At 68.5% G+C, this 57,174-nt stretch carries 47 protein-coding genes (2 of these 47 only partly in view); 28 read left to right on the top strand and 19 right to left on the bottom strand.

The window, feature by feature from the left end:
- On the bottom strand, positions 1 to 1,611 hold the 5' portion of the coding sequence (locus SYV04_RS17225; RefSeq protein ID WP_321546888.1) for a TonB-dependent receptor. Its footprint begins 615 nt before the window's first position; only the first 1,611 of its 2,226 coding nucleotides appear in the window; its start codon is at positions 1,609 to 1,611; its stop codon lies beyond the left edge, outside the window.
- A 64-nt stretch (positions 1,612 to 1,675) separates the two neighbouring features.
- On the opposite strand from SYV04_RS17225, the gene SYV04_RS17220 reads away from it, so the two are divergent.
- Positions 1,676 to 2,566, top strand: a complete 891-nt coding sequence (locus tag SYV04_RS17220) for a hypothetical protein (protein ID WP_321546887.1) — start codon at positions 1,676 to 1,678, stop codon at positions 2,564 to 2,566.
- An 8-nt stretch (positions 2,567 to 2,574) separates the two neighbouring features.
- Here the strand turns inward: SYV04_RS17220 and SYV04_RS17215 are convergent, their stop codons facing one another.
- The 3 genes from SYV04_RS17215 to SYV04_RS17205 all read right to left on the bottom strand — a co-directional run bounded on the left by SYV04_RS17215 (position 2,575) and on the right by SYV04_RS17205 (position 5,658).
- Entirely contained in the window at positions 2,575 to 3,300 is a 726-nt protein-coding gene (locus SYV04_RS17215; RefSeq protein ID WP_321546886.1) for a 2OG-Fe(II) oxygenase, read from the bottom strand.
- The gene (ada, locus tag SYV04_RS17210; RefSeq protein ID WP_321546885.1) at positions 3,297 to 4,367 is read right to left on the bottom strand and encodes a bifunctional DNA-binding transcriptional regulator/O6-methylguanine-DNA methyltransferase Ada; all 1,071 of its coding nucleotides are present in this window, start codon (positions 4,365 to 4,367) and stop codon (positions 3,297 to 3,299) included. Before ada ends, SYV04_RS17215 begins: the two co-directional genes overlap by 4 nt.
- A gap of 91 nt (positions 4,368 to 4,458) precedes the next feature.
- Positions 4,459 to 5,658, bottom strand: coding sequence for an ABC transporter substrate-binding protein (locus tag SYV04_RS17205; RefSeq protein ID WP_321546884.1), 1,200 nt, complete (start codon positions 5,656 to 5,658; stop codon positions 4,459 to 4,461).
- A gap of 579 nt (positions 5,659 to 6,237) precedes the next feature.
- On the opposite strand from SYV04_RS17205, the gene SYV04_RS17200 reads away from it, so the two are divergent.
- A complete protein-coding gene (locus tag SYV04_RS17200) occupies positions 6,238 to 6,738 on the top strand; it encodes a hypothetical protein (RefSeq protein WP_321546883.1) in 501 nt (166 codons plus the stop codon).
- Between the two features lie 4 nt (positions 6,739 to 6,742).
- Here SYV04_RS17200 and SYV04_RS17195 read toward each other — a convergent pair whose 3' ends face one another.
- The 6 genes from SYV04_RS17195 to SYV04_RS17170 form a co-directional block, all read right to left on the bottom strand.
- A complete protein-coding gene (locus SYV04_RS17195; RefSeq protein ID WP_321546882.1) occupies positions 6,743 to 8,896 on the bottom strand; it encodes an ABC transporter ATP-binding protein in 2,154 nt (717 codons plus the stop codon).
- Positions 8,893 to 11,670: an ATP-binding cassette domain-containing protein gene (locus tag SYV04_RS17190; RefSeq protein ID WP_321546881.1), complete on the bottom strand. Its 2,778-nt coding sequence runs from the start codon at positions 11,668 to 11,670 to the stop codon at positions 8,893 to 8,895. Before SYV04_RS17190 ends, SYV04_RS17195 begins: the two co-directional genes overlap by 4 nt.
- A gap of 4 nt (positions 11,671 to 11,674) precedes the next feature.
- Positions 11,675 to 12,820 carry an HlyD family secretion protein gene (locus tag SYV04_RS17185; protein ID WP_321546880.1) on the bottom strand — a complete coding sequence of 382 codons (1,146 nt, stop codon included), beginning with the start codon at positions 12,818 to 12,820 and terminating at the stop codon, positions 11,675 to 11,677.
- A gap of 9 nt (positions 12,821 to 12,829) precedes the next feature.
- Positions 12,830 to 14,785, bottom strand: coding sequence for a hypothetical protein (locus SYV04_RS17180; protein ID WP_321546879.1), 1,956 nt, complete (start codon positions 14,783 to 14,785; stop codon positions 12,830 to 12,832).
- A gap of 45 nt (positions 14,786 to 14,830) precedes the next feature.
- A complete protein-coding gene (locus SYV04_RS17175; RefSeq protein ID WP_321546878.1) occupies positions 14,831 to 15,586 on the bottom strand; it encodes a formylglycine-generating enzyme family protein in 756 nt (251 codons plus the stop codon).
- 77 nt (positions 15,587 to 15,663) lie between these two features.
- Entirely contained in the window at positions 15,664 to 15,798 is a 135-nt protein-coding gene (locus tag SYV04_RS17170; protein ID WP_321546877.1) for a hypothetical protein, read from the bottom strand.
- Positions 15,799 to 15,915: 117 nt separating this feature from the next.
- On the opposite strand from SYV04_RS17170, the gene SYV04_RS17165 reads away from it, so the two are divergent.
- Positions 15,916 to 16,371 (top strand): VOC family protein, encoded by a 456-nt coding sequence (locus tag SYV04_RS17165; protein ID WP_321546876.1) that lies wholly within the window; start codon positions 15,916 to 15,918, stop codon positions 16,369 to 16,371.
- 2 nt (positions 16,372 to 16,373) lie between these two features.
- Here SYV04_RS17165 and SYV04_RS17160 read toward each other — a convergent pair whose 3' ends face one another.
- Complete coding sequence (locus SYV04_RS17160) at positions 16,374 to 17,003, bottom strand: NADPH-dependent FMN reductase (protein WP_321546875.1); 630 nt, start codon at positions 17,001 to 17,003, stop codon at positions 16,374 to 16,376.
- Between the two features lie 272 nt (positions 17,004 to 17,275).
- On the opposite strand from SYV04_RS17160, the gene SYV04_RS17155 reads away from it, so the two are divergent.
- The 3 genes from SYV04_RS17155 to ribD are packed head-to-tail and all read left to right on the top strand — an operon-like array spanning position 17,276 to position 20,975.
- On the top strand, positions 17,276 to 17,917 hold the full coding sequence (locus tag SYV04_RS17155; protein WP_321546874.1) for a GTP cyclohydrolase II: 642 nt from the start codon (positions 17,276 to 17,278) through the stop codon (positions 17,915 to 17,917).
- A gap of 26 nt (positions 17,918 to 17,943) precedes the next feature.
- Positions 17,944 to 19,662: a WD40 repeat domain-containing protein gene (locus SYV04_RS17150; protein ID WP_321546873.1), complete on the top strand. Its 1,719-nt coding sequence runs from the start codon at positions 17,944 to 17,946 to the stop codon at positions 19,660 to 19,662.
- The gene (gene ribD, locus SYV04_RS17145; protein ID WP_321546872.1) at positions 19,659 to 20,975 is read left to right on the top strand and encodes a bifunctional diaminohydroxyphosphoribosylaminopyrimidine deaminase/5-amino-6-(5-phosphoribosylamino)uracil reductase RibD; all 1,317 of its coding nucleotides are present in this window, start codon (positions 19,659 to 19,661) and stop codon (positions 20,973 to 20,975) included. The genes SYV04_RS17150 and ribD overlap by 4 nt, the downstream gene beginning before the upstream one ends.
- Positions 20,976 to 20,989: 14 nt before the next feature.
- On the opposite strand, the gene SYV04_RS17140 is transcribed toward ribD, so the two are convergent.
- Positions 20,990 to 21,628: a CHRD domain-containing protein gene (locus SYV04_RS17140; RefSeq protein ID WP_321546871.1), complete on the bottom strand. Its 639-nt coding sequence runs from the start codon at positions 21,626 to 21,628 to the stop codon at positions 20,990 to 20,992.
- 118 nt (positions 21,629 to 21,746) lie between these two features.
- Here SYV04_RS17140 and SYV04_RS17135 point away from each other — a divergent pair, with 118 nt between their 5' ends.
- The 5 genes from SYV04_RS17135 to gcvH all read left to right on the top strand — a co-directional run bounded on the left by SYV04_RS17135 (position 21,747) and on the right by gcvH (position 26,180).
- The gene (locus tag SYV04_RS17135; RefSeq protein WP_321546870.1) at positions 21,747 to 22,631 is read left to right on the top strand and encodes a LysR family transcriptional regulator; all 885 of its coding nucleotides are present in this window, start codon (positions 21,747 to 21,749) and stop codon (positions 22,629 to 22,631) included.
- A gap of 125 nt (positions 22,632 to 22,756) precedes the next feature.
- The gene (locus SYV04_RS17130) at positions 22,757 to 24,325 is read left to right on the top strand and encodes a protein adenylyltransferase SelO (RefSeq protein WP_321546869.1); all 1,569 of its coding nucleotides are present in this window, start codon (positions 22,757 to 22,759) and stop codon (positions 24,323 to 24,325) included.
- A gap of 65 nt (positions 24,326 to 24,390) precedes the next feature.
- Complete coding sequence (locus SYV04_RS17125) at positions 24,391 to 25,116, top strand: tetratricopeptide repeat protein (RefSeq protein ID WP_321546868.1); 726 nt, start codon at positions 24,391 to 24,393, stop codon at positions 25,114 to 25,116.
- A 59-nt stretch (positions 25,117 to 25,175) separates the two neighbouring features.
- Positions 25,176 to 25,730 (top strand): GNAT family N-acetyltransferase, encoded by a 555-nt coding sequence (locus SYV04_RS17120; RefSeq protein ID WP_321546867.1) that lies wholly within the window; start codon positions 25,176 to 25,178, stop codon positions 25,728 to 25,730.
- 54 nt (positions 25,731 to 25,784) lie between these two features.
- A complete protein-coding gene (gene gcvH / locus SYV04_RS17115) occupies positions 25,785 to 26,180 on the top strand; it encodes a glycine cleavage system protein GcvH (RefSeq protein WP_321547055.1) in 396 nt (131 codons plus the stop codon).
- A gap of 8 nt (positions 26,181 to 26,188) precedes the next feature.
- Here gcvH and SYV04_RS17110 read toward each other — a convergent pair whose 3' ends face one another.
- Both SYV04_RS17110 and sitA5 read right to left on the bottom strand, forming a co-directional pair.
- The gene (locus tag SYV04_RS17110; protein ID WP_321546866.1) at positions 26,189 to 26,911 is read right to left on the bottom strand and encodes an immunity 52 family protein; all 723 of its coding nucleotides are present in this window, start codon (positions 26,909 to 26,911) and stop codon (positions 26,189 to 26,191) included.
- 14 nt (positions 26,912 to 26,925) lie between these two features.
- Positions 26,926 to 28,356 carry a SitA5 family polymorphic toxin gene (gene sitA5, locus SYV04_RS17105; RefSeq protein ID WP_479691443.1) on the bottom strand — a complete coding sequence of 477 codons (1,431 nt, stop codon included), beginning with the start codon at positions 28,354 to 28,356 and terminating at the stop codon, positions 26,926 to 26,928.
- A 350-nt stretch (positions 28,357 to 28,706) separates the two neighbouring features.
- Here sitA5 and SYV04_RS17100 point away from each other — a divergent pair, with 350 nt between their 5' ends.
- Positions 28,707 to 29,378 (top strand): hypothetical protein, encoded by a 672-nt coding sequence (locus SYV04_RS17100; protein ID WP_321546864.1) that lies wholly within the window; start codon positions 28,707 to 28,709, stop codon positions 29,376 to 29,378.
- 125 nt (positions 29,379 to 29,503) lie between these two features.
- Complete coding sequence (locus SYV04_RS17095; RefSeq protein ID WP_321546863.1) at positions 29,504 to 31,012, top strand: serine/threonine protein kinase; 1,509 nt, start codon at positions 29,504 to 29,506, stop codon at positions 31,010 to 31,012.
- A 1,158-nt stretch (positions 31,013 to 32,170) separates the two neighbouring features.
- Here SYV04_RS17095 and SYV04_RS17090 read toward each other — a convergent pair.
- Positions 32,171 to 34,570 (bottom strand): endonuclease MutS2, encoded by a 2,400-nt coding sequence (locus SYV04_RS17090; RefSeq protein WP_321546862.1) that lies wholly within the window; start codon positions 34,568 to 34,570, stop codon positions 32,171 to 32,173.
- A 73-nt stretch (positions 34,571 to 34,643) separates the two neighbouring features.
- On the opposite strand from SYV04_RS17090, the gene SYV04_RS17085 reads away from it, so the two are divergent.
- The 5 genes from SYV04_RS17085 (at position 34,644) to nadD (ending at position 39,178) form a co-directional block, all read left to right on the top strand.
- Positions 34,644 to 35,339 (top strand): tetratricopeptide repeat protein, encoded by a 696-nt coding sequence (locus SYV04_RS17085; RefSeq protein WP_321546861.1) that lies wholly within the window; start codon positions 34,644 to 34,646, stop codon positions 35,337 to 35,339.
- Positions 35,340 to 35,400: 61 nt separating this feature from the next.
- Positions 35,401 to 36,699, top strand: coding sequence for an adenylate/guanylate cyclase domain-containing protein (locus SYV04_RS17080; protein WP_321546860.1), 1,299 nt, complete (start codon positions 35,401 to 35,403; stop codon positions 36,697 to 36,699).
- A gap of 38 nt (positions 36,700 to 36,737) precedes the next feature.
- A complete protein-coding gene (locus tag SYV04_RS17075) occupies positions 36,738 to 37,919 on the top strand; it encodes an exo-beta-N-acetylmuramidase NamZ family protein (protein ID WP_321546859.1) in 1,182 nt (393 codons plus the stop codon).
- Between the two features lie 13 nt (positions 37,920 to 37,932).
- Positions 37,933 to 38,604, top strand: coding sequence for a hypothetical protein (locus SYV04_RS17070; protein ID WP_321546858.1), 672 nt, complete (start codon positions 37,933 to 37,935; stop codon positions 38,602 to 38,604).
- Positions 38,605 to 38,611: 7 nt separating this feature from the next.
- Positions 38,612 to 39,178, top strand: coding sequence for a nicotinate (nicotinamide) nucleotide adenylyltransferase (gene nadD / locus SYV04_RS17065; RefSeq protein WP_321546857.1), 567 nt, complete (start codon positions 38,612 to 38,614; stop codon positions 39,176 to 39,178).
- Here nadD and SYV04_RS17060 read toward each other — a convergent pair.
- Positions 39,175 to 42,387 (bottom strand): hypothetical protein, encoded by a 3,213-nt coding sequence (locus SYV04_RS17060; protein ID WP_321546856.1) that lies wholly within the window; start codon positions 42,385 to 42,387, stop codon positions 39,175 to 39,177. The genes nadD and SYV04_RS17060 overlap by 4 nt on opposite strands.
- 88 nt (positions 42,388 to 42,475) lie before the next feature.
- On the opposite strand from SYV04_RS17060, the gene SYV04_RS17055 reads away from it, so the two are divergent.
- The 3 genes from SYV04_RS17055 to SYV04_RS43750 are packed head-to-tail and all read left to right on the top strand — an operon-like array spanning position 42,476 to position 44,386.
- Entirely contained in the window at positions 42,476 to 43,801 is a 1,326-nt protein-coding gene (locus SYV04_RS17055) for a hypothetical protein (RefSeq protein ID WP_321546855.1), read from the top strand.
- 43 nt (positions 43,802 to 43,844) lie between these two features.
- The gene (locus SYV04_RS17050) at positions 43,845 to 44,075 is read left to right on the top strand and encodes a hypothetical protein (protein WP_321546854.1); all 231 of its coding nucleotides are present in this window, start codon (positions 43,845 to 43,847) and stop codon (positions 44,073 to 44,075) included.
- Complete coding sequence (locus tag SYV04_RS43750; RefSeq protein WP_422723945.1) at positions 44,072 to 44,386, top strand: type II toxin-antitoxin system RelE/ParE family toxin; 315 nt, start codon at positions 44,072 to 44,074, stop codon at positions 44,384 to 44,386. Before SYV04_RS17050 ends, SYV04_RS43750 begins: the two co-directional genes overlap by 4 nt.
- A gap of 3 nt (positions 44,387 to 44,389) precedes the next feature.
- Here SYV04_RS43750 and SYV04_RS17045 read toward each other — a convergent pair whose 3' ends face one another.
- The 3 genes from SYV04_RS17045 to SYV04_RS17035 form a co-directional block, all read right to left on the bottom strand.
- Positions 44,390 to 45,682, bottom strand: coding sequence for an AAA family ATPase (locus SYV04_RS17045; RefSeq protein WP_321546853.1), 1,293 nt, complete (start codon positions 45,680 to 45,682; stop codon positions 44,390 to 44,392).
- Positions 45,679 to 46,554: a Rossmann-like and DUF2520 domain-containing protein gene (locus SYV04_RS17040; RefSeq protein ID WP_321546852.1), complete on the bottom strand. Its 876-nt coding sequence runs from the start codon at positions 46,552 to 46,554 to the stop codon at positions 45,679 to 45,681. The genes SYV04_RS17045 and SYV04_RS17040 overlap by 4 nt, the downstream gene beginning before the upstream one ends.
- Positions 46,555 to 46,707: 153 nt before the next feature.
- Positions 46,708 to 49,242, bottom strand: coding sequence for an AAA family ATPase (locus SYV04_RS17035; protein ID WP_321546851.1), 2,535 nt, complete (start codon positions 49,240 to 49,242; stop codon positions 46,708 to 46,710).
- A gap of 204 nt (positions 49,243 to 49,446) precedes the next feature.
- Between SYV04_RS17035 and SYV04_RS17030 the strand changes: the two genes are divergently transcribed.
- From SYV04_RS17030 to SYV04_RS17000, 7 genes are all read left to right on the top strand, one after another.
- The gene (locus SYV04_RS17030) at positions 49,447 to 50,178 is read left to right on the top strand and encodes a YIP1 family protein (RefSeq protein WP_321546850.1); all 732 of its coding nucleotides are present in this window, start codon (positions 49,447 to 49,449) and stop codon (positions 50,176 to 50,178) included.
- Positions 50,175 to 51,512 (top strand): TolC family protein, encoded by a 1,338-nt coding sequence (locus tag SYV04_RS17025; protein WP_321546849.1) that lies wholly within the window; start codon positions 50,175 to 50,177, stop codon positions 51,510 to 51,512. Before SYV04_RS17030 ends, SYV04_RS17025 begins: the two co-directional genes overlap by 4 nt.
- The gene (locus SYV04_RS17020) at positions 51,509 to 52,777 is read left to right on the top strand and encodes an efflux RND transporter periplasmic adaptor subunit (protein WP_321546848.1); all 1,269 of its coding nucleotides are present in this window, start codon (positions 51,509 to 51,511) and stop codon (positions 52,775 to 52,777) included. Before SYV04_RS17025 ends, SYV04_RS17020 begins: the two co-directional genes overlap by 4 nt.
- A gap of 38 nt (positions 52,778 to 52,815) precedes the next feature.
- Positions 52,816 to 53,535 carry an ABC transporter ATP-binding protein gene (locus tag SYV04_RS17015; protein WP_422723949.1) on the top strand — a complete coding sequence of 240 codons (720 nt, stop codon included), beginning with the start codon at positions 52,816 to 52,818 and terminating at the stop codon, positions 53,533 to 53,535.
- A complete protein-coding gene (locus tag SYV04_RS17010; RefSeq protein WP_321546846.1) occupies positions 53,532 to 54,776 on the top strand; it encodes an ABC transporter permease in 1,245 nt (414 codons plus the stop codon). Before SYV04_RS17015 ends, SYV04_RS17010 begins: the two co-directional genes overlap by 4 nt.
- A gap of 9 nt (positions 54,777 to 54,785) precedes the next feature.
- Complete coding sequence (locus tag SYV04_RS17005) at positions 54,786 to 56,015, top strand: ABC transporter permease (protein ID WP_321546845.1); 1,230 nt, start codon at positions 54,786 to 54,788, stop codon at positions 56,013 to 56,015.
- A 91-nt stretch (positions 56,016 to 56,106) separates the two neighbouring features.
- Positions 56,107 to 57,174 carry the 5' portion of a lipid II:glycine glycyltransferase FemX gene (locus SYV04_RS17000; RefSeq protein WP_321546844.1) on the top strand. It continues 66 nt past the right edge of the window, so 1,068 of the gene's 1,134 nt are visible here — the first part of the coding sequence; its start codon is at positions 56,107 to 56,109; its stop codon lies beyond the right edge, outside the window.

Here is a 57,174-nt window from a genome sequence, read left to right as displayed (position 1 = left end):
CGTGAGCGCCTCACTGCGGGCCGCGTAGCTCAGCCCCGTCTCCGTCGAGGTGACGCGCGCGAAGGGCGCGAACTCCGAGTCCGACAGGGCGGCGGCATCGCTGGAGCGTGCGCCCAGGCCCACGCTGGTGAGCCACGCGAGCCGCGGCGTCAGCCGTGCCTCCGCCGTTACCCGAGGGCTGAGCGTGAGGCCATACGCCTCGATGGACTCCGTGGGGAGGCGCGAGCCCTGCCGGTCCTCGGAGGGCCGGTTCTCGTCCTCCACCGCGAAGAGGAAGCTGTCCAGCCGCACGCCACCGCGCAGCGACAGCCAGGAGCGCGGCTGCGCCTTCGCGGACATATAGGCGCCCAGGTTCGTCACCCGCACCTGGTTGTCGAAGCGGGTGAGGTAGGGCGCGCCGCCCCGGTCCCGCAGCCGACGCGAGCGCGTGCGCACCTCGTCGAAGCGTCCGAGGTAGCCCAGCTCCAGGGGCTGAGGCTGTCCCCACCACGTCACCCCCGGCGTGTAGCGCCCGCGCAGGCCCACGGTGGTGCCTGTGTAGAATTGCTCCGTGTTGTCCCCGCGCTGGGACTCGCCTTCCGGAGGCACGTCCTCGAGGAAGCCCGTGAAGTTCTCCCGGCTGCGCGTCTGCCTCAGCACCACGAAGCCCTGCTGGATGAGGCGGCCCCCGTTCTTCAGGCGCGTCATCAGCTCCACCGAGCCGAGGTGCCGCTGTCCGGCGCCTCCCTGGTTCGGGTCGTAGAGACAGAAGAACTGTTCGTCCTCATCCGCTCCACAGCCCAGCCGCCCCGCCACCTGATCGGTCTCGCGGATGACGCCCGCCGAGGCGTAGCGCCCCCCGTAGCTGGCTCCGAACAGGCGGAGACGCGCCTCGGCGCCCAGTCGGATTTCCCCCTGGGCCATGATGCTCGCGTTCGCATAGGCCCGGTTGGGACCAAAGCCGTGCCCTTCGCGTAGCAGCAGCCCCACGAAGGTGGCCTCGCTCGCTTCCTGGGGACCCCATACCAGCGCCAGCCGCCGCGAGGCGAAGCTGCCGTAGCTGCCGGACACCATCAGCCCCCGCCGCTTCAGCGCGAGCTGGTACTCCACGGTCCCCGCTACGCCGAAGTCTCCCTGTGCCGGGTCGTAGGGGCCTTCCGTGACGCGCAGCGCGTCCACCAACTCCGGGATGATGAAATAGGTGTCCGCGTAGCCGTGGCCATGCGCGTGGGACACCTCGTTGAGGGGTACGCCGTTGAGGCGGAACTCCACGTCCTTGCCTTCGCCCGCGTCGAACCCACGAAGGAACACTGTCTCCGCGTGGCCCTCGCCTCCGTGGTTGGCCAACATCACCCCAGGGGCCAGCAGCAGAAGATCCGTGGCCGAGCCCCGGGGCACGTCCGCGAGCTGCCCCACTTCAATCTGGAAGTCCCCGGCCGCCACGGGAGGAGGACGCGCGGCCTGGGCGCGCACCAGCGTGGAGAAGGCCCGAGGCTCCGGGCTGGGCTGCTCCGGGGGAGTGGCCTCCGATGGTGGGGACGGCGGAGCGGTCTCCTCGGGTACCGGAGAGGCCACGGGAGCGTCGACAGGCGCGGCGCTCAGCGCCCCTAGCAACAGGATGGAAGTCCACACGACGGCGGCAGATACCTCATCCGTGGCTTGACTTGCAACTTGGTTACATTTAGTTCGCAGTTGCATGAGCCTAGGGAATGTTCTTCGTGGCGCGGTGCGTGGGTTCTTCGGTCTGGTGCTCCTGGTGTCGGGCGTGGCGTGCGCTCCGGTGGCCACGGGAGAGGCGCGGGTGATGATGAGCGGTGAGAAGGGTGCCCAGGATGGCTACCCCAGCCACCTCTTCCAGGATGACTGGTCGGTGCGCTTCACCAAGTACCTGGTGTCCATGGGCGACTTCACCCTCACCTCCAGCACCGGGGAGACGCAGGTCTCCTCTCGGCACGTTCTGGTGGATCTGCAGAAGGGGGACGTGGACCTGACCCGGCTGACGGAGCTGCCCGCGGGGCGGTGGAACGTGGGCTTCGCGGTAAGCCCTCCGGAGGACAGCACCGAGCTGCCCGACGGCAACGTCTCCTCCGAGGATCTCGCGCTCATGCGCTCGCGCGGCTACAGCTACTGGCTCGAGGGCGAGGCCGTGAAGGTGAATACGGGCGTCTACCGCTTCGCCTTCGGCTTCCCGGTGAACGCGCGCATGGTGGACTGCATCAACGGCGTGGATGGGACACAGGGAATCATCGTCCCGGAGAACTCCACCGCTGAAGCGGAGGTCACCATCCATGCCGAGCACATGTTCTATGACCGGCTGGGGACCCACCGAGGCGTGCAGCTCCGGTTCGAGGCCTTTGCCGCCGCAGCGGGTCCCGACAAGCTCATCACCTCCGAGGATCTCGTGACCCAGCAGATCCTCGACCTGAGGGGAATGGAGGGGGGCGAGCTGCTCGACGCGCAGGGCCAGCCCGTCGTTTATGAGCCGGGCGCCTACGCCGTGAAGACGCTGTGGGAGTTCGTCACCCAGAGCATCGTCGATCAGGCACACCTCAATGGCGGCGGCGTGTGCGCGGTGTCTCCGCGCTGACGCTCACCTCACGCCGCGTCGTGGAAGATGATGCCGACCGTGTGGCGATGCCCCGAGCGCACGCGGCTGACGCCGTGCCGGAGGTTGACCCGGTAGACCCCGCGCGTGCCCTGGACCGGGCGGTGGTGGACGGCGAAGACCACCGCGTCGCCTTGGCGCAGGGGCAGGACCATCGGCCGGGACTGCATCCTCGGCCGCTGCTCCGTCATCACGAACTCGCCGCCCGTGAAGTCGCGCGCGGGCTCGGACAAGAGGATGGCGACCTGGAGTGGGAAGACGTGCTCGCCGTAGAGGTCCTGGTGCAGGCAGTTGTAGTCGTCCGCCCCGTATTGCAGCAGTAGCGGCGTCGGCCGGAGCTGCCCGGCGGCGTGGCAGCGCTCCAGGAAGTCCTCGTGTACTTCCGGGTAGTGGACCTCGAGGCCCATGGCCGTGGTCCAGCGGTTGGCGATCGGCACCAGGCGGGGGTAGAGGCTGGTGCGCAGCGCGGAGACCTGCTCGGGCAGCGGATAGTCGAAGTACTTGTACTCGCCACGCCCGAAGCCGTGCCGCCCCATCACCACCCGACTGCGGAAGCCGCCCTCGACCGGGTACAGCGCGGCCAGCGCTGCGCACTCGGCGGGCGTGAGCAGCGTGTCGATGATTGCGCAGCCCTGGGCGTCGAGCTCCTGCGACACGCGTTCCCAGTCCACCGACTCCACCCGCGCATCCACGCTTCTCGTGCGGCGCGCCTTCATACACGCGTCTCCCGCTGGAGCAGCGCGTGCTTGCGCTCCACTCCCCAGCGATACCCCGACAGGTCGCCGTTGCTCCGCACGACGCGGTGGCAGGGGATGGCGACCGCCAACGCATTGGCTGCGCACGCCTGCGCCACGGCTCGGGCCGACTTGGAGCCGACCGCCTTGGCGATATCGGCGTAGCTCGCCGTCTTCCCCACGGGAATCGCCCGCAGCGCCTGCCAGACGCGCTGCTGGAACGCCGTGCCGCGCACGTCGAGCGGCAGATCGACTCCCACCCGAGGCAGCTCCACCAGGCCCACCACCTTCGCGACGAGCTGCTCGAACTCGGCATCGGCGCCGATCAGGTGCGCGCGAGGAAACCGGCGCTGGAGATCTTGCGCCAGCTCGTTCGGATCGTCGCCCAGGAGAATGGCGCACACCCCGCGCTCGGTGGCCGCGACCAGGATGGAGCCCAGGGAACACTCACCGATGGCGAAGCGGATTTCCATGTTGGCGCCTCCGGCGCGGTACTTCGTGGGCGTCATGCCCAGCATGGGGTTCGACTCTTCATAGAAGCGGCCATTGGAGTTGTATCCGGCTCCGTAGATCGCCTCGGTCACGGTTCCTTTCTTGCCGAGCTGCTCCCGGACACGCTTGGCCCGATGTGCCGCCGCATACGCCTTGGGGGTCAGCCCGGTGACGGCCTTGAAGACGCGATGCAGGTGGTAGACGCTCAGCCCCGCGTGCTTCGCCAGCGCTTCGAGACTGGGCACCGTGTCGGCGCTCTCGATGAGGCGGCACAGCTCCGCGATCTGGGCCGCCTGCCGCTCGGCCAACGGGGGCTGGTCCGGCTTGCAGCGCTTGCAGGGACGAAACCCAGCCCGCTCCGCGTCGGCCGGGGTGACGTGGAAGCCGACGTTCTCGGGTCTCGCGGGGCGAGCGGCGCAGGACGGGCGGCAGTACACCCCCGTCGTCTTGACCGAGTAGAAGAACTTGCCGTCCGAGCTGGCGTCGCGCGCGAGCACCGCCTTCCAGCGGGGATCTCGGACGACGGTCGCGGCGAGCGTTCGGGCCCTGGGTGTCATCGTGCCTGCCTCCTTCCAGCGGTTCCTGCGGGGCACGAGTGGAAGCTAACGCTCGGGCAGGGGAGGAGCACTCCGGGTCTTGCTTTCGAATTCAGGGCGTCACGGCGGCGACGAACTCTCGCTTGCCACCGTGGATTCGCAGGATGACGGCGGGCTTCACCGGGTTGCGCTCCGCATCCAGGGTGAGGGTGCCCGAGATGACGGGTACGTCCTTCGTCTTCGCCAGCGCGTCCCGGATGGCGGGGCCCGTGAGGCTCTCGGCGCGCTCCATCGCAGCCAGCGCTACGCGCGTCGCCTCGTAGCCCAGCACCACGGAGACGTCGGGCAGGTGGCCCGAGCGCTCCTGGTACGCGGTGGCGAAGCGCTTCTGCTCTGGCGAGGGGTTGTCCTGCGCGTAATGGGACGAGTAGTAGCTGCCCTCCAGTGCGTCTCCGCCCAGCTCCAGCAGTCGGTCGGAGTCCCAGCCGTCTCCGCCCAGCATCGGCAGCTTCAGCCCCAGCTCCTGGGCCTGCCGGGCGATCAGGCCCACCTCGGCATAGAAGCCCGGGATGTAGAGCGCCTGGGGCTTCATCTTCTTCACCGCCAGCAGCGGAGAGCGCAGGTCGGTATCCCCCTTGGAATAGCTCTCCACGGAGACGATCGTCCCGCCCAGCTTGGTGAAGGCCTCGGCGAAGGCCTGGCTCAGGCCCAGCGAGTACGAGTCGCGGCTGTCCTGGAGGATGGAGACCCGCTCCAGCTTCAGGTTGTCCCGGGCGAAGCGCGCCATCACCAAGCCCTGGAAGGCATCGATGAAGCAGGTGCGGAAGATGTAGTCGCCCTTGCGAGTGACGTCCGGGTGGGTGGCCGAGGGGGTCACCATGGGGACCTTGGCTGCCTGGGCCACGTCGGCGATGCCCAGCGAGCCGGACGAAGAGATGTCGCCCAGGATGAGCAGCACACGATCCTTGCTGATGAGGCGCTGGGCCGCGCTCACGGAGTCCTCCAGGCGCCCCTGGCTGTCATAGGAGCGCACCTCCACCTTGCGGCCCTTCACTCCTCCGGCGGCGTTGACCTGATCCACGGCGAACTGGATGCCGTCGAGCACCGGAACGCCGAAGGGGGCCTGCGGGCCGGTGAGGCTCCCTACCGAGCCGATGACGATCGGGCCTTCCTCGACGGGGGCCTGGGCCTGTGTGGGAGCGGCCGGGGCCGGGGCGGGAGGCGGCGCCTTTCGCTCACAGGCGAGAGAGCCCAGGGTGACGAGGGCGAGGAGCGCAGCAAGGCGGGGCAGGGCGACATTCCGGGGGGACACGCCCGGTACGGTAGCGCACCGTATCGACGATGCGCACGAAGGCCGTCACTATGGCGGGGACTTCATGCAACCCTGCACGCGGCCCTCCCGATAATCCTGCGAGACTGGTTGCTCCTCATTCTGCGAGACGATCGTGCCCACCGTCAGACAGCACCGAGGCTCGAGCTTGCTCTCTGGGCTGCTGCTCATGGCTGGGGCTCTGGGCATGGCCGGCTGCTACATGAACGGGATGGGATGCCAGCCGGGCGACGACACGGAAACCTGTTGCCTCAAGGAGCATCCGGGGGCTTGGGAACGATGCACGGGAAGCGCAGGACCCAAGCCCCAACCCAAGACCGGCAACCAACCCAAGCCCAAAGGGAAACCAGAGCCGGTTTCCCCGCCGATTCCCTCGCCAGAGGAAAAGCAACGCTGGCGTGATACCTGTAGGGAGCACTACGTGGCATGCAAAGAGTACTTTGCAGGGGAGAAACAGCGCCGTGTGTGGGGCGAGAGCCAGTGCCAGTCGTGCATGGATCTCTGCATGCGTGAAGGTCAGTGGCCAGCAGAAGCAAACGACCATCCCTGCCCAGGAGGTTGATGGTGCGATCCACGCGCAAGGATTGGTGGCAGAGCGTTGCAGCTCGTCGCGATGACCTCCTCGTCAAGCTCTACAAGGCAAAGGTGCCTTATGCAGAGCTGAAACGGGCCGTGCTGGCGCAAGAGAAGGAGCTGATTAGGGAAGCGAGAACAGGCCGCGAACGTCTGCACCTCCAGCAGATCACCGCGAAGCTGATCATCACTGAGGCATACGGCGAGGGTGCAGGGTGGGACGAATTCGGCGCGCTCTTGAGGCGCTGCGAGCGGCTCGGATATGCCGATATGACTCATCGGATCCATGTGGCCTGTCTCTACGTCCAATCTTTGCCCCGCTTCCCAGAGAAGGCCCGGCGAGCGTTCGCGATGCTGAGTGACGTGGAGAGGCGGCTCAAGCGCCTCCCGAAGAATCATTACCTGCGACGCGACGGGATGCGCGGCATTGCTCACGCTCGGGCGGTCGCAGCAGCGTCTGGCGTCAACTCTCCCTCGTACTCTGGCTGAGGTGTCAGGGGTGGGCGATGAGCATGAGCGTCCGGGCGCGGGCCTGGACGCATGCCATGGCCTGCTCCAGGGTGTCCGGGTCCAGCGCAGCGAAGCTCTCGTCGAGGATGACCACGTCCGCGTCCTGCAAGAGCGCGCGGGCGAGGAACACCCGGCTCTTCTCCCCGTGTGAGAGCTGCCAGCCCGCGTCTCCCACCATCTCCAGGAGCCCGCTCGGCATCCTGTCCAGGAGTTCTCCCAGGCCCAGCTCGCGGCATACCTGCTCCGCCTCGGCGAAGTCCGGCGCATCCGCCGGCCACCTGCGTCCCATGAGCAGGTTGAACGCCAGGCTCGCCGAGAAGATGTGGTTCTCGTGGAACTGCGGCACCAGCACGATGCGCTCGCGGAACTCCTTGTCTCCCAGGGTGGTGCGGTCCACACCTCGCAGCAACAGCAGGCCCGACTCCGGCTGTCGCAGGCCCGCGAGCAGCGAGGCCAGGGTGGTCTTTCCGCTTCCAGAGGTCCCCTCCAGGAGGATCCGATCCCCGGTGTGGATGCGGAAGGAGCAGCCAGCGAGGGTGGGGGAGGGCGCGGCGGGATGGTGGAACAGCAGCTCGTTGGCCTGGACCACCACCTCTCCCTTCGCGGAGGGCCGATCCAGCACGATGCCGCCGCGCTCGCGCCGGGTGGGCGCTCTCCGGGAGGCGCGGAACAGCGGCGCGATGGTCTTCCAGGCGACGGCGGCTCCGCCCAGGCTCAGTCCGCCCACGCTCAACTGCTGGAGCGTGAGCCAGCCCAGCAGCGTCCCGCCCACGCTGGTGGCGATGCGGGAGGCCGAGGCGCCGCTCATGATCGCGGGCCCCAGGACCACCAGCGACAGCACGAGCCAGGCTCGCGGGGCATACACGAGCAGCAACCGGGCCCGGTCCATCGGCTTGGAGCGCTGGACGTAGTCCTGCAGCCGCTCGTCCTCGCCCTGGTGCCAGCGCTCGCGCGGCTGCTGGGCGAGGCGGGTCCGCTGGCCCACCATCTTCTCGATGAGATCGTCCGTGAGCCCCATCCGCGCGTTCGTCCAGCTCCGCCGGGCCTTCAAGTGGACCCACGCGAGCAACCCCGCGAGGACGACGAAGGCCGCGAACACGAAGACCTGTGACTTGGGCGCCGCGCCCGAGGACAGCACGAGCGGCACGAGCACCAGGTTGGCGGCAATGGCGAACAACTGGAAGCCCGTCTCCAGCGCCAGCAATTCCACCGCCTCGCTCTCGAACACCGAGGCCAGCAGCGAGCCACTGCCGTGCTTGCGGATCTCATCCGGGCTCATCCGGAAGGAGCCTCGGAGCAGGTGCTGCTTGAACTGCTTGCCCATCAGCAGCCCCAACACTCCCTGGAGGTACTCGCCCTGGCTCAGCAGGGGCACCTGCTGGAGCACGAGCAGCGCCCACGCGACGTGCCAGCCATCGCCCCCGTGTCCAGCGAGCGCGCTCTTTCCGAGCACTGCCCAGGCCAGGATCGTGGCGAGCGCCAGGCCCGCATGCACCACGGCCAGCGTCGCCACCTTCGAGAGCACCCGATCCCGCCGTAGCAGCGTGCGCAGCCGCGTCGCGCCCGGCAGCGGACGGAGCAGCCAGCAGTTGCTCAGGGTGAGGTCGGGCCGGAACTCCGCGCGCAGCCGCATGGCCTGCTGCTCCGAGGCGCGCAGGCGGTTCGCGAGGGGGCCCAGGCGTTGGGCGATCGTCTCGTCGAGCTGCTTCTCGAAGGCCGCGAAGCGCGCCTCGCGGAGCGCCTGCACGGGCAGGGTCAGCTCCTTCGAGTCAGGAGTCAGGACGGTGAGCTGCTTGCGGCTGGCCCGGAGAATGACCAGGAAGCGGTAGTGGTCCGTGGTGGGGGCCTTCAGCCGGACGATGGCGGGGGCGCACCGGGCGGCGAGCTGGTCCACCTCGGCATAGCGGCTGCTGGTCGGCTGAAGCTGCACTTGGAGCGTGTCCGCGGCGTGGCGGAACCAGTGCTGGAGCCGGTGGACATCGCCCGCCTCCAGCTCCCGCTCCATGACCAGCGGCTCCTGGGGGCCGGACACCAGCCCCGAGCGCCGCGCGAGCAGCTGGAGCGCCTCTCCCATCCGCCGCAAGGGCCAGGCCGCGACGAAGGCGGCGGGCAGCTCGGTCTCTACCGCTGAGATCATTCGACGACCCTCCCAGACTCCACGCGCCACCGCCGCCAGCCCTCGCCCTCGCGCAGGCGCCGGAGCGCCTGTTCATCGCCAAGGAGGAGCGCGCGGTAGCGCGAATCGGACTTCGCCAGGAGCTCCTCGGGTGTCCCGCGCTCGAGGAGACGACCCTCCTCGACAACCAGCACCTCGTCGAAACCCCGCGTCTCACTCACGTCATGGGTAACGCAGAGCAACGTCGCGCCCTTCCAGTGGATCCGCGCGCGCTCCAGCAGTCGCCGGCGTGCTCCCCGGTCGAGTCCTCGGAAGGGCTCATCGAGCAGCGCCAGGCGGACTCCCTTGCGCAGCAGCGCCCGGGCGAAGCGCACTCGCTGCCCCTCACCGCCGGACAGTCGGATGCCGCCCTCGCCCGCGGAGGTCTGCAACCCCTCTGGCAGTCGCTCCAGCACCGAGTCCAGCTCGGACGCCGCGAGCGCGTGGCTGAGGTCTCCACTGCGTACCCGCTCCTGGCCGTACGTGAGGTTGCTCGCGATCGTCTGGTTCCAGAGCCGCACCGTGGGGTCCACCCACGCCGTCTGGCGGCGCAGGGTCTCGATGTCCAGGCGCTCGAAGTCCTCGCCATCGACCTGGAGCGTCCCGCCTGACGGCCGATACCACCCGAGCAGCAACCCCAGCAGGGTGGACTTGCCCGCGCCGGAGCGGCCCACGATGGCGACATGGCTGCCGGGCCGGATGTCCAGGTCGAGGCCGTGGAGGATCCCGTGCCCGGACACGTCCACCGAGACGCCGCGCATCGAGATGTGGGCTCCCTCGGCCGCGGAGGTGTTCGAGGGCAGGGCGCGGAGCACCGCGGGCCGGGGCTCGACCTCGGGCGCGCCGAGCGGCTCGAAGCACCGCAGCGCGATGTTCCGGCTCGCCGGGTACTGCTGGAGCGCCGTCGCCAACTGCTGGGCATACTCCGGCAGGCTCATGATCCACCAGGCGATGAGCAGGACACCTCCCGTGAGGCCCCGGTTGTCGAGGTGCAGGGTGAGCAGCGTGATGCTCAGCCCCGCGCCCACCACGGCCTGCGCCGTGCGCATCGTCACCATCGAGCGCAGGAGCTGGAGGCTGCTGCGCATCCAGCCCGTGAGCAGCACCTCATGCTCCCGCCCGAGCGCATCCTCGGCGCCGTGGGAGCGAAGGGGAACGGCGCCCTGCAGCGAGTCGAGGTAGGTGCGCGACAGCCCGCCCAGCTGGGTGCGGGCACGGAGATCCTGCTCGGTCATCCGCCGACGGAACGCGAGCGGCAGCCCCACGCAGAGGACTCCGAGGAGCAGGGCCCAGCCCCACAGCCGGGGATCCACCAGCCCGATGGCCACCACGGTCGCGAGCATGCCCACCAGCGCTCGCGTCCCGGTGAAGAGGAGCGAAGGCATGGTCCGCACCATGTGCATCATGTGGCTGCGCTCGGCCATGTCCGAGCTGAGCCGGCTCTGGAGATAGAGATCGTGCAGGCGGGGAATCTTCTGGAGGAAGGCCATGCGCAGCCGCGTCTCCAGCACGCGGCCGAGCCGAAGCACGCCTCCGTGGACCAGCAGCTCCAGCACGGCGAGCACGGCCACGAAACCCGCGAGCAGCACCGAGGCCCCCAGGCGCTGGAAGCCGAGGCCGAGATCGGCCGCCAGATCGAGCACCCGGCGCAGCAGGACGGACTGGCACAGCAGCCCCACCGGTGCCACGAGCGCACCCAGCGAGAGCATGGCGAGCTTCATCCGGCGCTCGTCCGACAGGAAGCGCGCCAGCTCTCGCTCCGGGTGCTCCTCGTCCTCTTCCCGGGCCAGCTGCAGCTCCCGCGACAGGGACTGCTCCTGGGGGGCGACTCCCGTCCGCGCCCGGGCCGAGACCACCAGGACCCCCGTGAGCGTGACGGAGTCGGCATCCGGGGCCTTCGCATCCACCGACCAGCAGTGGCGCGGCAGCAGCTCGAAGCGCTGCTCGAAGGACGCGTGGACCGCCTCCACGAGGGTGCGGAGAGTCTCCTCGGCGGAGTCCACCTTGATGCCGGCTTCCCGCAGCGACGCGCAGAAGCGCGTGGCGGCATCGAGCGCTCCCATGGCGGACCAATCACCCTGGCTTCGGGCCTGATCGATCAGCGCCTGCGCCTGACCCGGTGAGACGCCGAGCGCGCGCAGCCGGGCCTCCAAGGGCCGCAGGAAAGTGGGACTGCCGGCCCAGGCGCGCCACGCGCTCGCGGGGATGGTCGTCGTGTACCGCAGCAGCGTGGGCGCGATCGTCTCCCACCGCACCCAGCGCCGCCCGGCCGCGGGATCCATCACCTGGACGTAGGGGCCGACCCGGTTCCACAGCAGCACGAAGTGGTTGCCCAGGCGCGGGCGGGCCACCACCGCGATCGCGGGGAGGGCACGCGCCTCGGGGATGAGTGCGTGGTCCACGGGCACCACCGTCTGCACGGCCTCCAGCCCGAACGCGCGCGCCAGCTCCTCCAGCGTGTCGATGGAGGTGCCATCCACCGACGTCTTGCACGCCTCCCGGAGGCGCCCGTAATGCACCGGCAGGTGGAAGCCCCCGAGCAGCGCCTTGAGCACCGCCGGTCCGCAGTCCATCGCGGAGGACTGGATGACCTCCGGCGCGAGGAACCGCTTCGCCTGGGGCTTGCGGGAGGGCTCACGCGCGGGCGCGGGGAGGCGATCCGCCCGCTTCCCCTGGCGGCGCGCCGCGCGCTCCTCGGTCGCTCGCGAGGCGAGAGCCGTCGTGTTCGCCCGAAGGCGAGCGGTGTCCGTACTCATGAAATCAACCCACGGAGCCGGCGAGCCGGCGGAAGACGAGAGAGAGGGGCGAGAGGCGATCGACCTGCACTTCGAGGCTGCCGGTCAGGCCGTGCTTGAGCGCCACCGTGCGGACCGACTCGGAGAGGGAGCCCAGCTCGACGCGGATCTTCCCCTCGCTGTCCTCCTCCGCGACCCGCACCACCCGAGCCTCGATGGCGCCGTACTGGGTCCACGGGAAACCATCCAGCCGCAGCCGGGCCTGCTGTCCCTCGCGCACCCGGCCCAGGGCCTCGGGGGCGGGCAGGTAGGCGACGATCTGCAGGTCTCCTCCCTCGGGGACCACCGTCGCCAGCCGCTGCCCGGCGGTCAGGTTCATGCCCTGCTGAATCGCCATGACGCTCCCGATGGTGCCGTCCGCGGGGGCGACGATGACGCGCTTGTCGAGCTCGGCCTGGAGGCGCGGAATCGCGGCGTCCAGCGCGTTGCGCTCCCCCAGGAGGTTGCTGCTCTGCCGCTCGAGCTCGGCGATCCGCGCGATGCGGTCTCCCTCGCTCACTCGCATCTCGGCGGAGCTGCGCTCCGAGGAGAACCCCGCCGCCCGGCTCGAGGCCCGCTGGCGACCCGCCGCGTGGACCTTCGCCTCGTACTCGGCCGCCGAGATGAAGCGCTTCTCCAGCAGCGGCTGGAGTCGCTCGGCCTCCTTGGCGGCCTCCTGCGCGGCGATCGCGGCCTCCTGCCTGCGCGCGGAGGACTCACCCCGGGACGCGTCGGCGAGCTGACGGACGCCCTCCAGGGCCTTGTTCTCGGCCTCGAGCTGCGTGCCCAGCGCCGCCAGCTCCTGCTCCAGGGCCTCCCGCCGGGCCTTCTGCTCATTCAGCAGGTACTCCTGCTCCCGCGCCTCCAGCCGGACGAGCACGTCGCCCTTGCGGACGCGCTGGCCGAGCTGGAGGGAGGAGGAGACGACCCTCCCGGGGACCGTGGGCTCCACGGGGAAGGCGGCCCCCGCGACCTCGATGCGCGACGAGCTGCTGGTGACATAGAGGGACACCCGGCCCAGCACCAGCCAGGCGCTCCAGATGGCCAGCACCACCAACACGGTGCCAATGGCCACCGTGTGGCGGCCACGGTCCTCGAGGGCACTGAGCGAGTCGCGGAAGTCGTAGGACATGGGCGGTTCCTAGCGGGCGGCTACCTGGGCTACGTCGGGCACTCGCACCCCCGAGTCGTCGTGGATCGGCGTGGACGGCGGGATCTCCACCACGCCCATCTGGTGCAGGTAGTCGTCGTGGACCCAGTAGCGCCGGACGACGCCGGAGCGCCCGAAGGCGAGGAACTCATACGGGTGCGCGCCATCCGCGCGATCCCGGGGGAGCCAGAGCACGCCCTTGGGGAAGTCGAGATCGAAGCCCGTGGAGGACAGCTCGCGGAACGTCTTGAAGTCGAAGACGTAGATGCGGCGCAGGTACGTGCAGAGCGCGAGGTAGCGGCGCTCGTCGTCCCAGGCGAAGTCCTCGATGGTGTTGCCGATGCGGGGGATGGCCTGCTCCATCGCGCCGGTGGCCACGTTGAGCTGGTACAGCTCCGCGCCGCGCCCCACGAGCAGCCGGTCCGCGTCGCGCCAGGCCATCCGCTTCGGAGCCCACGAGTCCTGGACGTTGAGCGCCACCGAGAGGTCCTCCGCCCGGAGGATCGTCAGCTGGCCCTGCCGCTCGCAGACGGCCAGCAGCCGGCGCTCGGGGTTGTAGGCGAGCGACCAGAGGGGCTCCTCGCCGGTGAAGTACTCGGCTGCGATCCGGCCCGTCTCCAGGTCGATGCGGTAGGCGCGCCCGTCCTCGGTGATGGCGAACAGATCGTTCCCCTCGGGCGCGGCGGCGATGTCCCGGAGCGGCGACGGCAGCCGGACCAGGGGCCGCGTCACGCCCTCGCGGATGACGAGGATGTTCCCATCGGAGCGCGCCTGCACCAGGGACCGGGTCGGCTCGTGGCGCACCATGCGCTTGGCGTAGGAGCCTCGGGAGGCGGGGAGCGTCTCCCACTTGGCGGACAGGCGCGTCTCCATCGTGGCGGGGTTGGCCTCCTCCACGCGCACCCGGAGCTGCTCGGGCCCCTCGCCCGCGATGACGAGCTCGCGCGAGCTCACGCGCGCCCCCGTCCACAGGGCGTTGGGCGTGTGCTTGATGACGCCGATGGGCCGCTTGCGGCTCAGATCCGCCCGGTACAGCGCGCCGTTGCGGCACTGCACCACCACCTGATCCGGATCCCGCTCGAAGTTGTGGATCCACCGCAGCTTGAAGGGCGTCTCGAGGACGACACGCTTGCGCTCGCAGGTGACGGGGTCGATCTCCACCACGGTGCGGTCGAAGCTGGAGACCAGCGCGCGGCCCGACACCTTGTTGAGGGACACCTGCTCCAGGTGGTCGCGGACCACCGGAGGGCCCACGAGCGGCTGCTTCTTCCCGCTGGCATCGAAGCGGATGACTCGGCGCGTGTCGCTGGCGAGCAGGTAGTCGGTGCCCTCCACGTGCGCGGCGCAGTGGATGGTCCGCTTGTCGTACCGCCAGCGCACGAGCGGCTCCTGCGGCTTGCGGGGATCGACGACAGCCACGTGCCCGCCGAACGTCGAGCAGAAGATGAGGTCGGAGCCGACCAGGTAGCGGACGTAGTCCACGTCGTAGGCCATGCCATCCGCTTCCTGGAAGAGCCCCACCGCCCACAGCGACTCGGAGCGCGCTTCATCGAAGGCGATCTCCGTCAGCGCGCCGTTGGGGTTGTGCGTGAGGAGCTTGCGCTCCGTGGGGTGGAACGCGAGCGGGCAGGAGAGGGGAAGCTGGGTGGAGTAGTTGTACTCGTCCGACTGGATATCGCGCAGGTTGACGGTCTGGAGCTTGCGGAGGCGGCGCGGATCCTCGCGATCCCACAGCACCACCTTGTAGTCGACGCCGAGCGTGGCCAGGTACGGCAGCGTCGGGTGTACCGCCACCGCCTCGATGCCGGCGGTGTGAGACTGCACCTCCGAGTCAATGGTGAAGTCATCCACATGCACGGAGAAGAGCTGCCCTCCGATCGTCGCCGCGAACACATACTGCTCGGTGGGGTCCACAGCGAAGGCCGAAATCTTGCGCAGGTAATTCATCCGCATTCTCCAGAGGTGAAATCGTTTGAGAGTCTTTGAGAGGGATTAGAAGGCCAGCCGGAAGCCGATCAGCTCGAAGCGGGGGTGGGGCCCATGCCGGCGCGCGCAGCGGGTGAGATCGCCTCCGCACTCGGCGGACCCGCCACGGAGCACCGCGTACTGTTGCCCCAGGGCCTCGGTCAGGTTGTCTTGGATGAAATCTCCCCCGGGGTAGGGGGCATAGGGCGAGGCGGTCCACTCCTCGACGTTGCCGGCCATGTCGCAGACGCCGAAGGGCGAGGGGTAGTCCGCATAGCGGAACACGCTGGTGGTGGTGCCGAGCCCCGACTCGTGGGTGTTGCACCGTTGGGAGTCGAACTCGTTTCCGAAGGGGTACTCGAGGTGCTTCGGCCCTCGCGCCGCGTACTCCCACTCGGCCTCGGTGGGCAGGCGCAGGGCCATGCCCGTCAGATCGCGGGCCCAGCTCAGGAACGCCTCGATGTCGGCGCCGGAGAGGCCCCAGACGGGGTGGTCATCCGGAAGGCGCTCTCGCAGCGAGCGGGACGGTGCATGCCCCGTGTGCTCCACGAAGGCGCGGTACTGGCCGTTGGTGACCGGGAAGCGGGCGAGGTGGAAGGCCTCGACGGCCACGCGGTGGGCCGGGCTCTCCTTCTCGAGCCAGCGCCGGAAGACGGGCTTGTAGTCAGGGTCGATGAGGTGGTCCTGCCAGCGTTCCACGGCCCGGTCGACTTCCACCGCGGTCGAGCCCATCTGGAACTCACCGGCGGGAATGGGCATGAGCTGAAAGTGCAACGACGACATGAAGACCCACCTCCGTGCAGAGAAAAACAGCAGCGGAGCGGGGCAGGTGCCCCGCTCCGCCGCTGGGGTGTGGACACTCAGGCCGGCTCGGCCACGAGCACGGCGCCGCCGCGACCCGCCTTGATGCCGCTCTTCACCTCGACGTTGAAGGAATCGGGGGCGCGCAGCTCCTGGCTGTTGGTGGTCTGGGCGGTGGTGTTCGTCTTGTTCATGGCTACTGTCTCCTGGTGCTGCTTGGTTCTCCAGGTCCACACCATGTGGCGCCTGGTCATCGACGTTCAGTACGTCGAAGCTCGTCATGCAACGCGTTGACTTTCGCGAGGACACTCATGAAGCTGTCCGAGGCTGTCGTTCTCGCTGTCAGGGTTGCGAAAATGTCTGATAATTCATCTTCAAAACCGTCTATCTATTTGACTCATCTCACGCTGATTGTGACGGACCTTTCTAAGTCCATTGCGTTTTATGAGTCCTGGTGCGACATGCAGCTCGTGCTCGACCGGCGCCCCGGGAACGACACGGTGTGGCTGGCGCCGCGAGCATCGCGCTCCGAGCCGCCCGTGTTCGTCCTGGTGTTGACCGTCGACAAGGTTGTAAATCCTTTCAACCATCTCGGATTCCAGGTGGAATCCCTCTCACAATTAAAGGAAATCGCGAGCCGCGCGGGCGCCATCACTGTCTCGGCGCTGCGTGAGGCACCGGCTCCCGTGGGCCATTTCCTGCAGGTCCGGGATCCGGATGGGCACGTGGTGGAGTTCACCTACGGCCAACCCTTGAAGGGGATCTGAACTCACATGCCGTAGCGGAAGCGCTGCTCCTGCATCACCGGGCTGGTGCGGACGTGCCGCAGCGCCCGGGAGTACTCGACGAGCATGTTCATCGCGTACACGAGCCGGCCGCGCAGATAGGCGTCCTCGTCATTGGCGGGTGCTTCGTCATCATTGAGCACCTGCGTGACTTGCCGGACGATGATGTGCTCGGGGATGAAGCACAGGTGCGAATTCTTTCCACTCGCCATGCGCAGCTCGGCGATGGGGTAGGTGCCGCCGCGTGAGGCGGACACCGAGACGATGAGCACGGGGCGGTGGCGCACCACGCCGTTGCTGCACAGCAACAAGAAGTTCTTGAGGGCCGGAGTGGCCATGCCGCCCCACTCGGGCGTCACGAGGACGAGCCCATCCGAGCGCGCCAATTCCTGGGAGACGGGCTCCCACGTGCGGCTCCACTGCTCGGTACCGCTCCAGACGCCCTCGTCCCAGAAGGGCAGCGGGGTCTCCGCCAGATCATGGAGGAAGGCCTCGCGGCCCATGCCGCCACGCAGGAACAGGCGCCGGAAGAAGTGCCCCACCTTCGCCGACTGCGACTGGGGACGGTGGCTTCCTACGATGATGGAGACCTTCAGCGTCTCTTGGGGGGTCATGAGGTACTTGGCTCCGGGCATCACCGCGTTCCATGAAATGGAGGGGGGCCAAAAAACATGTGACGAAGCCCGCGGAGCGTGACGGTTTCGCGGAGGAGCCTGCCCGGTCATCGGGCGGCGGGGCGGACCCTGGGGAACCTGACTGCTGAGCGGAGCGACGGGCGCTGGTGCTCCCGCGTCACACGCCGAGGAGGTCGACTCCTTCCGGCCGGATCGACGCCATCCCCGCGCGGATCAACTTTCGTTCGCGCCAACCCACGGGTCGCACACTCATGCTCAATCAGCCTCGGTACATCTCGGAAGCTCTGGACTCCAAGCCTGTCGTCACCGTACGGCGGGATGTTCCCATTCCCATCCTCGATGGGTACTCCCGAGGCGTCTTCTATACCTTCCACAACCTGCCCGACGGCAAGGAGCACTTCGTGGTGCAGCTGGGGCCGGAGGTGCCCGGGCGGGTGCCGCTGGTCCGGCTCCACTCCGAGTGCATGACGGGGGACGTCTTTGGCTCCCAGCGGTGCGACTGCGGCGCGCAGCTGCGCGAGGCGCTCTTCCGGATCAACTCCGAGGGTGGCTACCTCGTCTATCTGCGCCAGGAGGGCCGGGGCATCGGGCTCTACGCGAAGATGGACGCGTACCACCTCCAGACGCAGGGCATGGACACCTTCGAGGCCAACCGGCACCTCAACTTCGAGGACGATCTGCGGAGCTACTCATGCGCCGCCGACATGTTGGCCGCGCTCGACGTGCGGCGGATCCGGCTCCTGTCCAACAACCCGGACAAGGCGGAGCAGTTGACCGCGCATGGCATCTCCATCGTGGAGCAGGTGTCCACCGGCATCTACCTGACGGCGCACAACGAGCGATATCTCGAGGCGAAAGTCACACGCGCCAATCACAATCTCAAACTTCGCTGATGTTCGAGGAAAGGAAATCACACGCCATGAAGCACCTCGGCCCCATCAGCGGTGTATCCGCCTATCAAGACAAGTACATCGCGACCGCTGGTTATGACAACCAACTCATCCTCTGGGAGGGACTTTCCCGGACGCCCATCGCTCGCGCCTATCACGATCACCTGGCCAACCAGTGTGCCTTCAGCCCGTGTGGCCGATATCTGGTCAGCTCGAGCAGCGACCACACGGCGCGTGTCTGGGAATTGCCCTATATGAAGTTGCGGGCCGTGCTGAGCCACCACCAGGATGACGTGGAGATGGCGGCCTTCAACGCGCGTGGGGACCTGGTGGCGACGTGCTCACGGGACCACACCGTGCGCGTGTTCTCGATCGATGGCCAGCTTCGCGCCGAGATGCACGGCCACGAGTCGGATGTCATCTCCGTGAGCTGGGAGCGTGACAGCGATCGGGTGATCTCCAGCAGCGACGATGGGACGATCCGCCGCTGGGACGCGCGGACCGGTCAACTGCTGGAGACGATCGATCTGGGCGATGTGGAGACCGACACGATCGCCATCGCCGAGGATGGGATGGTGTTCGCCGGCAATGACAACGGAGAGATCCTGCTCCTGGCCAAGGAAGGAATTCGTCGCATCCCGGCCCACGCGGCGGGCATCAAGCGGCTGGTCTACAACCGGGGACAATTGGTCAGCCTGAGCTATGACCGCAACGTGATGATCTGGGCCTACGAGGAGGGGACGCTGCGGCGGCTGCGCGTCTCCGAGTTCCCCAGCATCGTCTGGCCCCGCTCCTGTGCGTTCTTCGGTGAGTCCAAGCTCGCCTTCGGCACCTTCGGGTCCACCTATGCGCTCTATGACTACGCCAGCGACACCTGGGACACGGGCGGCATCGACCCGGACATCAGCCTGAACGCGGTGGCGCATGCGCATGGCAGCACCTACGCCATCGGGGATGCCGGCGTGGCCTTCAAGGATGGGAAGCCGATCTCCGAGCTCGGCAGTCTCTGCAACTTCCTGCTGCCCTTTGGCTCCTCCGTCCTCACGGGGGGACAGATGGGCCGGGTGTTCGATGCGGTCAGCGGCAAGTGCATCTACCAACACCGCTCGCCCCTGAACTGCGGCGCCACCTTCATCAAGGACGGTGTCCCGCACGCCGTCATCGGCGCCTATACCGGAGAGGGGCTCGTCTTCCGCCGGGAGGGGCAGGACATCGTGTACGTGGCGACCGTGTCCCTCCATGAGAATGCCATCAAGGGCGTCGCCTGCTCCCAGGGCATCCTCTTCTCCGTCTGCGCCACTGGCGCCGCCGCCATGCACCGGCTGTCGGACTTCGGCCTGATGCGCCGGATCGACAAGGCGCACGATCGGATCGCCAATGGGTGCGCCGCGCTCCCGGATGGCCGCTTCGCCAGCATCAGCCGGGACCGCAAGCTCCGGCTGTGGACGGGCGGGAAGGCGGAGGCGTTCGAGTCGCCGCACCGGCACTCCATCAAGTGCATCGCCGCGTCCTCGGATGGGCGGTGGATCGCCACGGGGGACTACGCCGGCTCGGTGGCCATCTTCGACGTCGAGCAGCGCCGCTGGGTGCGCTTCACCCGCCCGACGGCCGCGGGGATCTCCAACGTCGCGGCGGCGCGCGAGCCCGGCCGGTTCACCGCCAGCTCGTACGACGGGCAGCTCTACGAGGTGGGGGTGTCCTCGGTCCGGAGGGTGGCGGCGGCGGCCGTCATGGAGGCGCATCCATGATCTCCCTGCGCAGGGGCTTTGGCGGCGGAGGGCTGCTCTCCCGCACGCTGCCGAGCGGGCTCCAGCACCGCGCGGAGCCCGTGGGCGCTCCGCAGCGAGATGAGGACGAGCGGTGGATGCAGCTGGCGCTGGAGCGGGCCATGTCAGGCAATGGCCGCAGCAACCCGAACCCCACGGTGGGCTGTGTCATCGTCAAGGACGGTCGGGTCATCGCCGAGGGAGCGACGGAGGTGCATGGCGGCCGGCATGCCGAGCGGGTCGCCATCCAGAGTGTGGCGGATCGCTCCGTGCTGCGTGGGGCGACGATCTACGTGACGCTGGAGCCCTGCTCGCATACAGGCCGACAGCCGCCCTGCGTGGAGCTGGTGGAGAGCTGCGGCTTCGCCCGCTGTGTCGTCGGGCTGGCGGATCCGAACCCGCTGGTGGCGGGGGGCGGGCTGCGACGCGTGCGGCAGGCCGGCGTGGAGCTGCGGCTCGGGGTGCTGCGCGACGAGCTGATCGCCTGGCACCTGCCGTTCCTCTTCTGGCAACTCGCGAAGCGTCCGCTGATGGCGGCCAAGTGGGCGCAGACCCTCGATGGGCAGCTCGCCTACGACGACGGGCACACCCAGTGGATCTCCGGTGAGGAGTCCCGCGCGTACGCACACTGGCTCCGCCAGAAGTACGACGCCATCCTCGTGGGGGCGGGCACGGTGCTGGCCGATCATCCGACGCTCACGGTGCGCTCGTGCCGAGGGCCTCATCACCGGCAGCCGGTCCGGGTGCTGTTCGATCCCCGGGGGCGCATCCTCTCCTGTCCCGAGGCGCAGTGGCGGGTCCTGCTGCAGCGCACCTTCTCTCCAGAGACGCCTACGGTCCTGCTGACGAGCAATGCGGTGCTGGAGAACGCGCGGCTCTCGGCTCCGGGCATGGAGCACGTCCACGGCGTTCCGCTCCCGGAAGGGAAGTCCCCCATCCTGGGCCTGTATGAGGCGTTATCGGATCCGCTCGTTGCCGAGCGGGTAGGGCGCCCCCTACACAGCGTCCTGGTGGAGGGCGGTCCGCGCTTGCTCTCCGCGTTGGCCACGGCCGACCTGATCGATCTCGCCCATGTCTTCACGGCGCCGAAGATCGGAGGAGGTCAGCGGCATCGTCTGGGCCTTGCCACCGCTCAGGGAACGGCCTTCCAACTGCACCCGTTCGCGCACGCTCGCCTTGGCGACGACCTGCTGACGGAATACCTGCGCCCGGACACGGGCTCGTTGCTGGAAGGCTTGGAGTCCTTCGCCGAGCTCCCGGAGCATCAGGAGTCGACCGTTCGCGCCCATGCGTGAGCTGTAGGCGAGCCCTACTTCTCCTGCGCGGGGTAGATCTGCCCGCGCATCTCTCCGTAGTAGGTGTGCGCCTTGGTGTGGAGGTTGAAGTAGAGCACCCCCTTCTTCGCCAGGTACTCGAGCCCGGCCAGCGTCTTGGCCTGGCTCAGGAAGCCCAGCTCGGAGGGGCAACCCTCGGGCAGCGTGGGCTTGAGCCCCTTGGGCATGTCCTTGACGAAGACGACATTCTTGTTGGTGAGCTCCATGGAGAACTTGCCGGTGGCGAGCTTCTTCGCGGGGCTCTCGTGGTCTCCGAAGTCCACGATGATGGGGCCCAGGACGCCCGGAGGGCCGCAGTGGATGTGGAACATGACGATGTCGGTTGCGTTCACTCCCTGGATCTCGACATCGACGTAGGCCTTGCTCAGGTCCTTGGCGAACCGGATCTGCCCATAGCCCCGGGACTTGCGGCTCTCGCGGGGCGTCGCGGGAGCCGTGCCCCCGAGGCTCTTCTCCAGCAGCTTGGGGACCTCGGACTCCTCGCCCGGCTCCTGGGCGGGGCTCATGTAGGCTTCATAGACCGTGAAGGTCGTCGCCCCCTGGGCAGGATCCTTGGCCCAGGCGGGAAGCGTGAACAGCGCGAGAGGGAGGGCGAGGGCAGCGGGCATGCGCATGGGGCGTTCCACCTTGCAGTTGGAGGCCTCTTTCGTAGCCGGCGCGGCGCGTGGACGATGGCCGAAGACGGACATACGGTGGCCGTTGCGCGGCCACCCCGGGGAGAGAGGCACGAGCATGGATCTGGAAGAGTTGCGTGCTTTTCTCGACGTCGTGGAGACGGGCTCGTTCCTGGCCGCCGCCGAGTCCCTGGGCGTCTCGCGCACGACGCTGAGGCGCCGGGTCGAGGCGCTCGAGGCGCGCGTCGGCGTGCCGCTCCTCAAGAGCACCCCCCATGGCATCCTCCTGACCGAAGCGGGTGATGCGCTCGCCCAGCGCGGGCGGGTCATGATGCAGGAGACGAGCGCGCTGCTGGCCTCCCTCCGCGAGGTGGGCCAGGACCCGTCGGGAGTGCTCCGGGTGGTGATGCCCGTGGGACTGCCGCCGCACCTGGTCGCGCCGCTCTTCGGGCTGCTGCGGGCCTCCTATCCTCGGCTGAGCGTTCACGCCCGTGCCAGCGACGACCCGCTGGGCGAGCCGCTGGACAACGTGGACATGGCGGTTCACTTCGGAGAGGACACCCCGAGGGGACCCTGGCTCTCGCAGGTGGTGCTGCGCGTGCGAGAGGGGCTGATCGCCAGTAAGGACTACCTGCAACAGAAGGGGACTCCGAGTTCGTTGCAGGAGCTGCAACGCCACGAGCTCTTCTCGTGGGAGACGCCAGGAGGCGATCCGCGCAGCTGGCCCACGCTTCGGGGCACCGTCTTCACGGTACAGCCGGCGCTCATCAGCGCGGACATCCATCTGATCCGCACCTGCTGCATCGCGGGGCTGGGGATTGGCCTGGTTCCCACCGTGGAGCTGCCCGACCCCGGCAGTCCCGCCGACCTCTTGGTACCCGTGCTGCCCGACCTGGTGGGGCGCGAGCGCCCGGTTCGCATCAGCGTGCCCGAGGCCCTCTCGGAAATTCCCAAGATCAAGCAGGTGCTCACGCACATCCGCCAGTTCCTGGCACCGCTGTGAAGCGTGGCGCGATCGGGTTCTGGGGTCGCAAGCCGCTTGCCAGATGGGCGAGGGAGCGTCAGAACCGCGTGAAAGCCCGGTGCGGCACCCCGCATCACCGGTGTCGCTGGAGCATCTGAGTCTACATGCTTTCGTTTCTCTCCCGCTTTGTTGATTCCACCCCTGGAGATCTCCTCAGCGAGCCCCACCGGCGCCAGGTTCACGGCGCGCTGTGGTCGAAGGTGGCGCCGACGCCCGTGTCCGCGCCGCGGATGGTCGCCTGGTCTCCCGAGGTGGCCCGGCAGCTCGGTCTGGACGAGGCCACCATGCAATCCGCCGAGACGGTGCAGGTGCTGGCCGGCAACGCGCTCTGGCCGGGCATGGTGCCGTACGCCGCCAACTACGGCGGGCACCAGTTCGGCCACTGGGCCGGGCAGCTGGGGGACGGCCGTGCCATCGTCCTGGGCGAGCGGGTGGCGCCTGACGGGACGCGTCATGAGCTGCAGCTGAAGGGCGCGGGGCCCACGCCCTACTCACGCCGCGCCGATGGGCGCGCGGTGCTGCGCTCGTCCATTCGCGAGTTCCTGTGCAGCGAGGCGATGCACCACCTTGGTGTGCCCACGACGCGGGCGCTGTCGCTGGTCGCCACGGGCGAGCCGGTCATTCGGGACATGTTCTATGACGGCAATCCCCAAGCCGAGCCGGGGGCCATTGTCTGTCGAGTGGCGCCGACCTTCCTCCGGTTCGGCAACTTCGAGCTCTGCACGAGCCGAGGGGACGTGAAGCTGCTGAAGCAGCTCGCGGACTACACGGTGACGCACTTCTTCCCGGAGCTTGGCGCGCCTTCGAAGGAGACGTACGCGGCCTTCTATCGCGAGGTGGCCCGGCGCACGGCGCGGCTCATCGCGCACTGGCAGGCGGTCGGGTTCGTTCATGGGGTGATGAACACCGACAACATGTCGATCCTCGGCCTCACCCTCGACTACGGCCCTTACGGGTGGATTGACGACTTCAACCCGGGGTGGACGCCCAACACGACCGACGCGGAGCAGCGGCGCTACCGGTTCGGCAACCAGCCGAACATCGGGTTGTGGAACGTCGAGCGGCTGGGCGCTGCGCTGATGCCGCTCTTCGAGGAAGACGAGTCCCTGGTGGAGGCAGGGCTGCTCGAGTACCAGCGCGCCTTCGAGGAGGAGGCGACGCGGCGCTTCGCAGCGAAGCTCGGGCTGTCTTCTCTCCGGAACGAGGAAGACCTCGCGCTGATGAACGGCTGCTTCGCGTGGCTCGCGGCGGAGGAGACGGACATGACCCGCTTCTTCCGGGGCCTGGCTCAGGTGGTGACGGCGGAGACGGCGCCCACGGAGCTGCCAGCGGTGGTGCGCGAGAGCTTCTACGGCGAGGTTCCCGAGGTCCATGTGGCCAAGGGCGTCGAGTGGCTCAAGGCCTGGTGGCAGCGAACGCGGCGCGAGGAGGCGGCCCCGGCGGAGCTGGCGCGGCGCATGAACGCGGTGAATCCGAAGTACGTCCTGCGCAACTGGCTCGCCCAGGAGGCGATCGATGCCGCGCACGCGGGCGATGACTCGAAGGTACACGCGCTGCTCGACGTGATGCGCAGGCCGTTCGATGAACAGCCTGGACGCGAGCATTTCGCGGCGAAGCGGCCGGACTGGGCCCGAACGAAGCCGGGATGCTCGGCGCTCTCGTGCAGCTCATAGTCGTGCAACGGCCTATCCCGGGAGCCCTGCACCCGGCAGGATGCCGTTGAGGGAGGACGCGGGGTTTGGCGCACAAGGGACGCATTCCGTGGCTGCCGGAGCTGGCCGCGCCGCTTCGCGAGGTGGATCGCCTGAGGCGTGGCGGGCGCTACGAGATGGCGCTGGCCTTGATCCGGCAGCTGGCCGAGGCCCACCCGACGCAGATCCGGGTGCTGCTGGAGATGGCGTTGACGCTCGGCATCTGGGGGCGTGCTCCCGCGGAGGCGCTGCCCTGGTTCGATCGCGTCCTGGAACTGGCGCCGGGGCACCTGACGACGCGGCTCCAGCGGGCCCTTACGCTCGCCCGGCTGGGCCGTCACGTGGAGGCGGTGGCGGACTTCAACATGGTGGAGTCGGTAGGGCACCGCAAGCTGCTCATCCTCTATGCGAAGCGCGCCGAGTCCCTCCGGGCGCTCGAGCGTCACGCCGAGGCCGAGCGCGACTGGACCCGGGCCCTGTCCGAGGACCCGGGCAACCCCTGGCTGCTTCAGCAGCGCGCCCAGGCGCGGGCTCGGCTGGGCCGGCTGGAGGAGGCCATCCAGGATCTCACCGACGCGATCGCCTCGGAACAGGAGGACTCGGTGGACCCGGAGCTGCTCCGCGATCGAGGGGCGCTGCGGGCCCGGATGGGGGACGCCGCCGGATCTCGTGCCGACTTCGAGGCGGGGCTCGCGGGCTTTCGCGAGGGGGATCCACCCGAGCTCCTGGACTCGCTGCGCAAGGGGCTCCAGGACACCGGCTCGATAGGGTAGGGCGACACGTCCTCCCTGGCGCCCGGGTTGGGGGCGCTGCGAAAATGGAATCCATGGTCGTGAACGCTGGAAGCCCGATGGAGATCCGCTTCGTGGATGCCACGGAAGCCGAGTCCTACCGGGAGGCCCTGGTGGAGCTGCTGAGGGACGCAGTGGACGGTGGGGCCTCGGTGGGCTTCCTGCCACCGCTGGAGGAATCCGAGGCTCGGGCCTACTGGGAAGGCGTGCGGGAGGACCTGGTCGCGGGCAGACGCAGCCTGGCCCTGGCCTGGGTGGAGGGCCGGGTGGCAGGGACGGCGCAGCTGGTGGAGGCAGGAAAGGCCAACGCTCGCCACCGGGCCGAGGTGTCCCGGGTGCTGGTCCACTCGGCCTTCCGCCGCCGAGGCCTGGGGGCAGCGCTCATGCGCGCCGTGGAGGCGCGGGCCCGGGAGCAGGGCAAGCGCACCCTGGTGCTGGACACGCGGGAAGGGGACTCCGCCGAGCGGCTCTATCAATCCTTGGGCTGGATCCGCGTGGGAGTGATTCCCGAGTACGCCCGGAACGGGGCTGGCACGTTGGATGGCACGGCCGTCTACTACAAGCTGCTCGGCGCGGATTTTCGATCCGCTCGGTGAAGCTCCCATGCTTATGCTCCTGCCCTCTTCTACCTCCATCACCGGAGAGGGGTGCTGATCGTGACTGTTCCTAAGGAACTGAAGTACACCAAGGAGCATGAGTGGGTGTTGCCGGCAGGTAACAACAGGGTGAGGGTCGGCCTCACGGATTTCGCGCAGAGGCAACTGGGCGATGTCGTGTACGTGGAACTGCCCAAGGTGGGTGACACCTTCGCCGCCGAAGACGAGATTGGCACCGTCGAGTCCGTCAAGGCCGTGGCCGAGGTATTTGCCCCCGTGGCAGGCAAGGTGGTGACCATCAACGAGGGCATCGTCGAAGATCCGGAGTTGGTGAATCAGGAGCCCTATGGAGACGGGTGGTTCATCGAGCTCGAGGTCTCGGATGCGAAGCAGTTGAGCAGTCTCATGGATGCCGCAACCTACGAGAACTTCCTCAAAGACGCAGAGTAGGGCTGAATTCACCCTGCCGGCCAGGGCTGCAACGGTCGTAGCAGCCCGGCTCGATTCAACAACTCGTGGACGCGAGCGGCCAGCGCGACGTGCTCTGGGTTGGAGGCGGTGAATCGCTCGGGGGTGAGGGTGACGAGGGTTCCCTTACCCTCCACGGGTTCGATACTCACGGGAGCAGGCAGTGGGGGCACAGTGCCTCGCAGCCGCGAGAAGTACATGACCCAGCCTACGAAGGTGCCTGGGTGTGGGAACCCCTTCACCGCCAGCTGACGGTGCGCATCGGACGTAGCGATCCCCCATTCTGGCTCCCAGGCTAAGGCCATGGCACGCAGCACCTCGGTCATGGCAGGAGCGGTTAGTACCCGGTCCCCGACGAAACCTTCATTGTGGGGGGTGAGCACGCAGTTGGATGCAAGCCGGGAGGAGGATGAACCACACGTTCCGTCAATGATGGACGTTTCGTGAAGGGTGTCGCCCGTCCACAGGTGGAACGAGAAGCGGTCACCGAAGTGATTCTCTTCCTGAGCGAACAACTGCTGGAAGCTCGGCGCATCCGTGCGGAACTGGAGTTTGCGCGCTTCCTCGAAGGAATCTGCCTTCTCATACCAGCGAGTCCATGCCGGGTCGCAGCGCCCGAGGAGATGGAAGAAATGCTCCGCACGGCGTGCGCAAGCCTCGGCGGATTCGGGCCGGGCGAGCCAATAGGAGGCGGCGTAATGGTTCTCTATCATCGATTGTCTACCCCTTACGGAACTGGGGGAACATGGATGACTTCGATGGGGAGCCCCTCTTTCTCGAAGAGCAATCTGAGTGCCCTCGCGAGCTTCTCCTCGGCGACGATCCACCGGATGGGCGTTCCATTGGCGGCTTCGAACTGGCGCTTTGCCTGCTCGAGCATCTGCTCACGTCCCTGGAAGGTCGGCAGAAAGTCTAGCTTCTTGGTGATCCACTGCGCGTAGCCGGTGGCCTTGGTCTCGATCAAGCCCCCTAGGTCAAAGCCGTCGAATTTCACGTCTTTGTTCCCCAGCTTGACGCGGTAGACGTAGCCTTCAGGGGCGCCCGTCACCTGCGCTTGGTAGCGGCGCGCCTGTTCGGACATGCCTTCGCCCGCTTGGACCCATTCCCCTGGCCCGCCGGGGCGGTTCGGCGTGGCCTTCGCGCCAGTCTTGCCACCTGAACTGTCGCGCGTCGTCATGGCCACGGCGTTGGGGGCCAGCGCGATGGTGACACCCTCGGCACTGAGGGCGACTGATTCCACCTGAGCCAGCGCAGGGGCCGTCAATCGGATGTTCAGCTGCGTCTCAGCCACGACTGCGGCCTGCCTGGCCCCTGGCAGCTTCGGCAGGGTCGTTGCCATGCCCGCCGCCGTGCTCCCCATCGCCACGGTGGCCAGCATGACGAACGCACGGGCCGCCTTCTCTCCCATCACATCCCCGAACTTCTCTCCGGACGCGGAGATGTCATCGAAGGCAGTGGCGCGATCCACCTCCTTCATCAGCACCAGCCATCCATCGATCAGCCGCCACACCGTGTCCCAGCCTAAGTACGCCATGGCCCCCACTGTCAGCAGCGCGGCCACGCCCTTACTCACTGGCTCGGGCAGCGCCAACAAGATGGCGTACATGGTGAGCCCCCCGACGAGCGTGGCCACCACGGCCTGGGGGCTCACCAACTGAGCGAGTTCTTTCTTCATGGCGCCTAATACCTTGCTCTGGGCGATCGCCATCGCCAAGGCGTACTTGGCGTCACCCTCCAGAAAGGGCTTGTCCGTCAGCAGGCGCAGGCAATCTCCTGGGCCCCAGGTCCGTTCGCACCAAAGCAGGTAGCGGCGCTTCAACTCCGCATCCTCTGGCAACAGACGCAGGTTCTGGTGGCTCCCCGGCGCAGAGGGAATGAGCCGCTGGCTCATGCTTTCGTACCGGTACCAGCCGCTTCGCTCGGGCACTCCGAACAGCAATCGGGCGTGCGCTAGAGGGCGTTCCACGACTGGCACAGAGGGGGTGTATTTCGCTACAGCTTGCTTGAACTGCTTTTCGCTCACCTCCACTGGCTCCACATCTCGACGAGGTAGGTGGACGCTGGACTCGCCTGGGCCTGTATCCAAGCGGACGACCCTCGTTGAGGCGCTGCACCCCGCGAGGAACGCGAACAGCAGCACTATCGCCCAGCGCCGCATGTGGAGTCTCCTGGCCAGGGCTCCCGCGCGTCGGGAGCACCACTCGCGATTACAGGGGGGCTATGACTGGCTCGTCAATCGCGGGGTTCGCGGACACCTGCATCAGCAGTTCCCGTCCCTGCCTCGGTGCCCGCTCATCCCTAGGGTAGCCCTCGTCCCGCAGAGTGAGAAACTCCCCGTCCAGAGGGCGGGCACGTTCCTGACCCTGAGCGCCGCTGCAGAACCTCTACGTTGCGTCGAAGGGGGGCCCGTTCCAACCGGTTGGAAGGCTGGGGGGGCCCGTTCCAACCAGTTGGAAGGCTGTGGGGCCCGTTCCAACCAGTTGGAAGGCTGGGGGGCAGTCCACGTTCTTGGACGGGGGAGTCCACGTTCTTGGACTGTGCCTCCTCAAGCTCCTGGGAGAGGAGACGGCGAACCACTACCGCATGGGCCAGCTCTACAACTACGTGGTGGCGCACCAGTTGGCGGAGGCAGCGGAGTACAAGAACGCCCAGGAGTACTTCAGCAAGAACGTGCGCGAGGTGTCGCTCTCGGCTCTGTCCATGTACGGGGCGGTGGCGCACGCCTTCACGCTGGTCCACTGCAACCACTTCGGCGTCACCCGTCTCTACCTGCTGCTGACTTACAAGGTGGCCGCAGGGATCAAGGTGAACCACGAGGAGCCGGGAACCACCTCCATTGAAGTGCCGGGGAAGAATGGCACGGTGACGTCCAATCTCTTCGCCGAGTGCAGCGTGGCGGACATGCGTAAGTCAATCCAACGCAGGCGCAAGCCCGCCTCCAGCAAGCCGCTGCCGCCTGCGGACCTGGTGCTCGCGGACCGGTACCTGAATGCGGTGACGGGCAACTTCGCCAAGGGCGAGCCTATCCGGGTGCAGGTGCGCAACCACGAGGGCAGGACGGTGCTCGACTTCAGGGGCATCCCGCTGGAGCAGTTGGACAAGTTGATCAAGGCGCTGCAGGCCCAGGCCAACCTCGTGCGTAGGGAGAAGGAGGTAGAGAAGGCGCAGCCTGTAGTGTGAGTCCTGATGCATGAACGGCGGCACCGTATTCCTGGATGATTGGGGGCGCGGTGCCGCTGTCTTACGTGCGAAAGCTCCTGCCGGACCCAACGAGCCCCGTGCTGCCAAGCCACCCCTGAGGTAGGATGGCGAACGCCATGGAGAGATGGGCCGCGCTGAGACTGAACTCCACCTCGCTCCCGCCGGGGATGCGCGTGGGGATGTGGGAGCTGAGGGACTGGAGGGGACACGGAACCTACGGCACGGTGTATAGCGCCGTAAGGGTGGGGGACGAGGAGGCAGGGCTCGTCGCTTTGAAGATGGCTGCTCACCCGGGGGATGCGCGCTTCGTGCGGGAAGTGGAGCTACTGTCGCGCATTGATCATCCGAACGTGCCCAGCCTGCTCGGGCATGGGCACTGGCGGTCCCCTTCAGGTGCCAGCTACCCGTACTTCGTCATGGAGTGGGTGGAGGGCTTGCCGCTGTACACGTGGGCAAGTGTGCTCAACCCTTCGGCGAAGGAAGTGCGTCGAGTGTTGGCGCAGGTGGCGCGAGCGCTGGAAGCGACGCATTTCGTTGGAGGCGTGCATCGGGACGTCAAGGGCAGCAACGTGCTGGTGAGGCTGGCGGATGGTCGGGCCTTCCTCACGGACTTCGGGGCGGGGCACTACGCAGGGGCGATTCCTCTTACGCGGGAAACCTTGCCGCCAGGGACTCCTGTCTACCGTAGTCCAGAGGCTCGGCGGTTCGCTCGACACTTTCACGGCCAGGCCGTTGCGCCCTATGTGGCCCAGCCGGCCGATGACGTATTCGCGCTGGGAGTTACTGCCTATCGGCTGGTAACGCGCGAGTACCCGCCGTCCAGGGACTGCGATGAGGAGGTCAGTGAGGGCTGCGGCCAGGAAGAGGGCAGCGATTCTCGCTCGTGGCATTCGCTCAAACTGAGTGTAGAGCCGCAACTCAAAGCACTCATACTGCGCATACTATCCGTGAAGCCCAAGGACCGCAGGACCGCACGCGAGCTGGCTGAAGTGCTGGAGCAAACGGCAGAGCAGGCGCAGACGGAATCCGTTACCAAGCGCCCATGTTTGCGTGACTTGGAATTGGAGAACATCGCCGCACCGAGTGACGCTGCAAGCTGGGATGAATCCAAGAGGCCGGCGGAGGCCGGGGGAATGAGGAGGGCGTATATTCGCTCAATGGGCCTGTGCGCGCGGGAGGCCATATCGAGGTGGGCAGACTCTCTGGGACTCGGTCTACTCGGAGGGTTCGTGATGTTGCTGGTGGCGAGTTGGCCCTTATGGCAGATGCGTGAGCGTACGGGATTGATGAGACCTCAGCCCATCTCTGGTGAGGAAACGGCGGATGGTGGCACCGCTGCCATGGGTAACTCCATGATCACCTCGGCTATAGTCACACCGTATGCTCCTTCGGGCCAAGAGATCATTGGTTTGCCCATGCCCAAAGATCCGCTTCAAGGGCAGCGCAAAGCCCCGCAGTGCAAGTTGCCGTTAGAAGAAAGCATCAACGGGGGATGCTGGATCCGGCTAGGCAACGTCAAATCACCTTGCGCAGAGAACGGATACGAGTGGAAGGGACACTGCTACCTACCGTCGTATTCACGTCTGCCACAACCAACATCGGAGAAGGAGTAAGACGGGGTTGCTCTCAAAGGGGATTGGCGAGGAGTACGGGACTTGAACCCGTGGACGAGGGGTGCCCCAAACCCCGCGACGGCACACGCCTTTCGCTGAATCGTGCGTGGATCCAGGCACTTCGAATCCACGGAGCAGTCCTCGCCAGTTTCGCCTGTCGCCTGGAGTCCCCTCCAGTCTTGGAGACATTTTGGAGATGGAACAAAGGGCGCACAGTTCCCCAGGATTCGTCCAGTTGCGAACCGGGCGACGCTGCCGTTCTTCAGTTCGCCGAACAGTAGCGCTTCGGCTCGTGGCTTCTTCAGGGCCGCCTTCGTCTCGCTAACTCATTAGGTACCACCTGAGCAGCCGCAGCTGTTCTCAGTGCGCCAGCAGGAGGCGCCAGGGGCGCAGTAGCAGTCCTTTTTGCCGTCTCTGGAAGAGCAACTCGTCGCCTCGGCCTCGACGTTGGTGCTCTCGGAAGCAAAGAACTCGACGGAAGGGTCGTTCGCTGGGGGCGGACGGACCTCATCGTTGCCGGGACCGCAAGCAACCGCACCGAACATCGCGAAAACCGCAAGGGTCAGACGAAATGCGGGGTTCTTCATGAGAGCCAATCTCCATACTACGGGCTGTGGGACGTCTTGCCGGGAAGGGGTGTGTGCCACCCCTCCTCGGAGGGTTCTTGGTCATAAGGAGCAGTTGGATTGCTCCCTGACACAGCACGAGAGGGGCCTCGAAACGTCGCGATTCAATTTCGTGGGCCGAGCAGGTCCCCCTCAATTTTATATGAGCCGGCGAGGTGAAAAATGATGCAGAAGAGGCGCGGATTCGGCCAGATCCCTGGCCGAATCCATGGTTAGCATTTCGCCGGGAACCCGAGGCGGCGCAATGCTGCCCGATGGGCCCCACCCGGCGGCCGCAGGGCCTCGAGCCGCCTCGGGTTCTCGGCGAGGCCAGAGGCCATCAACCAGCCCGCTCGGCCGTCCATCGACCAGCGCGCTCGGTAACACCGTTCCACCACCCAGTGGCTCCGGCACTGTCACCGGCAGCCAAGGACGCGGCGATCAGCCTGCTGGCTGAAAAGGCGAAGGGCCTGGAATCTTTGAGGTTTCCCTCTCGATTCCAGGCCCCTCCATTAACGAGGAGAACGGGACTTGAACCCGTGTCCTCTTGGTTCTACGCGCGCAGTGCCACCACCGTGACGCCGTCGCCGCCCTCGTGGCTCTCGCCCGGGCGGAACATGCGGATGTAGGGCGAGTTGGCCAGGTAGTCACGGATGGCTTGCTTCAGCGCCCCCGTCCCGTGGCCGTGGATGATGAGCGCCGCTTCCTCGCCGCTGCGCATGCCCTGGTCGAGGAACTCTTCCACCTCCGTCAGCGCCTCGTCCGCTCGCATGCCGCGCACGTCGCAGCGGAAGTTCGTCGCCTTGATCTCCGCGGGCGCCACTGCCGTGGCCTTCTTCATCGCCACTTCCTGCTTGTTGCGCTCCGGGAACTTCTGCTGCGGCTTCGCCGTGCGCGAGCCCGACAGCTCCGTCACCGGCACCCGCATCTTCAGCACCCCCGCCGCCACCAGCGCCTCGTCCCCGTGCAGCTCGAGGATCTCCACGTCCTTGTCGAACCCCGAGTGCCGCACCCACGCCCCCACCTTGAGCGTCGCCGGCGCTGGCGCCACCACCTGGTACAGCTCCGCCCGCGCCTCCTTCGCCCGCTGCGCCGCCTCCTCCGCCCGCTGCTGCAGCGCCGCCCGCGCCTCCTGCGCCGCCTTCTCGTTCGACTGCGCCCGCAGCGCCTGGAGCAGCTCCTTCACCTCCGATGCCGCGTGCTCGCTCGCCGCCGCCACGTCCTCGTTGAAGCGCAGCATCTTCTCCTTGCGGTCCCGCTCGAAGGCCTGCTTCTGCGCCTCCAGCTCCTTGCGCAGCTTCTCCACCGCCGCCGCGTCCGCTCGCGCCCGATCCAGCTCCTCGGACAGCTTGCGCCGCTCCTCCTCGGCCGCTGCCAGCGCCTTGGCCAAGGGGCCGCCCGCGTTCAGCGACAAGTCCCTCGCGCGCTGGCAGATGTGCGCCGGCAGCCCCATGCGCGCCGCCACCTCGATCGCCGAGGAGGCTCCCGCCGCGCCCAGCTGCAGCCGGTACGTGGGCGCCATCTTCTTCGCATCGAAGCCCACCCGCGCGTTGAGGAAGCGCTTGTCCATGTGCGCCAGCGCCTTGAGCTCCTCCAGGTGCGTCGTTACCAGCACCACCGCGCCCTTCTCGATCAGCTCCTCCAGCACCGCGATGGCGATCGCCGCGCCCTCACGCGGATCCGTGTCCGCGGCGATCTCGTCGATCAGCACCACCGAGCCCTTGCTCACCGTCGCGGTGATGTCGCGCAGCATCGCCACGTGGCCGCTGAAGGTGGACAGGCCCTGCGCCAGGTCCTGCGAGTCACCCACCGTGGAATGGACCGAGCGATAGAGCGGCATCCGCGAGCCGGCCGACACCGGGATCTGAAGGCCGCAGCGCAGCATCAGCGAGCACAGCCCCACCGCCGTCAGCGTCACCGTCTTGCCGCCCGCGTTCGGGCCGGACACCACCAGCGCCCGCGCCTCGCCCGACAGCAGCACGTCGTTGGGCACCACCTCCGTGCCCTTGAGCGCCAGCAGCGGGTGGCGCAGGAGCCGCAGCGTCAGCTCCTCCACGCCCTTGAACTCCGGCGTCGTCGCATCCAGGTCCGCCGCCAGCAGCGCCGCGCCTTCCGCCTCGTCCAGCTCCGCTACCGCCTCCAGCCCCTCCAGGACGCGGTCGGACTCCTTGCCCAGCTGGTTCGATAGCTCCTGGAGGATTCGCCGCTCCTCCTCGGCCACCACCGACTGGGCAATCGCGAGGTCGTTGCCCAGGCCCACCATCGCCTGCGGCTCGATGAAGAGCGTCTGCCCCGTCTGGCTCGCGTTGTGGACGATGCCGGGCACCTCGCCCCGGTAGTTGGACACCACCGGCACCACGTACCGCCCGTTGCGCAGCGTGTAGTAGTTCTCGCGCAGCTTGGGGATGAAGCCCTCGTCGTGGAGCAGCTCGTCCAGCCGGCTCTTGATGCGACGGTGCAGCCCGCTGGCCCGGTCCCGGGCCTCCTTCAGGTCCGGGCTGGCCCGGTCGGAGATCGTCCCGTCCGGCTCGAAGCTGCGGTCGATGCGAGACGCGAGCGCCTCCAGCATCGGCAGGCGGCGCGAGAGCGTCGCCATCATCGGTACGGCCTCCTCTCGCTCCTCCAGCGCCTCGCGGGTGCGGGCAAAGGCATAGAGCAGCTGCGCGGAGGCGATCAAATCCCGGGGCTCCAGCATGCCGCCCTTGGAGGCCCGGTTCACCGCGTCTCTCAGGTCGCTCACCCCTCCCAAGGGGAGGGAGAACTGCTCCTGGGCGAGGCTGCGGGCCTCGCCGACGAGGGAGAGCGCATCGGCGACCTGGTCCTCGGTGTCCAGGAAGGGGCGGGCTGAGGCGCGCTCCTTTCCGGGAGCGGTCCGACAGCGGTGGGCCAGCGCGCTAAGCACCTGCGCGAAGCCGAGATCCTCGAGGGTTCGTTGAGCAATCTGCACGGACATGGGTTTCGTGCCTGGCCGTTTGGCCGTCAAGGGAACATTGAAGGGAAGAGGCCCGCTCTGTTATCAGCCGCCCATGGTGTGGCTCATCCTGGTGGGCGTGTTGGCGGGCGCCAGGGACGCGCCCCCGAGCGAGTCCCTGACGCAGGCCCTCGCGAAAGAAGAGGCGGGGGACAGCGCGGGAGCGCTCGTAGACGTGGAGTCCCTCACTAACACCTGGCCCGCCTGGGAACTGCCCCGGATGGAGGCCGCGCGCCTGCTCCTCAAGCTGGGCGGGGAGCTGGACCGAGCCGAAGCCCACCTGGACGTCGCCACCGCGCTGGCCCCCGAGAATCCCCGGGCCCACTACCTGCGCGGGCTGCTCTGGGAGGAGCGGGGCCGACCCCTGCTCGCCGCCCAGGAGTACGAGGTGGCGCTGCTCTATCGCCCTTCTTACGAGGAGGCCCGCTTCCGGCTCGGTGGCCTGTGGGCCGCCCAGGGAGACCTCCTCAAGGCCGAGCTGCACTACCGGCTGCTCACCAAGGCCCGCCCGGAGTGGGTACAGGTGCGCCTCCTGCTGGCCGGGATTCTCGAGCAGCAAGAGCGGGTGGCGGACGCCGAGAAGGAGCTGCGCATCGCCCGCGAGCAGCAGCCAGGCAACGTTCAGGTGACGCGGAAGCTGGCGGAGTTCTACGAGCGGACGGGCAGGCAGCGGCTCGCCGAGCAGCTCCGGAAGACGCTGGAGCCCCCATCCCCGCGCCGCATGCGCTCCCTCAAGCCGTCCCGTCGATAGGAGGACGGGCAGGGCACGGGCCGATTGCGCCTGGATCTCCGCCGCATACACTGCGCGCGCCTTGAAGACCGCCAACCTCGCCATCGTTTTCACCGACATCAAGGGCTTCACCGAGCGAACCAGCCGGCAGACCCATGAGGAGAATCAGCGCCTGCTCCAGGTGCACCATGATCTCCTCGCGCCGCTGTTCAAGGCGTTCGGCGGGCGCATCCTGAAGTCTATTGGCGACGCGTTCCTCGTCACCTTCGAGTCGCCCACCCAGGCGGTGCTCAGCGGCGTGGCCATCCAGGATCGGCTTTGGCAGTACAACCGCTCGGCGACCGAGAACGAGCGGCTCGATGTGCGCGTGGCCATCAACGTGGGCGAGGTGCGCGTCGAGGCCAGTGACGTCTTCGGCGAGCCGGTGAACATCGCCTCGCGCGTGGAGGGGCTGGCCGAGGCGGGCGAGGTGTACTTCACCGAGGCCGTCTACCTCGCCATGAACAAGGCGGAGGTGCCCTCACAGGAGGTAGGCGCCTTCGAGCTCAAGGGCATCCCCGGGAAGATCCGCGTCTTCCGCGTGCCCAAGGGGCCCTACCGCATGGAGGCCCCCGTGGTGCCGCTGCCGAGCCCGGCGGGCGTGCCGCAGGAGGGGCCGCCCTTCGGCAACATGGCCCTCTCGCGCGTCATGGACGCGGGGGCGATGGGGGCGGAGCTCTCCGGGCCCGCCGTGCTCGGGCAGCGCGCCGGAGCGCTGGGCTCCCAGGCCCGGAGCCTGGGGGGAAGAGCCCTGGCCGGGGCCTCGCGGCTCCTCCACGGCTTGCCGGAGCGCCTGCCCCCAGGGGTGCGCTCCCGCCTGCCCGCCGGGACGACCGGGCCGCGCCTGGCGCTCGGCATGGGGGCGCTGGCGGTGCTGCTGGGCATGGCGGTGGTGGCCCTGGGGGGCTCGTCCACGGATCGCGCCATCGCCCAGGTGAGGAAGGCCTCGCCCTCCGAGCGCAAGTCGCGGGGAGATGATGCGCTCAAGCTCATCATGGAGGAGAAGGAGCCGGCGCGCCGGAACTACCTCCTCGGGCAGCTCCATGAGGCGTTCGGCAACCTGAACAACGCGATGGAGAGCTACGCGGCGGCCGCGAAGGCGGGCAGCGGCAAGGCGGAGGACCGGCTCACCGAGCTGCTGGAGCACCCGGACTGCCGCGTGCGCTCGGATGCCGCGAGCACGATCGGCGAGCTGCGGCTGAAGAGCGCGCGGGGGGAGCTGGAAGACCTGGCGGAGGACGGCGGGCCGGGGGATGACGGGGGCTCGGGGCTGCTCAGTGGTTTCAAGTGTGACTCGAAGCGCGCCGCGAAGAACGCGCTCAAGCGCCTGGGCGGAAACTGAGGCCCGAGGGTGACTCAACGCAGGGTAGGAGAGCGATGGTGAGCAAGGTGAAGACGGGACTGGATGTGTGGGTGGAGCAGGGCTTCTCCGCGCTGAAGGGCCGGAAAGTGGGGGCGATCGTCAACCCCACGAGTGTGGACTCGCGCTTCCGCCACCTCGCGGACCTGCTGGCGCAGACGCCCGGGGTGACGCTGGGGGCGCTCTTCGGCCCCGAGCACGGAATCCGCGGCGAGGCCCAGTACATGGTGGCCGTGGGCGAGGCGCGGGACCGCAAGACGGGCGTGCCCGTCCACAGCCTCTACGGCTCCACCTTCGAGTCGCTGTCGCCTCGGCCCGAGTGGCTCACCGGGCTGGAGGCGCTCGTCTTCGACATCCAGGACGTGGGCAGTCGCTACTACACCTACGTCTACACCATGGCGCTGGCCATGAAGGCGGCGGCCCAGGCCCGCATTCCCTTCTACGTGCTGGATCGGCCCAACCCCCTGGGCGGCACCCAGCTCGAGGGGAACCTCGTGGGCGAGCGCTACCGCTCCTTCGTGGGGCTCTACCCGCTGCCCAACCGCCACGGCATGACGGCGGGCGAGCTGGCCCAGCTCTTCAACGCGGAGTTCGGCATCGGCTGTGCGCTGACGGTGGTGCCGTGCGAGGGCTGGCGCCGGGAGATGTACTGGTCCGACACCGGGCTGCCCTTCCTCTCGCCCTCGCCCAACATGCCCACCCCGGACACGGCGCTCGTCTACCCGGGCATGTGCCTGGGCGAGGGCACCAACGTCTCCGAGGGCCGGGGCACCTGCCGCCCCTTCGAGCAGTTCGGCGCCCCCTGGCTGGACGCGGAGGCGCTGGTGGCGCGGCTGGAGAAAGAGCGCCTTCCGGGCGTCGCCTTCCGACCGGTGGGTTTCACTCCTACCTTCGACAAGTTCCGGGGCGAGTCCTGCAACGGGGCCTTCATCCACGTCACGGACCGGCAGGCCTTCCAGGCGCTGCGCACGGGCATCGCCATCTTCCAGGCGGTGCGGGACGTGAGCGGGGGCAAGTTCGCCTGGCGCGCGGACGCCTACGAGTTCGTGGAGGATGTGCCGGCCTTCGACCTGCTGTGTGGCACGGATCAGGTGCGCCGGGGGATGGAGGAGGGCTGGCCGCTGGATCGGCTCCTGGAGGGGTTCTCGGCCCAGACCGAAGCCTTCCAGAAGCAAAGGAAGCCCTTCCTGCTGTACGCTTGAGTGTGGGCCTAACGTGATCGGCGTTCTCTCGGACAGCCATGGCGATCTCGCCGCGTTCGACGCGGCGTATGAGCTGTTGCGGGCGAAGGGTGCCCGCCGCTTCGTCTTCGCCGGTGCGCGCTACACCGATCTGGATGCGTGGATCCTCGATCGGCGGGAGAAGTCCCGCGGTGGGCGCGAGTACTCGGACCTGGACTTCCTGGCCGACGTGACGCAGTGGCTGTCCTCCAAGGACTCGCTGCCGCGCCCGCCCGCCTTCGGCGAGGCGCCCGCGGACGTCAGCTCGGAGGAGGATCGCCGGCTGGTGCTGGAGCGCTTCTCGCGGGTGCCCGAGCGCGACTGCCTCCAGTACATGGATCCGAACATCCCCCGGAAGCTGTTGGACATGGTGGGGGACGCGCTGTGCTGCCTCGTCCACGACAAGAACGATCTGACGCGCGAGGATCTGCTCAACGCGACGATCTTCATCCACGGCAAGGAGCCGGAGCCGAAGGTGGTGCAGATCGGCCCGCGCTACTTCGTGACGCCCGGGAGGCTTGCGGGCGCGGCGGAGCAGACGTGTGGGCTGCTGGAGAAGGCCGAGGGCAACAACCTGCGCTTCACGGCCTTCCGGCTGGATGGGCAGGTGGTGCTCGAGCCGAAGGAGCTCCAGCTTGGGCGTGGGACGAAGCTGTCAGTGAAGTGAGGTGGCCTTGAAGGTCGCGCTGCTGGGAGGTTCGTTCAATCCGCCCCACGTCGGACACTTGATGGCGGCCCACTACGTGCGCGCCACGCAGGGCATGGACGAGCTGTGGCTGATGCCGGCCTACCAGCACCCGTTCGGCAAGGCGCTGACGTCCTTCGAGCACCGCGTGCGGATGTGCGAGGTGATGTGCGAGGACACCTCGGGCTGGATGAAGACGAGCCGCGTGGAGCAGGAGGTGGCCGAGCGCGGCGGGGCCGGATACACGGTGGAGACGCTGGGGTACCTGGTGGAGAAGCACCCGGACATCCGCTTCTCGCTGATCATCGGCTCGGACATCCTGAAGGACCTGCCGAACTGGAAGAGCTTCGATCGAATCCAGCAGATGGTACGGGTGCTGGTGCTGTACCGGGCGGGGTATCCGGCCTCGGGGACGGTGGGGCCGCCGCTGGCGGAGGTGTCCTCCACGCAGATCCGCGACATGCTCACGCGCGGAGAGCTGCCCGGGGAGTTCGTTCCGGGCCGGGTGCTCGACTACGCGCGTGAGGCAGGGCTCTACGGCCTGGGCAAGCCTTAGAGCGACAGTCCGATGAGGTGCAACTCCCGGATGAGCGCGCCGCGCGAGTTCACCGGTGGCTCGAAGCGGTAGGCGTATTGGTAGTAGAGGCCGATGGGCAGCAGTTGCCCGAGGGTGAGCTGGAGCCGCGCCGCGCCGCCCACCGCCCGGAAGTTGTCCCGGAAGTCCGTGCGAGCCCAGGAGCCGAAGCCCTCCACCTCGAACTGGCTCACGAAGAGCGAGGGCAGCAGGTAGAGCGTGGACGCCCAGCCGTGGTCGATGATGAAGCGGTAGCGGTAGCGGGCGTCGCCGATGACGACGTGTTTGGCGCGGAGGGTGACGTCCTCGTAGCCGCGCAGGTACTCGGTGAAGGCGAGGCCCGGCTCGTACTGGCGCCCCAGGCCGGGAGCGCCGGTCGTGTCGCGGGATTGGTACAGCGGGTTTCCCTGGGCGATGCCTCCCACCTCGAGCAGCCCATCGGGAGCGCCCGGCAGGAAGCGGCCTCGGATGGACACCTGGAGGTTGTCCGCGCCCAGCCCGGGCAGTCCGCCGAAGTAGGTGTCCACCCCGGCGCGGATGTCACCCAGGGTGTCGTCGGTGCCGAAGGACTTGGGATAGACCGCCGCGGACAGCGACAGCCCGAGCCCCTTCTGGGTGCCGCCGTAGGAGGTGCCCTCTCCGGCGAAGTAGGCCGTGGCCACCTCCGGCCCGAAGATCGAGGTGAGCAGCCGAGGCTGGTTCGCATTGAGGTACTGGCGCCGCAGGCCCAGGAGGCTGAACGCCACCGGCGTCGTCCAGAAGCTCCGCGTGGCGGAGATCACCCCTTGGAGATCGCGCTCCGTGTCCGACTCTCCGTACGCCGCGGAGGTCAGCACGTACCAGGGGGCGAGCGCGGCGTTGCCGTAGCTGGCCGAGACGCTCGGGTTGCCGGCGCTCGTGTCGAAGGAGGCGTTGATCGACCAAGCGTGGAAGCCCAGCCGATCCTGTCCCGAGAGCGAGACCAGGCCGACCACCGCCAGCTTCTCGGTGTCCGTGTCCTGATAGGCGAGGACGAGCGGGATGCGCAGCTCGGGCACGTGGAGTCGCTCGAGCGAAGAGTAGGGCTCGTCGGAGAGGACCTCCACCTCCTTGCCGGGCGCGGGTGGCGGCACGGCCACGGGGTCCTCGGCTGGCGGTGACGCGGGGGCCTCAGCGAGCGGAGCCGTGTCGGCTGGGGCGGGAGGCGCCTCGAGGGCGGGCGGCTCGGCGGGAGGCGCCTCGGGGGCCTCGGGAGCGGGCGCTTCCGGGGGAGGCAGGGCCGGCGGGAACTCGGTGAAAGCGTCGGGAGCGGGGGCGGGCGCGGGCGGTACGGCAGGAGGAGCCTCGGGCGCGGCCACCGCTTCAGGCTCCGCCGGAGCAGGGGGAGGCGCGGCCTCGGGAGGCTCGGCGGGAGCAGGCGCCGAGGCCTGGGCTGTTCGTGGAGCAGCCTCCGCCACTGGCGTGAACGGGGCGCGGTCGAGCGTGAAGCCGTACCCCTGGCGGTTGAGGAACGCCACGTGCCCATCACCCGTGGGCTGCGCGTCCATCACCAGGTGCGGGGCGTCGGTGACGCGCAGTTGCTCGCCGCTGGACAGCCGGAGCACGTGCGCCTGGAGCCGCCCTTCGTGCTCGCGCAGGAACAGGACCTGATCGTCATCCACCCACCGGGGCGAGTAGTTGAAGAGGCCATCCTGGGTGAGCCAGCGCACGGTCCCGTCCGCCCCGCGCAGCGCGAGATCCCACCCGTTCGGCCCACGCATCGAGAACACCACACGCGTGCCGTCCTGAGACACCGCCGGCGCTCCCAGGGAGACGTGCCCCTCGAAGCGGGTGAGCGGCTCCTTCCGGCCCGACTCCAGGTCCATGCGCACGAGGTTCGCGCTGTCGCCCTGTACGTCCACGAAGACGTAGCCCGTGCCGTCCGGGGTGACTCCGCCGCCCATGCCGTCCTGGATCTCCCAGGTGTGCAGCACCTCGCCGGTGCGCGCGTCCACCCGCCACAGCCGGGACAGGTACGCCCCTTGGCTGTCCACGTCCGCGGCCACCAGGTAGAGCAGGGCTCCATCGCGAGTGAAGGACAGGCCGCTCATGACGGACGGGTTGCTGACGATCCACTCACGCCCCGGCATCAGCAGGGTGAGGCCCCGTGAGAAGCGCTCCGAGCCGTCACGCTCGAGCACCGTCAGGTGGCTCGTCTGCTCCAGCCCGACGTGGACGAGCGCGAGCGCGCCATCCGCCGGCGAGCTGGCCATGCGCGCGAAGTACCCCACCTCCGGCATCAGCACCGCCTGCGAGGCCGGGCGCTCGCGGCGCACCAGCTCCTTCTTCAGCGCCGCGCTGTACTCGTCGAACAGCCCGCCGATCGTCTTCCCGTACACGCCCTTGAAGCGCAGCGTGACGCCGAGGGGAGGCAGCCACGAGCTGCCCTGCTCATGCACCAGCTCCCACAGCTTCTTCTCACCGTAGGTGCGGGCCAGCCAGGCGATGAAGTGACTGCCCGTGAGGTAGTTGCCGCCAAACGGCTCCACCTGCCGCTGCTCGGGCGACAGGTGGCCCGGGTTCAGGTCGCCCTCGCGCTCCTGCGCCACCGACTCGAACCACCCGCGCCAGATGGGGCTGTGCGGCCGGCCCGTCTCCCGATCGAACTGGCCCTCGTAGTAGGTGGCCAGCCCCTCCAGGAACCAGGACTCGGTGAAGACGTTGGGCTGGATGATGCCGCCGGTGGTGAAGTTGATGCCCTTCCAGAGGCCCTCCTCCTGCTGCATCTGCACGTAGTGGACGGCCTCGTGGCACCCCACGTCGCCCAGCGCCGTCTGTCCCAGGTCCATCAGGTGGAACAGCTCGATGCTCATGTGCGTGGGCATCACCATCTGCTGCGGCAGGTTGGCGGCGTCCGGCTGGACGTACGCGTTGTTGAAGCCCGCGCTCGTCAGGTAGATGAGCAGTCGGTCTCGCGGGCGCTTGCTCCAGGACAGCTCCCGGAGCCGGTCCACGCAGGCCTCCACGCGTGCCGCGATGCGCAATGCCGAGGGCTTCAGGTGCTCCGGGTAGTACAGCTCCATGGAGCGCGTCGTCAGCTTGCGCATCTCATCCCGGGCGAAGGAGGCCTGGACCTCCTGGGAAAACCGAGGTGAGACGGAGGCACACCCGGTGGCCACGAGCATCAGGCAGGCGAGTGCCACAGCCCCGGGCGAGCGACGAAGCGTGTGCATGTGGGCATCCTAGGGGTACAAATCGTGGCCAAGGGCACGAATTTCACGGTAAGGGGACGCCCACGCATTCCTCTCTCCAGGATTCGACATGTCCCAACCCGCCCCGCAGACGCACCCTGTTCCCCAGCACGTCTTCCAGGCCCAGGCCCAGCTCGCGGCTGCTCTCGAGAAGGTCGAGGGCAAGCCCGTGGATCTGCTCACCACTCCGTGGGCCGAGGTGGAGAAGTCGCTCGCGAAGCTGCTCGGGGGCCCGTTCCAGGTGAACCGGCCCGAGCACCAGGCGATGGCGCTGGGCATCTCGGGGGCCTTCGCGGCGCGCATGGCCGGCGAGCACCAGGCCTTCTGGTTCCCCAACCGTGACTCGCCCGAGGGCGCCACGCTGGGCTTCCCCGATGCCATCATCATGCTGTCGCCGTTCGGGGCGACGATGGATGCGCTGGCTCAGGGCAAGCTGACGCGGCTGGAGGATCTGTCGGCCGACATCCGTCGCTCGCTGGGGCAGGCGCGCTTCGGCGCCAACCCGGCCATGTCGCTGGGTGGGGGGCAGCCCAAGCTGGGGCCCGCGGACTACCAGCGGCTGTTCGATCCGGGCTTCCTGCAGTTCGTGGTGCTGGATCCGGCCAAGGCGCAGAGCACGATGGACTCGAAGCCGGACGCGCTGGCGCGGGACGTGAAGGACGCGCTGGGGCGCACGCAGCCGCCGCTGCCGAAGGAGGCCCGCGAGCAGTTCGAGGGGCAGATCGTCATGTCGCTGCAGCGGCTGGAGCCGGGCAAGAGCCTGGGTGAGCAGGCCGAGCGCGCGCCGCGGCTGGCGGAGCTGATGGCGCACATGGTGGCGACGTCGGGTGGCACGGGCTGCGCGCCCGAGGAGTTCTGGGGAGAGATCGTCCTGCCGCTGCTGTTCATCGGCGTGCCGGCGCAGTTCCCGCCGCTGGACGAGGATGAGGTGGAGGCGTTCAAGCAGGGTGCGGATCCGCTGGCGCTCTTCGTGGACGTGGTGCCGCACGCGCACCAGGCGCCGGAGGAGGGGCTGCTGGGTGCGTTCGAGATGTCGGAGATCGGGCTGGCGCACCCGGCGTTCGCGAAGGTGGGGGCGCTGCGGTTGATCCAGGTGAACCCGGCGCGCATCAAGGGGCTGCTGGAGCAGTTCGACGCGGACAAGACGGCGGACGTGGTGAAGCGCTTCTCGCAGTACCTGTCGGACAAGGCGGGCAAGCCGGCGCAGGAGACTCCGCAGGGCAAGGAGATGATGAACGCGGCGATGTTGCTGCTGACGGACCTCAAGCGCGCGGTGACGACGGGGCAGGGCATGCTGTGCCTGCGCCGGCTGACGGAGGCGGAGGCCGCCTCCGAGCAGGCGCTGGCGCTGGTGCGCCGCGCGATGCAGGGCGGGCGCATCATCCTCACCAGCTAGCGGCGTGTTTGTCGCCGCTCCTCCCGCGCATTAGGATCCGCGTATGGCCACGCTCAAGGCGGAAGTCCGAAACGGTCGCTTGGTCCTCGATGTACCGACCGAGCTGCCGGAAGGGACTGCCCTGGAACTGGTCGCCGCGGATCTGGGCGATGAGCTGAGCGAGGAGGAGCGGTCGGCGCTTCACGAGGCGCTGTCCGAGTCGTGGGACGAGGCGCGGGCGGGCAAGCGGGTCGCTGCGGAAGAGGTCCTGGCGAAGCTGCGCTCGATGAAATGACGCTTCGGGTCTTTTTTACGCCTCGAGCGCAAGCCCAGGCGCTCGAGGCGGCGGAGTGGTGGAGAATCCACCGTCCTACGGCTCCGGAACTTCTCGAAGCGGAGCTGACGACCGCGCTTCGCTTGCTCGCGGAGCTGCCGGAACTCGGGCGACGCTATCCGCACCCTCGCGTCACGGGGGTCCGCAGGCTCCTCATGCCGAGGACGCGCTACCACCTCTATTACGCCCATGATGCCGAGGAGGCTGCAGTCCTCATTCTCGCTGTCTGGAGCGCGGTGCGGGGGCGGGGCCCGGCGCTTCGGAAACCCTGACACTCACCACAAGCCGTGAGCGCGGAGCAGCTCTCCGAGGGGGCGCTGTCTCGCACGGATCGCTTCGTAGAGCCGCTCGGCGCTCTCTCCCGTGGGGTGGGTCCAGACGAGCCACTCGCGGCCCGCTCTCAGCCCGATGTCGCAGTGGATGAGCGAGGCGCGAATGTCTCCGGTGGACGCGAAGGAGATGTACTCGAACAGCAGCGGGTTCTGGCTCGTGAGGAACGCTTGCCGCCCGCCAATCTCCCGCAGGCACGCCTCGACCCAGCGGGGCTGAAGCCCGTTGGCCAGCTCGTCGGCGACGGCGAAGTCCTCATTCACATCCAGGTAGTACAGGAAGGAGAGCAGCCGCTTCTGTCCGTGGCCCAGCTGCGCCTGGGTCAGCTCCGTCCCGTCCTTCCGGGTGAACTGGAAGCCGAACTGGCCGAACCCCAGTCGTCCCCCGTCCTCGAACGTTCGCTTCTCCAGCACCTCCACTCGGAGCTTCCCGGAGGCAAACCCGGCGAGCGAGACGAACCGCCCCAGGAAGTTCCCCTCCAGCTCGTGGTGCGGGAACTCGATGACCGTGCCGGGAGACTCCCGCTCCACCCTCGCGCGCAGCCATCCCGGCATCCACGTGGGCAGCGCCATGAGCCCCAATGGGAACACCTCTCCGGCGCGCATCTCCATGGCGTACCGGATGGTGCCGATGTGCTCGAACATCCCCAGCGCCTCGTCGAAGCGAGAGGGGCCCAGCAGGAAGGTGCGGCGCAGCAGCTCCTTGAGCCGGTCCTTCACCTCCGGGGCGATGAACTGGGCCACCATGAAGATCAGCGTCCACACGGAGCGATCCAGCACCGACCACTGCATGCGCCGCGCGTAGGCGGATTGGCCGTCCACCTCGCAGAACAGGCCCGAGGCGTTGGCGCGCACCACCACCTGCGAGTCCGGTGCCTCGAGCCGCAGCGCCGCTTCGATCAGCGGCTCGAAGACCGGAGGAGCCTCCTTCGCGCGGAGCCGGGAGAGCGCCGCGTTGTCGCCGAGGCCCCCCTCCAACTGCACGGGGCCCGTGCGCCTCTCATTGCGCGCGGTGACGTGGATGTCCATTCCCGGCAGCTCGAGATCGTACTCCAGCGAGAACTCCTCCTGACCCAGCCCCGAGAAGTCCGAGCAGAGGACGATCGAGAGCAATTCCAGCAGCGTCGTCCGGCCCGTACCGTTGTTGCCCAGCACCAGGTTGAGCGACGGGCTGAACAGGAGCTCGGTGCCAGGCGCCACGCCCCGGTACTTGTGGATCTGGAGCTTCGTGAGCTTCATGGCCGTCGCCTCCCAGGGGAGACTTGGAGGAGCTTCGCGAGGGCCACGCGAGCCTCGGGAGAAAGTCGCGGTTCGGCCAGTCGCAGCGCTTGAAGCGAGAGCAGGCGGTACACCGGCGCCACCTCCTCCGGGAGCGCCTGGAGATGGGCCGCGACCACCGGCGCGTCACCCCGAACCACGGGGCCCGTGAGCCCGCCCGCCAGGCCTCGGGCCTCCATTCCTCGCAGCGCCGAGCGCATCAGGGGCAGCAGCGCCGCGAGCGCTTGGTCCGCGGACACGCCCGCGTGCTCCATGGCTTCCACCGCCGTGGCCATGAGCGCCACAGCGCCTCCCGCGCTCAACACGGCCCCCGCGTGGTAGGCGGCGCGTCGCGCTTCGGGGACATGCAGCACGCTCAGCTCCAGGTCCTTCGCCATCCGCTGGAGCACGGCCTTCAAGGCGCGGGAGCGGGTGCTGATCGCCACGGCGTGCCCCGCCAGCGAGTCCCTCGGGTCCGACACGGCGCAGAGCGGGTGGAACGAGCCCGTCGCCCGGCCTCGCGGAGCCCCCAGCGCCTGAAGCGACAGGGCGCCCGCGCAATGCACCAGCGCCGCGCCCTTGCCGAGCGTCCGCGCCTGCTCTCGGGCCACTTCGGACACGGCCTTGTCCGGAACGCAGAGCAGCGCTACTCGCGCCTGGGCCAGGTCCTGGGGCGTGGCCGGCTTCAGCCCGAGCGCCTGGGCGCGGCGGCGCCCCTCCTCGGTGCGGCTGAGGACTCGCACGGGCCAGCGGCGGGCGGCGAGGGAGAGCGCGAGAGCGCCTCCAAGCCGACCCGAGCCCACCACCACGACCCTCGGACGCTGCGTGGCCATGGGCCCGACCTTAGCAGCCATCGGTCTTCGTCACTGGGAAAACCCCGCAACTCCGGGAGGACAGTGGGGTTCGCCCCAAGGCCGCCCCGGTGGCGCTTCCGCCAAACCTGTCTGGTTGTCTGACAGGTTTGCCCAGCGCCCGTCGGGAAAGGGGACTCCTTCCCGGCTGAGGGCTCAGACGGTCTCGAGCTGGAAGGCGAGCTGGCTGTCCTGCACCGCCACCCGCACCCGGTCTCCCGCGACGAACTCGCCCAGGAGGATGCGCTCGGCCAGCGGCCCTTCCACCAGCCGCTGCACCACCTGACGCATCGGTCGGGCGCCCAGCTGCGGATCGAACCCGCCCGACTTCAGCAGGTGGCTCACCACATCCTCGCCCGCCACGTATTCGATGCCGCGCTCCGTCGCGAGCCGCTTGCTGCTCTCGTTGAGCAGCAGTGTGGCGATCCGCGCCACCTCGCCCTCGCGCAGCGGGCGGAACGGCAGCCGCTCGTCGATGCGGTTCCACAGCTCCGGCGGCAGGGCCTTGCGCGCCGTGCTGCTGGCCATGTCCATGTCGCTCTGGCCCCCGGCGCCCGCATCCGCGCCGAACCCCAGCGCGCGCCCCGTGCGCGAGAATGCCTCGGCGCCCAGGTTCGTCGTCATGATGACGACCGTGTTCGAGAAGTCGATGTGCCGGCCCTTGCCGTCCGTGAGTCGGCCCTCCTCCAGCACCTGGAGCAGGAGCATCTGCACCTCGCGGTGCGCCTTTTCGATTTCGTCCAGCACCACCACCGAGGAGGGGCGCCGACGCACCGGCTCGCTGAGCTGGCCACCCTCGCCATAGCCCACGTAGCCGGCCGGTGAGCCGATGAGCCGCGACACCCCGTGCGACTCGGACATCTCGCTCATGTCCAGCCGCACCAGCGCGTCGCGGTTGCCGAACAGCACCTCGGCCAGCGCCCGCGCCATCTCCGTCTTGCCCACGCCCGTGGGGCCCAGGAACAAGAACGAGCCCATGGGGCGCCGCGAGGCGAAGCCCGCGTAGTTGCGCCGGATGACCCGGGCGATGCGGCTCACCGCGTCCTCGTGGCCGATGACGCGCCCGGCGAGGTCCGTCTCCAGGCTGAGCAGCCGCGCCGAGTCATTGAGCAGCAGCCGCTCCTCGGGCACGCCCGCCAGCTTCGCCACCACGCGCGCCACGTCCGCCGGCTCCACCGTCGCCTTGCCCTCGCGGTGGCAGCGCGAGCCCGCAAGGTCCGCCACGGAGATCGCCTTGTCTGGCATGAAGCGGTCCGTCACGTAGCGAGACGCCAGGGACGCGGCCGCCTCCAGCGCCTCGGGCGCGTACTGCAGCCCGTGGTGCTCCTCGTACCGGCCAATCACGCCCTTGAGGATCTCCACCGTCTCCGGCACCGAGGGCTCGTTCACCACCACCGGCGTGAAGCGGCGCTCCAGCGCGGGATCGTTCGTGATGAACTTGCGGAACTCATCGTGCGTCGTCGCGCCGATGCAGGGGAACTCCCCGCGCGCCATCGCCGTCTTCAGCTCGTTGGCCGCATCCTGCGGGCCCTCGCCCGTGGAGCCCGCGCCCACCAGCGTGTGGATCTCATCGATGAAGACCACCACGCGCCCGTCCGCCTTGCGCACCTCGTCCTTCAGCGCGTTGAGCTTCTCGGAGAAGGAGCCGCGCAGCTGCGTGCCCGCCACCAGCGAGGCCATGTCCAGCTCCACCAGGACCTTGGTCGCCAGCGTTCCGCGCAGCGTCACCAGCTGCTGCGCCACGCCCTCCACCACCGCCGTCTTGCCCACGCCCGCCTCGCCCAGCAGGCACGGGTTGTTGGTGCGCCGCTTGCCGAGGATGTCGATGACCTCCTCCATCTCCTTGGCGCGGCCCACCACGGGGTCCAGCTTGCCCTCCTGGGCCAGCACGCTCAGGTTGCGGCCCAGCGAGGTGAGCAGCGGGTACTGCTTGGCATCCAGCGCCAGCGAGCCCGGCTTCGTCGTCGACAGTGGCGCCGGCGTCGGCAGCGCGGGGCGCGCCTGGGGCAGCAGGGAGGCCGGCGCGGGAGGCACCGGAATGGCCCGTGCCACGGGCGCCTGGGGAGCAGGCTCCGCGGCGACCGGCGCCTCGTCCCGACCCTCGTCCTCATCAATGAGGTCCCGTGGCGAGAGCGCCGGCATCGAAGGCCGGCTCGGCGTGGGCCGGGGCAGGCTCAAGGCCACGGCGGCCTGGGGCAGGGGAGAGGGCGGGGCACCCAGGGGGCGACCCAGCGGATAGCGCGAACCCAGCGCATGCGGAGGCTGCGCCCGGCTCGACTGCTGCAGCTTGCGCGGCATGCGCCCGCTGGTGAAGTAGGAGAGCGCCGTGGTGCGCAGGCCGATGAGGTCCACGCCCGCCTGGGCCAGCAAGTCGTTGGCCGCGCACCGCACCCGGGCGAAGGCGATGAGCAGGTGCAGGCAGTCCGCCTCGCGCGAGTCACACTGCTGGGCGATGACGCGGGCGCGCTGACACAGGTCCCGGACGAGGTGCTCCTCCTCCGTGGGCGCACCCGTCATGCGCTCCAGCAGCCCGTCCTCATCGACACCCTTCTCCCTCAGGAGAACTTGCGCGGGGTTGTCCACGGTGAAGAGCGCGAGCAACACATGCGCGGAGCTGAGCTTCTGTGCGACGCTCTGCGCAATGTCCTTCGCCTCGTGGAGTACCTGCGCGAGATCCGTGCTATCGACCATTGAGGCTCCGGCAAGCGGGCTGCCGAGCAAATACACCCTCCCGATCCTGGCGGCAAAATTTCTGCTACAGGGCGCTACAAGGTAGGGCTAACCCCCCGAATCCACGGAATGCGCCAGGTTGCTCGCTTGTTCGGCGCCCAAACCCGGTGGCTCACGCAATGACCTGGGGGCACCCGTCGTAAAGTGCCCGAACCTCTCGAACTTATGACTTCTCTCGCCCAACCGGCCCGCGTCCTCGTCGATCCGATCGATGGGATGGGGGCCGCCATCGAAGCCCGCCGGTGGGTGTGGCCCCTGGTGATGCTGTGCCTGTGTGTCTCGCTGTCCGGGGTGTCCTTCGCCCTGCGCTGGAACGCGGCACCCGCGGTCATTCAAAAGCTCCAGATGACCGGCGAGCTGACCCGGTACTCGGAGAGCGAGGTGGCCGATGAGATCCAGACCACCTCGCGCAAGGCGCTGGTGGGGGGCATCGCCAAGGGCGTCTTCGTCATGCCGCTGCAGGTGCTGCTGCTGGCCGCGGTGCTGTGGCTCACCGCGTGGCTGTTTGGCGCGCCGGCGGCCTTTGGCCGGATGATGGCGGTGGCGGCCATCGCCATGCTGCCCATCGCCCTCTTCCATCTCATCTTCGCCGCGTGCGCCTCCGCGCAGTACTCCCTGAGCGAGACCCAGGTGGAGAGCCTGGTGCCCTCCAGCCTGGCGATGCTCGAGGGGCTGTCGCCCAAGCTCCGGGGAGCGCTCAAGGCGGTGGACTTCTTCAACCTCTGGAGCGTGGGGTTGATGGCGCTGGGCTTCTCCTCCGCCACGGGCATGCGCCGCGGCCGCGCGCTGCTGCTGGCCGTGGTGCTCTACGCCATGTTCGTGGGGGTGTTCCTCATCGGCCTGCCGGGAATCATGGCCGGCATGGCTGGCGGACCGGGCATGGGAGGTGGGAAATGAACGCACTGTTGATCGCGGCCTGGGTGGCCGTCGTTCCGGCCGCCACCCCCATCACCCTGGACCAGGCGCGCACCGAGGGGCGCAAGAACACCCAGGCGCTGCTGTCGCTGCTCGATCTGGAGCGCGCCGAGCAGCAGGTGAACCTGTCCCGCGCGCCGCTGCTGCCCCAGGTGGACTTCAACACCAGCGCGGGCGGTACGCTCCTCGGCCGGCAGCGCATCGTGAACACCTTCTGCGATCCTTCCGGGGAAAACTGCGTCCAGGAGCCCAGAGAGGTCGCCCCCACCAGCCGTGGCGGCTTCGATCTGACCCTGTCCATCTCGCAGATCATCTATGACCGGGCGCGCTGGAAGCTGCTGGAGCAGAGCGGCGCGACCGCGGAGGCCACCCGGGGCCAGGCCCTGGAGCAGGCGGATGCCTCGGAGCTGGAGGCCATCAACCGCTTCTTCACCCTCTATCGCTCGCAGGCCACCATCCAGGTGCTGGAGGCCACCGTGCGCCGCAGCGAGGAGCAGCTGGAGCGCGCCCGGGCCCTCTTCGAGGCGGGCCGCGTGGGGCGGGGCGAGGAGCTCTCCGCGCTGGTGAACCTGGGCAATGACCGCATCAGCCTGCTGCAGCGCCGCTCGCAGCTCGCGCAGGACCAGGCGCAGCTGGCCATCTGGCTGGCTCGCCCCGGCGCCGAGGCGCTAGAGGCCCAGCCGCCGGCCACCCTCACGCAGGAGCCCGCGCCCGCGCCGGCCCTCGAGGTGGCGCTGAACGAGGCCCGTCAGCGCCGCCCCCTCATCCAGGCGCTGCAGCAACAGGTGCGCGCCGCCTCCCTGGGCAAGGATGTCGCCCGCGCGGGCTACCTCCCGCGGCTGTTGGCCCAGGGCGCGTACTCGCGCAGCGATCCCAGCGCGGACGTCTTCTATACCGAGCCTCGGTTGCAGCACACGCTGAGAGGCGCGGTGGTGCTGCAGTGGGACATCTTCACCGGCCTCTCCTCGCGAGCCGAGGTGAGCCGGGCGGCGGCCTCGGTGCGCACGGCGGAGTTGAATCTGGCGCAGAGCGAGCGCGAGCTCGAGGCCGAGGTGCGGCGGACGCTGGTGGCGCTGGAGGTGCAGATCTCCGCCGCGAAGCTCTCCGCCGACAACCGGGAGGCGGCCGCCCAGAGTCTGGCGCTGGCCGAGGAGCGCTTCAAGGCGGGCGCCGGCTCGACGCTGGAGGTGCGCGACGCGCAGCTCAAGCTCACTCAGGCGGAGCTGGCGTTGTTGGAGAGCCGAGTCACTGTGGAAGTCGCCCGCTTTGCTGTCACGCGGGCCATGGGCTTGCTGAGCCCGGGAGAATCCAAATGAAGTGGTGGAAGGCGGTCATTGCTGGAGTGCTGTTCCTCGGAGCCGCGGCCATCACGGCGGGAGGCTTGAGGACCCGGCCGCCCCCCTCGGTCGAGGTGCAGGTGGCCAAGGTCCGCAAGGGCTCCATCACCCGCACCATTACGGGGGCGGGCAAGGTGCAGGCGGCCACCACCGTGAAGATCTCCTCCAACCTGTCCGGAGATCTGATCGAGCTGCTGGTGAAGGACGGAGACCGGGTGACGAAGGGCCAGGTGCTGGGGCGCATCGACCGGCGGCGCTTCGAGGCTGCGGTGAAGCAGGCGCTGGCCTCCCAGAGCGCGTCGAAGGCCGAGGTGCAGGTCTCCGAGGTGGAGGCCCAGCGCTCCGCCGCCGAGTACGGGCGCGTGGAGGGGCTGGTGGGTAAGGGGCTCGCTTCAGGCGCGGAGCTGGATCAGCTCCGGGCCGCCAAGGACACGGCCGAGGCGCGCGTGGCGGCGGCGCGGCAGCGCTTCGCCCAGGCCTCCGCCGTCTATGACGAGGCGGCCAGCAACCTGTCCAACACCACGCTCACCTCGCCCATCGACGGCAATGTGATCGAACTGTCGCGCGAGGTGGGTGAGCGCGTGCGTGGCTCGGACTTCTCCGAGGACGTGGTGATGATCATCGCCGCGCTGAGCGCCATGGAGGTGAAGATCGAGGTGGGCGAGCACGAGGTGGTCCACCTCAAGCCGGGCCAGCCCTCCGAGGTGACGCTGGATGCGCTGGAGGGCGAGTCGTACACGGGCTCGGTGGTGGAGATCGCCCAGAAGGCCACCATCAAGAACCCGGGCACGGAGGCGGAGGTGACGACGTTCCCGGTCACCGTGGCGCTGGACTCGCGGCCTCCGGGCGTGCTGCCGGGCATGAGCGCCGAAGTGCGCATCGCCGCCGAGACGCACAACGACGCGCTGCTGGTGCCCATCCAGGCGGTGACGGTGCGCTCGGAGAAGAGCCTGCCGGACTACAAGGCGCCGGTGGAGGGTGGGGGGCTGACGGCCCGTCGCAAGACGGAGTCCCTGGCCAAGGTCGTCTTCCGGGTGACGGAGGACAACAAGACGCAGGTGCGCCGGGTGCGCACGGGCATCGCCTCGGACACGGAGCTGGAGATCCTCGAGGGCGTGGAGGATGGGTGGCGCGTGGTGGAGGGCCCCTACCGCACCCTCTCCAAGGAGCTGGAGAACGGGGCCGCGGTGAGCGAGCCCGCGCAGGACGGCCCGGGTGCCATGAAGGATGGGCGCAAGTCGTGAGCACGGAGAACGGTAGCGCGGACGACCGGCTCATCCGGCTGAACGACATCACCCGCGTCTTCTCCGTGGGCGGCGAGGAGGTGCGGGCGCTGCGAGGTGTCTCCTTCGGCATCTCCCGGGGCGAGTGGGTGGCCATCATCGGCCAGTCCGGCTCGGGCAAGACGACGATGATGAACATCCTCGGGTGCCTGGATACGCCCAGCAGCGGCAGCTACTTCCTCAACGGCAAGGACGTCTCGCGCATGAGCGATGACGAGCTGGCGGTCATCCGCAACAAGGAGATCGGCTTCATCTTCCAGACCTTCCAGCTGCTGCCGCGCGAGACGGCGCTGGCCAACGTGGAGCTGCCGCTGGTGTACCGAGGGCTGTCGGCCCGCGTGCGGCGGGAGAAGGCGAAGGCGGCGCTGGACAAGGTGGGCTTGAGCCACCGCATGCACCACAAGCCCAACGAGCTGTCGGGCGGCCAGCGCCAGCGCGTGGCCATTGCCCGGGCGCTGGTGGCCCACCCCTCCATGCTCCTGGCGGACGAGCCCACGGGCAACCTGGACTCGGCGACGGGCGAGGAGATCGTCAAGCTCTTCGAGGAGCTGCACCGGGTCGGCCACACGCTGGTGCTGGTGACTCACGAGCCCAAGCTGGCGGCGCGCTGCCCGCGCGCCATCCGCCTCAGTGACGGGCAGGTGGTGGCCGACGGGCCCGGGCGCGAGGTGGCGATGCTGGGCCACGGGCTGCCGCTGGTGCAGGCGGCGGGAACATGAGCAAGTCTCGGGTGGATGTCTTCCGGGTGGACGTGATGGAGGGGGCGCGCATCGCGCTCTTCTCGCTGAAGGCCAACCGGATGCGCACGGTGCTCACCACGGTGGGCATCGGCATTGGCGTGGCCACGCTGTTGGCCATCGTGGGCATCATCCAGGGCCTCAACTCCTCCTTCGATCGGCAGCTGGCCACCATCGGCGCCAACACGCTCCAGGTCTCCAAGTTCCCGTGGGTGATGCGCGGGGACTGGTGGCTGTACCGCAACCGCAAGAACTTCACCCTGCCGCAGGTGGAGCAGATCCGCGCCCAGTCGAGCTTCATCACCGCCATCTCGCCGGTGGTGGGGCGCGGAGCGGACGTGTCTCACGGCGAGGAGCAGCTTTCCACGGTGGGCGTCAACGGGGTGACGAACGAGTACCTCACCATCTCGGGGTATGAGGTGACGACGGGTCGCTTCATCACCGAGTCGGACAACGAGACGACGCGACCAGTGGCCGTGCTGGGCGCGGACGTGGCGGAGGGGCTCTTCCCGGGCGTGAGCCCGCTGGGGCAGACGATCCGCGTGGAGGGCCGGCCCTTCCAGGTGGTGGGCACGCTGTCGCGCAAGGGCAAGCTCCTGGACAACAACCAGGATCTCATCGTGATGGTGCCTTTCAAGACGTTCTACGCGGCGTTCGGCAAGCAGCGCCCGTTCAGCATCGCCATCGCGGTGGCCAGCGCCGAGGAGGTGCGGCGCGCCGAGGATCAGCTCATCGGAATCATGCGCCGTGTGCGAGGGACGGCGCCGGACGCGCCGGACGACTTCTCCATCAACCGGCCGGAGATGCTGGCCAACACCTACCAGCAGCTCACCGGCGCGCTGTACGGCGTGGCGGTGGGCGTGGGCCTCATCACCCTGCTGGTGGGCGGCATCGGCATCATGAACATCATGCTGGTGTCGGTGCGCGAGCGGACGCGGGAGATCGGCATCCGCCGGGCGCTGGGAGCGCGCAAGCAGACGATCGTGTTCCAGTTCCTCATGGAGGCCTCGGCCGTGTCGGCGGTGGGCGGCGGGCTGGGGACGGTGGTGGGGCTGGGCACGGCGAAGGTGGTGTCGCTCATCACGCCGCTGGCGGCGGAGGTGCAGCCGCTCACGGTAGTGGCCGGCGTGGGCTTCGCGGCCATCGTGGGGCTGCTGTTCGGCATCTGGCCGGCGGCCCGCGCGGCGAACCTGGATCCCGTGGAGGCACTCCGTTACGAGTGAGCCGGACCCATGCGTGCCATTCTCGACAACATCCGCCTGGCCCTGGGCACGTTCCTGGGCAACCCGCTGCGCTCGCTGCTGACGCTGCTGGGCATCGTCATCGGCGTCACCACGGTCATCACCATGATGGCCCTCATCGAGGGCCTGCGCACCAAGGTGAACAAGGACCTGTCGCAGCTGGGGGCCAACACCTTCCAGGCGACGAAGTGGCCCTCGGGTTTCGGGCGCTTCAACTGGCAGAAGTACGCCAAGCGGCCCAACCTGACGCTGGAGGACGCGCACGCCATCGAGGAGTCATGCCCCTCGGTGAGCGCGGTGGCGGCGGCGGATGACGAGGGCGGCCAGAAGATCGCCACGGCCTCCGAGGAGACACGGCCCACGGTGCGCGTCTACGGCGCCACGCCCGAGTACGTGGACACCAGCGGTATCTCCGTGGCCTCCGGACGCTTCTTCGGCACGACGGAGACGGTGGACGGGCGCCCCGTGGCGGTGGTGGGCGTGGACGTGGCGGAGAGCCTGTTCCCGGGCGCCAATCCGATCAACCACGAGATCCGCATCAAGGGCCGGCCCTTCACCATCATCGGGGTGCTGCAGCGGCGCGGCAGCTTCCTGGGGATGATGAGCATGGACAACCTCGTCATCATGCCGCTGAAGTCCTTCCAGCAGCTCTACGGCAAGGCCCGCTCGCTGGACATCAACATCCAGGCGACCGAGGCCACGCAGGTGCAGAAGGCGCAGGACGAGGTGACGAACCTGCTGCGGCGCCGGCGGGACGTGGGCCCGCTCGATGAGAGCAACTTCGAGATCCACACCAACGAGTCGATGACGCAGACGTTCAACCAGCTCTCGGTGGTCATCAGCATCGCGGGCTTCGGCGTGTGCCTGCTGTCGCTGGTGGTGGGCGGCATCGGCATCCTCAACATCATGTTGGTGTCGGTGACGGAGCGGACGCGAGAGATCGGCATCCGCAAGGCGCTGGGGGCGCGCAAGTGGCGCATCCTGGGGCAGTTCGCCATCGAGGCGGTGATCCTCTCGCTGGTGGGCGGTGTCATCGGCGTGGCGCTGGGGTTCGGGCTGGCCTTCCTGGGCCGGTGGATGCTGGGCTTCCCCACGGTGGTGCCGCTGTGGGCGGTGGCGCTGGCGCTGGGGATGAGCTCCCTGGTGGGGCTGGTGTTCGGCATCTACCCGGCGGCGCGGGCCGCCCGGTTGGATCCCGTGGAGGCCATGCGCTCGGAGTAGGACTGTTCAGTGGTCGCAGATCCCCCGAGACCTGGGGGCCTGACTGCTGGCCGCCCGCCTGCTCCACACTGGCGTGGAGAGGGGACTTCCCATGCACGAGATCATCTCGTTCTCAGAGCCAGAGCGGTGGGCATCCGCGTACGCGCAGCTTTCACTCAAGGACGTCTACTATCTCCACGCCTATGCGGAGCTCTGCCGCTGCATGGGGGATGGCGACCCCTTCCTCTTCGCGTACTCGGATAGGGTGGGCAACAGGGTTTGCTACGCCTTCATCCGCAGGCCGATCCGGGGGCTGCCCTTCTTTGGGGACGCACGGCTCGAAGGGGACTGGTACGACATCATCAGCCCCACCTACGGCTACGGAGGTCCGCTCTGCGCGGAGCCCCGCGAGCTGGTGCTTCGGGCCTTCCGGGCGGAGTTCGAGGCGTACTGCCGCGGCGCCAACATCGTCAGCGAGTTCGTCCGCTTCCACCCGCTGCTGGGCAACCACCGGCACCTCGGGGGGACGATGGACATCACCTTCGATCGGGAGACCGTCTTCATGGATCTCTCCCTGACGGAGGAGGAGCTGCTCGACCGCTACCACGCCAACCACCAGCGGAACATCCGCAAGGCGCTGAAGAACGGGCTGGAGTTCCGTGTGCTCGCCGGGCCCGAGGCGCTCGAACACCTCGAGGTCTTCTATCGCCTCTACCGCGCGACGATGGACAAGCTGCAGGCGCTTCCGTACTTCTATTTCTCGACGCAGTACCTGGAGCGGCTGTTCGCGTGCTTCGGCTCGAGCGCCCTGCTGGGCGCGGTCTTCCTCGACGGGCGGATGATCTCCGCCGCGCTGTGCCTGCGCGAGGGGGACGCGCTCGTCTACCACCTGGGGGCCTCGGAAGAGGCGTCACTGCACCTGGGGCCCAACGTCTTCCAGTTCCACCAGTTGGCGCTGTGGGCCCGGCGAGCCGGGCTGCGTACCTTCCACCTGGGAGGAGGGCACCGGGGCCGCGACTCGCTCTTCCAGTTCAAGCACCGCTTCAACCCCGAGGGCACGTTGGCGCTCAACCTCGGCAGGAAGATCCACCAGCCGGCCGTGTATGCCCGGCTGGTCGAGAGCTGGAGTCGCTACCACGCCCAGGAGTTCACCGGGGCCTTCTTCCCGGCCTACCGGGCC

The organism is Hyalangium ruber (assembly GCF_034259325.1).
Classification (GTDB): domain Bacteria; phylum Myxococcota; class Myxococcia; order Myxococcales; family Myxococcaceae; genus Hyalangium_A; species Hyalangium_A rubrum.
The sequence above is the reverse complement of the archived record's forward strand: the minus strand, read 5'-3'. Positions and strand labels throughout refer to the sequence as shown.

Coding starts and splice junctions, on each gene's coding strand:
- SYV04_RS17135 (WP_321546870.1), top strand. CDS start 21,747: ATGGATCTGGAAGAGTTGCGTGCTTTTCTCGACGTCGTGGAGACGGGC.
- SYV04_RS17005 (WP_321546845.1), top strand. CDS start 54,786: ATGCGTGCCATTCTCGACAACATCCGCCTGGCCCTGGGCACGTTCCTG.
- SYV04_RS17050 (WP_321546854.1), top strand. CDS start 43,845: ATGGCCACGCTCAAGGCGGAAGTCCGAAACGGTCGCTTGGTCCTCGAT.
- SYV04_RS17200 (WP_321546883.1), top strand. CDS start 6,238: ATGGTGCGATCCACGCGCAAGGATTGGTGGCAGAGCGTTGCAGCTCGT.
- SYV04_RS17035 (WP_321546851.1), bottom strand. CDS start 49,242: ATGGTCGATAGCACGGATCTCGCGCAGGTACTCCACGAGGCGAAGGAC.
- SYV04_RS17055 (WP_321546855.1), top strand. CDS start 42,476: ATGTCCCAACCCGCCCCGCAGACGCACCCTGTTCCCCAGCACGTCTTC.
- SYV04_RS17110 (WP_321546866.1), bottom strand. CDS start 26,911: ATGATAGAGAACCATTACGCCGCCTCCTATTGGCTCGCCCGGCCCGAA.
- SYV04_RS17165 (WP_321546876.1), top strand. CDS start 15,916: ATGAAGCTGTCCGAGGCTGTCGTTCTCGCTGTCAGGGTTGCGAAAATG.
- SYV04_RS17150 (WP_321546873.1), top strand. CDS start 17,944: ATGAAGCACCTCGGCCCCATCAGCGGTGTATCCGCCTATCAAGACAAG.
- SYV04_RS17045 (WP_321546853.1), bottom strand. CDS start 45,682: ATGAAGCTCACGAAGCTCCAGATCCACAAGTACCGGGGCGTGGCGCCT.
- SYV04_RS17195 (WP_321546882.1), bottom strand. CDS start 8,896: ATGATCTCAGCGGTAGAGACCGAGCTGCCCGCCGCCTTCGTCGCGGCC.
- SYV04_RS17180 (WP_321546879.1), bottom strand. CDS start 14,785: ATGAATTACCTGCGCAAGATTTCGGCCTTCGCTGTGGACCCCACCGAG.
- SYV04_RS17085 (WP_321546861.1), top strand. CDS start 34,644: ATGGTGTGGCTCATCCTGGTGGGCGTGTTGGCGGGCGCCAGGGACGCG.
- SYV04_RS17170 (WP_321546877.1), bottom strand. CDS start 15,798: ATGAACAAGACGAACACCACCGCCCAGACCACCAACAGCCAGGAGCTG.
- SYV04_RS17140 (WP_321546871.1), bottom strand. CDS start 21,628: ATGCGCATGCCCGCTGCCCTCGCCCTCCCTCTCGCGCTGTTCACGCTT.
- SYV04_RS17160 (WP_321546875.1), bottom strand. CDS start 17,003: ATGACCCCCCAAGAGACGCTGAAGGTCTCCATCATCGTAGGAAGCCAC.
- SYV04_RS17060 (WP_321546856.1), bottom strand. CDS start 42,387: ATGCACACGCTTCGTCGCTCGCCCGGGGCTGTGGCACTCGCCTGCCTG.
- SYV04_RS17020 (WP_321546848.1), top strand. CDS start 51,509: ATGAAGTGGTGGAAGGCGGTCATTGCTGGAGTGCTGTTCCTCGGAGCC.
- SYV04_RS17010 (WP_321546846.1), top strand. CDS start 53,532: ATGAGCAAGTCTCGGGTGGATGTCTTCCGGGTGGACGTGATGGAGGGG.
- sitA5 (WP_479691443.1), bottom strand. CDS start 28,356: ATGCGGCGCTGGGCGATAGTGCTGCTGTTCGCGTTCCTCGCGGGGTGC.
- SYV04_RS17130 (WP_321546869.1), top strand. CDS start 22,757: ATGCTTTCGTTTCTCTCCCGCTTTGTTGATTCCACCCCTGGAGATCTC.
- SYV04_RS17040 (WP_321546852.1), bottom strand. CDS start 46,554: ATGGCTGCTAAGGTCGGGCCCATGGCCACGCAGCGTCCGAGGGTCGTG.
- SYV04_RS17220 (WP_321546887.1), top strand. CDS start 1,676: ATGAGCCTAGGGAATGTTCTTCGTGGCGCGGTGCGTGGGTTCTTCGGT.
- ada (WP_321546885.1), bottom strand. CDS start 4,367: ATGACACCCAGGGCCCGAACGCTCGCCGCGACCGTCGTCCGAGATCCC.
- SYV04_RS43750 (WP_422723945.1), top strand. CDS start 44,072: ATGACGCTTCGGGTCTTTTTTACGCCTCGAGCGCAAGCCCAGGCGCTC.
- SYV04_RS17030 (WP_321546850.1), top strand. CDS start 49,447: ATGACTTCTCTCGCCCAACCGGCCCGCGTCCTCGTCGATCCGATCGAT.
- SYV04_RS17090 (WP_321546862.1), bottom strand. CDS start 34,570: ATGTCCGTGCAGATTGCTCAACGAACCCTCGAGGATCTCGGCTTCGCG.
- SYV04_RS17190 (WP_321546881.1), bottom strand. CDS start 11,670: ATGAGTACGGACACCGCTCGCCTTCGGGCGAACACGACGGCTCTCGCC.
- SYV04_RS17215 (WP_321546886.1), bottom strand. CDS start 3,300: ATGAAGGCGCGCCGCACGAGAAGCGTGGATGCGCGGGTGGAGTCGGTG.
- SYV04_RS17095 (WP_321546863.1), top strand. CDS start 29,504: ATGGCGAACGCCATGGAGAGATGGGCCGCGCTGAGACTGAACTCCACC.
- SYV04_RS17185 (WP_321546880.1), bottom strand. CDS start 12,820: ATGTCCTACGACTTCCGCGACTCGCTCAGTGCCCTCGAGGACCGTGGC.
- SYV04_RS17175 (WP_321546878.1), bottom strand. CDS start 15,586: ATGTCGTCGTTGCACTTTCAGCTCATGCCCATTCCCGCCGGTGAGTTC.
- SYV04_RS17155 (WP_321546874.1), top strand. CDS start 17,276: ATGCTCAATCAGCCTCGGTACATCTCGGAAGCTCTGGACTCCAAGCCT.
- SYV04_RS17025 (WP_321546849.1), top strand. CDS start 50,175: ATGAACGCACTGTTGATCGCGGCCTGGGTGGCCGTCGTTCCGGCCGCC.
- ribD (WP_321546872.1), top strand. CDS start 19,659: ATGATCTCCCTGCGCAGGGGCTTTGGCGGCGGAGGGCTGCTCTCCCGC.